The 57671-nt window shown below is 41.2% G+C and carries 44 protein-coding genes (1 of these 44 running past the window's edge); 33 read left to right on the forward strand and 11 right to left on the reverse strand.

Annotated elements, in window-relative coordinates:
• Nucleotides 1-1844: 1844 nt before the first annotated feature.
• The 25 genes from ACFFIP_RS14510 (at nucleotide 1845) to ACFFIP_RS14630 (ending at nucleotide 30565) form a co-directional block, all read left to right on the forward strand.
• Nucleotides 1845-2021 (forward strand): addiction module protein, encoded by a 177-nt coding sequence (locus tag ACFFIP_RS14510; RefSeq protein ID WP_382388413.1) that lies wholly within the window; start codon nucleotides 1845-1847, stop codon nucleotides 2019-2021.
• An 85-nt stretch (nucleotides 2022-2106) separates the two neighbouring features.
• Nucleotides 2107-2421: a DUF6922 domain-containing protein gene (locus tag ACFFIP_RS14515; protein WP_382388414.1), complete on the forward strand. Its 315-nt coding sequence runs from the start codon at nucleotides 2107-2109 to the stop codon at nucleotides 2419-2421.
• On the forward strand, nucleotides 2376-2987 hold the full coding sequence (locus tag ACFFIP_RS14520; RefSeq protein WP_382388415.1) for a nucleotidyl transferase AbiEii/AbiGii toxin family protein: 612 nt from the start codon (nucleotides 2376-2378) through the stop codon (nucleotides 2985-2987). Before ACFFIP_RS14515 ends, ACFFIP_RS14520 begins: the two co-directional genes overlap by 46 nt.
• Before the next feature lie 464 nt (nucleotides 2988-3451).
• A complete protein-coding gene (locus ACFFIP_RS14525) occupies nucleotides 3452-3652 on the forward strand; it encodes a four helix bundle protein (protein ID WP_382388514.1) in 201 nt (66 codons plus the stop codon).
• A gap of 199 nt (nucleotides 3653-3851) precedes the next feature.
• The gene (locus tag ACFFIP_RS14530) at nucleotides 3852-4589 is read left to right on the forward strand and encodes a polysaccharide biosynthesis/export family protein (protein WP_382388515.1); all 738 of its coding nucleotides are present in this window, start codon (nucleotides 3852-3854) and stop codon (nucleotides 4587-4589) included.
• Between the two features lie 4 nt (nucleotides 4590-4593).
• The gene (locus ACFFIP_RS14535; RefSeq protein WP_382388416.1) at nucleotides 4594-7005 is read left to right on the forward strand and encodes a GumC family protein; all 2412 of its coding nucleotides are present in this window, start codon (nucleotides 4594-4596) and stop codon (nucleotides 7003-7005) included.
• Between the two features lie 685 nt (nucleotides 7006-7690).
• Nucleotides 7691-9046, forward strand: coding sequence for an oligosaccharide flippase family protein (locus tag ACFFIP_RS14540; protein ID WP_382388417.1), 1356 nt, complete (start codon nucleotides 7691-7693; stop codon nucleotides 9044-9046).
• A 103-nt stretch (nucleotides 9047-9149) separates the two neighbouring features.
• A complete protein-coding gene (locus ACFFIP_RS14545) occupies nucleotides 9150-10328 on the forward strand; it encodes an O-antigen ligase family protein (protein WP_382388418.1) in 1179 nt (392 codons plus the stop codon).
• A gap of 10 nt (nucleotides 10329-10338) precedes the next feature.
• Complete coding sequence (locus ACFFIP_RS14550) at nucleotides 10339-11439, forward strand: glycosyltransferase family 4 protein (RefSeq protein ID WP_382388419.1); 1101 nt, start codon at nucleotides 10339-10341, stop codon at nucleotides 11437-11439.
• Between the two features lie 338 nt (nucleotides 11440-11777).
• Nucleotides 11778-12110 (forward strand): hypothetical protein, encoded by a 333-nt coding sequence (locus ACFFIP_RS14555; RefSeq protein ID WP_382388420.1) that lies wholly within the window; start codon nucleotides 11778-11780, stop codon nucleotides 12108-12110.
• Nucleotides 12110-12358, forward strand: coding sequence for a hypothetical protein (locus ACFFIP_RS14560; RefSeq protein ID WP_382388421.1), 249 nt, complete (start codon nucleotides 12110-12112; stop codon nucleotides 12356-12358). Before ACFFIP_RS14555 ends, ACFFIP_RS14560 begins: the two co-directional genes overlap by 1 nt.
• Nucleotides 12355-12690 (forward strand): type II toxin-antitoxin system PemK/MazF family toxin, encoded by a 336-nt coding sequence (locus ACFFIP_RS14565; protein WP_382388422.1) that lies wholly within the window; start codon nucleotides 12355-12357, stop codon nucleotides 12688-12690. Before ACFFIP_RS14560 ends, ACFFIP_RS14565 begins: the two co-directional genes overlap by 4 nt.
• A 38-nt stretch (nucleotides 12691-12728) precedes the next feature.
• Nucleotides 12729-13865 (forward strand): glycosyltransferase, encoded by a 1137-nt coding sequence (locus ACFFIP_RS14570; protein ID WP_382388423.1) that lies wholly within the window; start codon nucleotides 12729-12731, stop codon nucleotides 13863-13865.
• Nucleotides 13858-14409 (forward strand): LbetaH domain-containing protein, encoded by a 552-nt coding sequence (locus ACFFIP_RS14575; protein WP_382388424.1) that lies wholly within the window; start codon nucleotides 13858-13860, stop codon nucleotides 14407-14409. Before ACFFIP_RS14570 ends, ACFFIP_RS14575 begins: the two co-directional genes overlap by 8 nt.
• A 3-nt stretch (nucleotides 14410-14412) precedes the next feature.
• Nucleotides 14413-15312, forward strand: a complete 900-nt coding sequence (locus ACFFIP_RS14580; RefSeq protein WP_382388425.1) for a glycosyltransferase family 2 protein — start codon at nucleotides 14413-14415, stop codon at nucleotides 15310-15312.
• 392 nt (nucleotides 15313-15704) lie between these two features.
• Nucleotides 15705-16445 (forward strand): glycosyltransferase family 2 protein, encoded by a 741-nt coding sequence (locus tag ACFFIP_RS14585; protein WP_382388426.1) that lies wholly within the window; start codon nucleotides 15705-15707, stop codon nucleotides 16443-16445.
• 5 nt (nucleotides 16446-16450) lie between these two features.
• Nucleotides 16451-17377: an NAD-dependent epimerase/dehydratase family protein gene (locus tag ACFFIP_RS14590; RefSeq protein ID WP_382388427.1), complete on the forward strand. Its 927-nt coding sequence runs from the start codon at nucleotides 16451-16453 to the stop codon at nucleotides 17375-17377.
• A 170-nt stretch (nucleotides 17378-17547) separates the two neighbouring features.
• The gene (gmd, locus tag ACFFIP_RS14595; RefSeq protein WP_382388428.1) at nucleotides 17548-18696 is read left to right on the forward strand and encodes a GDP-mannose 4,6-dehydratase; all 1149 of its coding nucleotides are present in this window, start codon (nucleotides 17548-17550) and stop codon (nucleotides 18694-18696) included.
• A gap of 93 nt (nucleotides 18697-18789) precedes the next feature.
• Nucleotides 18790-19740 carry a GDP-L-fucose synthase family protein gene (locus ACFFIP_RS14600; protein ID WP_382388429.1) on the forward strand — a complete coding sequence of 317 codons (951 nt, stop codon included), beginning with the start codon at nucleotides 18790-18792 and terminating at the stop codon, nucleotides 19738-19740.
• Between the two features lie 249 nt (nucleotides 19741-19989).
• On the forward strand, nucleotides 19990-20946 hold the full coding sequence (locus ACFFIP_RS14605) for an MraY family glycosyltransferase (RefSeq protein ID WP_382388430.1): 957 nt from the start codon (nucleotides 19990-19992) through the stop codon (nucleotides 20944-20946).
• Nucleotides 20947-21917: 971 nt separating this feature from the next.
• Nucleotides 21918-23126, forward strand: coding sequence for a DegT/DnrJ/EryC1/StrS family aminotransferase (locus ACFFIP_RS14610; protein ID WP_382388431.1), 1209 nt, complete (start codon nucleotides 21918-21920; stop codon nucleotides 23124-23126).
• A 1007-nt stretch (nucleotides 23127-24133) separates the two neighbouring features.
• Nucleotides 24134-25303, forward strand: coding sequence for an ATP-binding protein (locus ACFFIP_RS14615; protein WP_382388432.1), 1170 nt, complete (start codon nucleotides 24134-24136; stop codon nucleotides 25301-25303).
• Between the two features lie 492 nt (nucleotides 25304-25795).
• Nucleotides 25796-26404 carry an acetyltransferase gene (locus tag ACFFIP_RS14620; protein ID WP_382388433.1) on the forward strand — a complete coding sequence of 203 codons (609 nt, stop codon included), beginning with the start codon at nucleotides 25796-25798 and terminating at the stop codon, nucleotides 26402-26404.
• A 120-nt stretch (nucleotides 26405-26524) separates the two neighbouring features.
• Complete coding sequence (locus ACFFIP_RS14625; RefSeq protein WP_382388434.1) at nucleotides 26525-28450, forward strand: polysaccharide biosynthesis protein; 1926 nt, start codon at nucleotides 26525-26527, stop codon at nucleotides 28448-28450.
• Between the two features lie 252 nt (nucleotides 28451-28702).
• Entirely contained in the window at nucleotides 28703-30565 is a 1863-nt protein-coding gene (locus ACFFIP_RS14630; protein ID WP_382388435.1) for a M1 family metallopeptidase, read from the forward strand.
• A 238-nt stretch (nucleotides 30566-30803) separates the two neighbouring features.
• On the opposite strand, the gene ACFFIP_RS14635 is transcribed toward ACFFIP_RS14630, so the two are convergent.
• Nucleotides 30804-30980: a BF3379 family histone-like protein gene (locus ACFFIP_RS14635; protein WP_382388436.1), complete on the reverse strand. Its 177-nt coding sequence runs from the start codon at nucleotides 30978-30980 to the stop codon at nucleotides 30804-30806.
• Nucleotides 30981-31081: 101 nt separating this feature from the next.
• Nucleotides 31082-32332, reverse strand: a complete 1251-nt coding sequence (locus ACFFIP_RS14640; RefSeq protein ID WP_382388516.1) for an aminotransferase class I/II-fold pyridoxal phosphate-dependent enzyme — start codon at nucleotides 32330-32332, stop codon at nucleotides 31082-31084.
• Nucleotides 32333-32517: 185 nt separating this feature from the next.
• Here ACFFIP_RS14640 and accC point away from each other — a divergent pair, with 185 nt between their 5' ends.
• From accC to ACFFIP_RS14655, 3 genes are read left to right on the forward strand one after another with little or no spacing between them, the layout of a single operon-like run.
• A complete protein-coding gene (gene accC / locus ACFFIP_RS14645) occupies nucleotides 32518-34020 on the forward strand; it encodes an acetyl-CoA carboxylase biotin carboxylase subunit (protein ID WP_382388437.1) in 1503 nt (500 codons plus the stop codon).
• Complete coding sequence (locus ACFFIP_RS14650; protein WP_382388438.1) at nucleotides 34020-35321, forward strand: DUF1015 domain-containing protein; 1302 nt, start codon at nucleotides 34020-34022, stop codon at nucleotides 35319-35321. The genes accC and ACFFIP_RS14650 overlap by 1 nt, the downstream gene beginning before the upstream one ends.
• Complete coding sequence (locus ACFFIP_RS14655) at nucleotides 35318-35899, forward strand: Maf family nucleotide pyrophosphatase (RefSeq protein WP_382388439.1); 582 nt, start codon at nucleotides 35318-35320, stop codon at nucleotides 35897-35899. Before ACFFIP_RS14650 ends, ACFFIP_RS14655 begins: the two co-directional genes overlap by 4 nt.
• 413 nt (nucleotides 35900-36312) lie before the next feature.
• On the opposite strand, the gene ACFFIP_RS14660 is transcribed toward ACFFIP_RS14655, so the two are convergent.
• Genes ACFFIP_RS14660 through sdaAB form a run of 3 tightly spaced genes read right to left on the reverse strand, consistent with a single transcriptional unit; the run spans nucleotide 36313 to nucleotide 39660 of the window.
• A complete protein-coding gene (locus ACFFIP_RS14660) occupies nucleotides 36313-37620 on the reverse strand; it encodes an efflux RND transporter periplasmic adaptor subunit (protein ID WP_382388440.1) in 1308 nt (435 codons plus the stop codon).
• A gap of 15 nt (nucleotides 37621-37635) precedes the next feature.
• A complete protein-coding gene (locus ACFFIP_RS14665) occupies nucleotides 37636-38979 on the reverse strand; it encodes a TolC family protein (protein WP_382388441.1) in 1344 nt (447 codons plus the stop codon).
• 3 nt (nucleotides 38980-38982) lie between these two features.
• Complete coding sequence (sdaAB, locus tag ACFFIP_RS14670; protein WP_382388442.1) at nucleotides 38983-39660, reverse strand: L-serine ammonia-lyase, iron-sulfur-dependent subunit beta; 678 nt, start codon at nucleotides 39658-39660, stop codon at nucleotides 38983-38985.
• A 166-nt stretch (nucleotides 39661-39826) separates the two neighbouring features.
• On the opposite strand from sdaAB, the gene ACFFIP_RS14675 reads away from it, so the two are divergent.
• Nucleotides 39827-40654, forward strand: coding sequence for an aminotransferase class IV (locus tag ACFFIP_RS14675; protein WP_382388443.1), 828 nt, complete (start codon nucleotides 39827-39829; stop codon nucleotides 40652-40654).
• Between the two features lie 97 nt (nucleotides 40655-40751).
• Here the strand turns inward: ACFFIP_RS14675 and ACFFIP_RS14680 are convergent, their stop codons facing one another.
• From ACFFIP_RS14680 to ACFFIP_RS14695, 4 genes are read right to left on the reverse strand one after another with little or no spacing between them, the layout of a single operon-like run.
• Nucleotides 40752-42896 carry a glycoside hydrolase family 97 protein gene (locus ACFFIP_RS14680; RefSeq protein ID WP_382388444.1) on the reverse strand — a complete coding sequence of 715 codons (2145 nt, stop codon included), beginning with the start codon at nucleotides 42894-42896 and terminating at the stop codon, nucleotides 40752-40754.
• Between the two features lie 57 nt (nucleotides 42897-42953).
• The gene (locus ACFFIP_RS14685) at nucleotides 42954-44249 is read right to left on the reverse strand and encodes an acetyl-CoA hydrolase/transferase family protein (protein ID WP_382388445.1); all 1296 of its coding nucleotides are present in this window, start codon (nucleotides 44247-44249) and stop codon (nucleotides 42954-42956) included.
• Nucleotides 44250-44251: 2 nt separating this feature from the next.
• Nucleotides 44252-46897, reverse strand: a complete 2646-nt coding sequence (locus tag ACFFIP_RS14690; protein WP_382388446.1) for a cation-translocating P-type ATPase — start codon at nucleotides 46895-46897, stop codon at nucleotides 44252-44254.
• A complete protein-coding gene (locus ACFFIP_RS14695) occupies nucleotides 46894-47973 on the reverse strand; it encodes a site-2 protease family protein (protein WP_382388447.1) in 1080 nt (359 codons plus the stop codon). The genes ACFFIP_RS14690 and ACFFIP_RS14695 overlap by 4 nt, the downstream gene beginning before the upstream one ends.
• 423 nt (nucleotides 47974-48396) lie before the next feature.
• Here ACFFIP_RS14695 and ACFFIP_RS14700 point away from each other — a divergent pair, with 423 nt between their 5' ends.
• Nucleotides 48397-51774: a methylmalonyl-CoA mutase family protein gene (locus ACFFIP_RS14700; protein WP_382388448.1), complete on the forward strand. Its 3378-nt coding sequence runs from the start codon at nucleotides 48397-48399 to the stop codon at nucleotides 51772-51774.
• 219 nt (nucleotides 51775-51993) lie between these two features.
• Nucleotides 51994-52230, forward strand: a complete 237-nt coding sequence (locus ACFFIP_RS14705) for an NAD(P)H-dependent oxidoreductase subunit E (RefSeq protein WP_382388449.1) — start codon at nucleotides 51994-51996, stop codon at nucleotides 52228-52230.
• 50 nt (nucleotides 52231-52280) lie between these two features.
• On the opposite strand, the gene ald is transcribed toward ACFFIP_RS14705, so the two are convergent.
• Nucleotides 52281-53399, reverse strand: a complete 1119-nt coding sequence (gene ald / locus ACFFIP_RS14710) for an alanine dehydrogenase (RefSeq protein WP_382388450.1) — start codon at nucleotides 53397-53399, stop codon at nucleotides 52281-52283.
• A gap of 443 nt (nucleotides 53400-53842) precedes the next feature.
• On the opposite strand from ald, the gene ACFFIP_RS14715 reads away from it, so the two are divergent.
• Nucleotides 53843-56257: an alpha-ketoacid dehydrogenase subunit alpha/beta gene (locus ACFFIP_RS14715; RefSeq protein ID WP_382388451.1), complete on the forward strand. Its 2415-nt coding sequence runs from the start codon at nucleotides 53843-53845 to the stop codon at nucleotides 56255-56257.
• An 84-nt stretch (nucleotides 56258-56341) separates the two neighbouring features.
• Here the strand turns inward: ACFFIP_RS14715 and ACFFIP_RS14720 are convergent, their stop codons facing one another.
• Nucleotides 56342-57016, reverse strand: coding sequence for a hypothetical protein (locus ACFFIP_RS14720; RefSeq protein ID WP_382388452.1), 675 nt, complete (start codon nucleotides 57014-57016; stop codon nucleotides 56342-56344).
• 73 nt (nucleotides 57017-57089) lie between these two features.
• Here ACFFIP_RS14720 and ACFFIP_RS14725 point away from each other — a divergent pair, with 73 nt between their 5' ends.
• Nucleotides 57090-57671, forward strand: partial view of an acyl transferase gene (locus ACFFIP_RS14725; RefSeq protein ID WP_382388453.1) — the 5' portion only. 414 nt of this gene lie beyond the right edge of the window; 582 of the gene's 996 nt are visible here — the first part of the coding sequence; the start codon lies at nucleotides 57090-57092; its stop codon lies off the right edge, out of view.

A 57671-nucleotide genomic window follows, 5' to 3' on the forward strand; every position in this document is an offset into this window, starting at 1 on the left:
AGCGAGGAACGAGCGAAGAATCTCCCATAGTTTAGGAGATTCTTCGGCTTCGCAGGCTGCGCCTCAGAATGACGTAGTAAAAAGATGTCTTTGCCTTTCTGTAAATGCCAAATTTTAAAATCTCGAAGTGACAAGGATAACTTCAAGACAGTAAGAATTCATTAATCCATGGATAGCTGATTGCTTTTTTTGCTGTCATTTTGCTGCCGATAGGATGAGCCCCTGGTTCAATGATTACTGCTATTGGAACGGATAGCCCCTCTACTTTTAGGAGAGGGGTTGAGGTGAGGTAAAGAGTAATGTCCGGCTTCTGGATAAGCAGGATAGCCGTAAAAAATTGTATTTTATGAAGGGGTCTTTGTTTTCTTAGAAAAATACAATGGTTTCTTGGATTTTGTCGTTTTAACGGAGTATCTACGGGGAGTGTATACCGTATCCATAGGGGAAGTATAGGGGAAATACGGCTTTAATGTGAGGTTTTGGGCATTTTTAATTGTATTTTATTGAAATAAATATGAATATTTTAATTTTTAAGATTTGAATCGTAAGACATTTGCATCAGTTAAAAATTCTGATTGGTCATATTAGGGTCTAAAATTAATAAGTTTTTCGTTTGTTTTTCCTCTTCTGTATTTTCTGGTTTGGATTTGAATTTAATAGGTTTTTGAAAAATACCCTGAATAAGGGATTTTATAAGAAGAGGAGAATGGGTAGGTTTGGGCATTAAATGAACATTACAAAAAAAGTAAATGAATAGTAGATGGTTTTTAAGTATATTATCTGTCAATACAGAACAATAAAAATGTATTTCATGCGCAAAATGAGCAAACGATATACTTAATTGTTGTATTGGTTATCAAAATAAGGTTTTTAGTTTCTTCAGTTATGTGTTAACATTGCGGTCGGATAAACAACAGGATTTGATTGGACTCCTGTTTGTTTTTAAACGTTAACCATAGCCACAATTTTTTGGTGCGTAACCTACGCCCAAGAATAATCCCAAACAACGACAGCTAAGTCACCTCCTGCCAGTATGCTATGACTATAAAATACTTTCAGGATGGGACTGAAAGGGCGAAGCTCTGTAGAATTTTGAATGAAAAATGAGGAATTGGGAGTTTCGTGAGTCAGGGTGTCTTGTTGTGTTGGAGATTTGAATTTTTTGAACCACGAATTTCACAAATTCTTCTGGTTTTTAATGATGTAAAAAGTTTTGAAGTCATTAGCATAATTAAAGCATCAAGAGGAAAAAGAATTAGGCGCGAAGCTTGCGAATTGTCACGAAGGTATGCTGACGTTAGGAATTCCAAGATGAACTTGTACAACAAATGAGCTTTAAGTTCAATAATCAACAGTCCAGCGCTTCAAGCACAGGTGAAATGAGGGATAATTAGTAGATCTTCCTTTACCGCATAGACACATGAGATCACATAGAACAGCTGCGCGAGTAGGTTTTTTTGAACCACTAATTACACGCCTGTCTACTGCCAGGCAGGAATTTCACAAATTCTTCTGGTTTTTAATGAGGTAAAAAGTTTTGAAGTCATTAGCTTAATTGAAGCATCAAGAGGAAAAAGAATTAGGCGCAAGGCTTCCGAATTTTCACGAATTCCAAGATGAACTTGAAAAAGATATGAGCTTTAATTTCAATAATCAACAGTCCAGCGCTGTAAGCGCAGTACAATAGAAACCGACAATTATAAGCGACTTTTCCTCAGAAAACCCGTAACTTGAAATAAATCCCAATACTAAACATGTTTCATTTGAAACAAGTATATTGGTGTAAAACGAAAACCTGAAAAATATTTGATATAGAAAACAAGGCCAAAATACTTGAAGATTTATTGAAATTGACGCCATTGGAGAAGGCCAGTATTATTGATGTACTTTTGAAAAGTCTTGTTGAGCCTGATGTTGCGATATGTAGACTTTGGGCGGAGGAAGTAGAAAGCCGGATTGATGGTTTTGAAAGTGGGGAGATAAAAAGTATACCCTTGGATGAGTTTTTTGAAAGAAATTAATTTAAAGAAGCATTTTAATTATTAAACATACTTTTTAAATTAAACCATTAAAGCCAAGATTAAATAACAAAACCAGTCCTGTGAAGTGAATAATTTAAATTTAAACAGCAAATTGTCCGGTTTTTCTTCGGTTCTATTTTGGGATGTGGACCGAAAATCTCTTGATATTATTCAATCAAAAAAGTTGATCATTGAACGTGTTTTGGAATATGGTCTTATGGAAGATTGGAAATTGCTTCGGAAGATTTATGGATTGGATGAAATTAAGAATGTTGCCCAGAATATAAGGTCAATTGATGATGTTACTTTATCGTTTTTGTGTCATTTTTTTGACTTGAAGAAAACTGATTTTAGATGTTATACGAGAAAGCAGTCAATTCCGAGCTTTTGGGGATTTTGAAGGGACTCATGAGCCAGCAATTATTTAATGAATTTACCTTAGTAGGTGGTACTTCTTTGGCATTACAGATTGGTCATAGGAATTCAATAGATATAGATTTGTTTGGCGATTGCGAATTAAATGAGTTGGAGATAACTACCTTTTTGGATAAACTTGGACGGGTTAAAATACTTAAAAAAAGCAGAAATATTCTAATTTATAGTGTAAATGGGATAAAGGTTGATTTTGAAAATTACCCATATCCCTTATTAAAATCTCCAATTTTAGAAGGTAAAATTCGGTTGGCATCGAAGGAGGATATTGGTGCAATGAAGTTAAATGCAATTGCAGGAAGAGGAAGCAAAAAAGATTTTATAGATCTATTTTTTCTGCTAAAAGAATTTCCTTTAAAGAAATTGATGGAATATTTCAGGTTGAAATATCCTGACGGGTCAGACTTTTTAGTAATGAAAAGTCTGACATTTTTTGATGATGCTGAATCGGATGATATGCCTTATATGTTAAAGGATATTTCTTGGGAAACCGTTAAGTCAGAAATATTAAAAAAGGTAAAAGATTTGTATTAAAAGTATGCCTTCTTTCCATGGCTTGTATCTTGAGACAGAGATTCCTAACTGAACATATTTTGTTCAAAAAGTTCAAAAGTTCACTTGAACATAAACACTGAACAATTGAACACGGAACCTACTTTGTTCAATCCGCCACGGCGGACAAGTCGTTCATAGTTTTACGAATCTTATAAAGTACACTTGAACCCTTAACTCCTTTCACCTTTAACCTCGTCTCTTCATATTTCTGACAACCAGACAACTCGACAACAGGCAAGATTCCAACTTTTGCCTTTTACTCCCGAAATTCTTCGGGACAAGTTTTTGCCTTGTTTAAATCAACAAGATGCCATGCATAGAGAAAAATACCTTAAATCAACTTATGGCAAGAGATATTTGAAGAACAGATTGAAAAACTTCCTATTAGAATAGTATTTCACAGGGTAGCCGAGGGTTTCGAGAGGGGTGGGAATAAGGAATTTATTAATTTTCTTTACATTGCAAAAGGCTCAAATGGCGAAGTAAGGTCTCAAGGTTACAGGGACTTTGATGCAGATTTTATCAATCAAGAAGAACTTAATGAAATTTTAAAAATGACCGAATCAATTAAGTTTAAAATAAATGGATTGATTTTCAGGTTAAAAAACAGTGATGGAAAAGGTTACAAGAACTATAAAAAGTAATGGTTAGTAATAAAACCCATATTAGACATTTAACCCTTAACAATTAACGCTTAACTCTTAACGATTAACACTTAACGATTAACACTCACCACTCATCACTCAAAAGATGCTCATAAAAAAACTCAAACTTTTCCTACTCCCCATTCTCCTTCTGCTCTTGAACCTCGCCAGCTGCGTGCCCAACAAACGCATCATCTACATGCAGGAAAGGGATGCCGCAGAGAGCCCGCTCAAGTACGCCTCGGAAATGATGCCTTATGATGTAGAGGAGTACAAACTCCAGTACAATGATATTGTGGACATCAGTATCCGTACATCAAGCAAGGAACTGAATGAGCTTTTTTCCCTTTTTGATTCAGACAATGTCAGAGGGAATATGATGATGCAGGGAGCCATATCTGGTGGAGATGCTTTCTTCATGACCGGTTTTAACCTGGATGAAAGGGGAATGGTAGAGTTACCCTTGCTGGGAGAAGTGCAGCTCTCAGGTCTCACCCTTCAGGAAGCCAAACTTCTTATAGAAGGACGCATGACTGAGTTTGTAAATAGAGAAGACATGTTTGTGAGGGTCAGGTTGGGAGGTATCCGCTATTCTGCCTTAGGTGAATTTCGCCGTCCAGGGAAGCATAATATCCTTCAAAACAGGGTGACCATTTACGAAGCCATCGCCCACGCGGGAGACCTGACAGAAGTGGCCAGAAGAGATGACCTGGTCCTGGTAAGACAATATCCCGGAGGTACCCGCATGTACCGAATCGACCTGAACAATAAAAACATCCTGACTTCAGAATATTTCTTTATCCAACCCAACGACATGCTCTATGCAGAACCGATGAAAATCAGGGAACTGGGAACAGGTGTCAATTTCGTCCAGACTTTTTCCCTGGCTGTCACCACTTTATCCGCAGTCCTATTGGTGCTGAACATTATCAATTAATTCCATGAATCCAAATACGCCATATAATTCCCCCCAGCAGCCCTTTCAGGATGAAGATGACCTGCACCAGATCAAGGACATCGTCCGGCGCTACCTGCGCAACTGGTACTGGGTAGGATTATCGCTCTTCGTTTTTATACTGGGAGCATTTTTGATCAATAGATACAGCCCAAAAGTGTACCGTTCCACTTCCCAGTTTTTTGTCAAGGAGGAGGATTCTGGGATGAACCTTTTCGATCAGCGCTTATTTGGTTATAACTCCGAACTGGATATGACCAATCAGATGATCATTCTCCGTTCGAGGCCTATCGCGGAACTGGCATTGAAGAAACTCGATTTTCAGGTGGAATACCTTTATGAAGGGTATGTCAGCAAAGCTGAATTGTATCCTACCGCTCCAATTTTAGCAGAAGTGGACTGGAAACACCCACAGTTGGTCAATGGTGAAATTGAAGTCAGATGGACAGATAAAAACAGTTTTAACATTGCTTTTCCAGATGAGGAATATGGCCTAACCCAATCCAACAATTCCGATATTACCAAAATTAATCGGCCTGTTCAGGAAAAATCACAGCATGCATTCGGAGAATGGGTAGAGACACCATATATGCGTATCAAGGTGTCACTGACATCGGGAGAAAATGAGGGCAAGATTCTGGTGAAACTCAGAGACAAGCAAAGCCTGATCAACCAATACGCAGGGGCAGTTGGCATAGCCCCTGTAGAAAAATTATCTTCCATCCTGCAGCTTTCCATCGATTCCAATCTTCCTAATAAAGGTATGGATTACCTGAATGCTTTGATGGAAGCGTATATGGAAAATGAACTGAACCAAAAGAACCGAACTTCCAGCAATACCATCAATTTTATAGACGAACAATTGGCAGGGCTATCAGATACCCTTTCCTTTATAGAAGATAGGTTAGAAGGTTTTAGATCTGAAAACCGTATTTATAATATCAGTTCACAGGGTACCAATGTATTTGATCGATTAGCAGAACTGGACAGGGAACTGGCACAGGAGAAGCTGAAAAGAGAATATTACCGCAACCTACAGAATTACCTGGTCAAGGAAGATTACAATGAGATCATAGTGCCATCCGGTTTGGGTATCGATGATCCTATCCTGAACAACCTGATCAAGAATTTGCTGGAACTTCAAAACCAAAAGGCTTCCCTGATGACCACGCAGAAGGAAGCTTCTCCGGCAGTACGTGAAGTGAACCGTAAGCTGCAGGACCTGAACAATTCCGTCCGGGAACTTCTGGTCAATGTGGATGAAAACGCAGCCTTCTTGATCAGGGACCTGGAGAGAAGGATTTCGGCTATAGATTTAGAATTCAGTAGGCTGCCGGCCAAAGAACAGAACTTGTTGCGTATCCAAAGAGAGTTTACTTTCAGTGAGGGGATTTACAATTTCCTTGCCCAGAAGCGGGCAGAAGCGGCCATCACCAAGGCCTCCAATACCCCCAACAATAAGATTATCGAATATGCCAGGCCTTTGCCTGATCCCATTAGTCCTCGTCCTATGCGGAATTATGCCCTTGCCCTTTCTCTGGGTTTGCTGATTCCATTACTGTTTGTGTTAGCAAAGGTGTATTTGAGTGATAAGGTCAAGGATGTCAAGGAGCTGGAGAAAAAGGCACAGGTGCCGATCTTGGCTTCGGTAGCATTCCGTAAGCTGTACAATGAGTTGGTGGTCTTTATGGATAAAAATTCCGGGATTACGGAAGCTTTTCGTTCCCTGCGGGCCAATATGAACTTTGTGCTGCCCAAAGACCAACCTTCAGTGATTTTGGTGAGTTCCAATACCTCAGGGGAGGGGAAGACCTTTTGTTCCATCAATCTGGCTTCGGTGTATTCCTTGGCAGGAAAGAAGACCTTGATTATCGGTACGGACTTGCGTAAACCCAAAATCGCCAAGGAATTTGGCTTAAGCAATGACAAGGGCTTGTCCAATTACCTGAGTGGGCAGCAGGATGACTGGAAGCAATTGATCAAGGGTACAGCATATGAGCATTTGGATATACTGCTTTCCGGGCCCATTCCTCCCAATCCGGCAGAATTAATTGGGAATGGCAAGATGTCCAAATTAATGGAAGAACTAAGGGGGGCTTATGATATCATTATCCTGGACACGCCACCGATCGGGATGGTTTCAGAGACCTTGGAAATGTTCCCCTTGGCCGATGCGGTGTTCTTTGTGGTGCGCTATAACTATACCCTAAAATCCGGTATCGACCACATCAATCACCTCAAGACAGCTCAAAAACTCCAAAACTCCTATATTATTTTCAATGCCGTGGATGAGAAGGAGATGCAGTACAATTATGGGTATGGTTACGGGTATGGTTATTATGGGGAAGAGGAAAGTAAAGGAGTGTTGGCGAGTATAAGGAAAAAATGGTTCGGGTAAGGGGTTTGAAATGTAGAATGAAGAATTATTAATGAAGAGTGGAACCATTAAGGAGTTAAGGTCTTTAAGGATTTCATTAAGAGCTAATTTTTAAGAGCCAAGAGGACGGAACGTTAAGAAATGATCCCTTTGGATCATTTTAGTGACGGGCCAGGATGTAGGGTAGGAAAAAGAGCCAAGATGGGTTGGTAATGTAGAGTGAAGAATTAAGATTCAAGAATGGTTAATTTACAAAAAAGGTTAACTAGTGTCAAAGGCCTCACTTTGTCACCTCGATCCCGACAGCTGTACGGGAGAGAGGTCTATGAATGAAGAATTGTTGTATGTACCTGGTTGGGTTGCTAGTGTCAAAAGCTTATCCTTGTCACCTTGACGAAGGAGAGGTCTATTAAGAATACAGAGAAAACCATTAAGGAGTTAAGGGATTCATTAAGGAGAGACAAAGATCCAACTTGAAATAAAGCAATAGCCATGAAAGGGCATGATAACTGAGGAAAAGTTGTAGCCTATTCCGAAAATTTACAAAATTTCATCTAACCTACTGGGATTGGAAGGCACGGATAATTGGGAGAAGTTGAAGTTTAATAAGAAAAAAACGATCCGTAATCCTTCTTTAAATCTTGATTATTACAAAACCAACCTTAATTGAATCAAATTCCGATTAAATCCCATTAATTTTTTGAAGATGCTTAAGACCAAAGCCAAAGAAATCAAATCCAAAATGCTTAGCAGCAGGCTCTTGAAGGATTCATTTTGGTCCTTGCTGGGGAGTGTGGTTGGTAGGGGATTGGCTTTGGTAGCAGGTATAGTAGTGGCCAGGTTTCTTGGGAAGGACTTGTTTGGAGAGTATGGAATGATCAGAAACACCATCCTGACGATTGGTATTTTTTCAACCTTCGGATTGGGATATACAGCGACCAAATATGTGGCGGAATATAAAAATAGACAGCAGGAACTGATCCCCATTTTCAATCGCTATGCCATTCGGATCACTTTGATTTTTTCGGGATTTATGGCGGTGTTGTTGTTTGCTTTTGCAGATTATTTGGCCTCGGGTATTTTGGAAGCAGCTCATTTGGCCATGCCGCTGAGGATTTTATCTGCGCTAATCATTTTTAACGGATTGACTACCACACAAACAGGTATTATCGCTGGGCTAGGGGATTTTAAAGAGCTGGCAAAAATCAACGCTTATGTAGGGGGAATAACTTTTTTTTTCAGCGTTGCATTAACCTATTACTTCTCTTTGGAAGGCGCACTCATGGCGCTTTTGCTTGCCCAGGTCATCAACTGGGGGATGAATTATCAACTTGTTAGAAAAAAAACAAGAGCCTTTAACGAGGAAAAGGTTCAGTTAGATAAAAGGTTCTACAAAGAAATTCTTCAGTTTTCAAGCCCTATAGCTCTTAGAGAAGGTATTTATTCGATGTCCTCTTGGTTAATCAGTCTTTCTATTATCTCTTTCACAAACTATGGTGAGTTAGGACTATATTCTGCAGCAACTCAATGGAATGCAATAGTTTTATTTATTCCTGGTATTTTAAATAATGTTGTTTTATCCCATTTATCTTTTAATTCAAAAGAATTGAATAAATTTAATTCAATAGTTAATCGAATAATTTTTGTAAATTTCACAAGTACTTTTACTATAATAATTTTTGTACTTATTTTTTCAAGGTTTATTGAGAATACATATGGGAAATCCTTTGAGGGACTAAGTGTCTTAATTTCAATATCAGTATTTTGTTCATTATTTATTAGCATAAGTGGGGTTTTGGTTCAATCTTTTATTTCAATGGGCAAAAACTGGCTAATGTTATATTTATCTATTTTTAGGGAATTTGGAATTCTTTTTTTAGGAATTTTATTAATCTATTTTGAAACTTTTGATGGGGCGAAGGCAATTATAGTTTCTAGTTTGATGTTTAATTTTTTATATTTTTTAACAACTTATATCATTTACAAATTGCTAATAAAAAATAAAAAAGATTTACATATTAGTTTTAAAAAGGGAAGCCTTTCAATTGATTCCCAATCTTAAATATTTGAAGTTATTTATATTAGGTTTAATTCATTTAATTAAAGATGAAATAAGTTTTTTTGGATAAATGATTTTATTTTCAGTAAAATAGATTTTGTTTTTAATGATCACATTAAGTAAATATTTAAGTATTTTAACAGCACTAATAACCTTAAACCAGGCTTTTATACTTACCCCTGCCATTCCTCAGCCTATTTACTACTCCATTTTCGCTGGCTTTATTGTTGTTTTTATTTTTAATGTAAAAGGTATAAAAATCAATCCCTTGATGCTTTTGTTCTTACTTATTGCAGGATTTAGCATTTTGGCCAATGATATTCCGGGGTATATACAAGCCCCGTTTCGTTTGCTCAGTTTTATCTTGATTGTATCTCTGATAGGCCCTTTTTTTCAGTCTCCCTCTTTGAATTTTTTCAAAGCTAAGACCTTTCAGATTTCCAATCAGTTGTTGCTGTTGTTGGGGGCATTGACATTTTTCGTATATATTCTTCCTTTAGAAATCCCTCAAGGTAGGGGTGGATTTACTGGATTTATGGTACACTCTATGACCTTAGGGCCTTTTTTAGGGGTAGCCATTATTTTTGCGTTAAATAAATTATATGATTTTCATATATTTAAATTCTCCAAGATCAAAAAACACCTTTTAATTGTGGCGATTGTACTGATATTTATTAGTCTCTTGCTTGCCAGTTCCAGGTCAGCTATTTTGGCGACATTAGGTGGATCTTCCTTTTTCTTTTTTAAATATTATCAGTATCGATTGGGGCGCTTGTTCCTTTTGTATACATTAATTCCTTTAGGGGTTATTTTCAGTTTTCCACTTTGGGAAGGTTATACCGATGGGATACAAAAGAAGATTGAGTATAGCGAAAGAAATGAGGATATATATGCAACCCGTAGATCCAATTGGGACATGCGATTGGCCGAGTTCCAATCCAGTCCCATTATTGGGATAGGCTTTGCTAATATGACAGGCCATGTGAACGTAGAGACAGGGACTTCAGAACCGGGGTCTTCTTGGTTCGCGGTTTTGGCGCAGACCGGGGTTTTGGGAGCTGGGGTGGTGATCCTGCTCTTTTTGGGAAATTTATGGATGTTGATCAGGGACAAGGAAAATAGATTGATGGCAGCTACCTTGGGTGGCTTGTTGGTGCTGTTTATTTTGCATATGATGGCTGAGGGTTATTTATTGGCCTCAGGAAGTTACCTCTTTTTTTACCTATGGTTATTACTCGGGAATATCCAGTTGTTTAAGACCTATAAAAATTTCAGAATCATTTAAGGATTTTAAAATGCATTTTATTTTTTGGCAAAAGAACCTGAGCATTCACCAATCCGCTTTCTTAAGGGAATTAGCCATTCATGAACAGGTGACCTTGGTGGTAAAGGAGGAATTCAACCCGGCAAGAAGATCACAAGGTTGGCACAGACCGGATTTTGGTCTTTCAAGGATCATGGTTGGCCCCAGTGATCAAGAAATACAAAATCTTATTACAAATGATAGCGAAGCCATCCATGTCTTTTCGGGCTTTTTTGGAGTGTCTATGATAGCTTTCGCATATAAACAGGTGTTTGTCTTAAGGTATACTGCCTTTTTTTTTCTTGAGCCTTTTGATGTAAAAGGTATAAAAGGGAAACTACGGTATTTGAAGTACAGTAATTTTATCAGAAAGCATCGTTCCAAGATCAAAGGACTTTTGGTAACCGGGGAAAAGGCCAAGAAACTTTATCAAAAATGTGGGATGCCTGCCAACAAAGTTTTTTCTTGGGGATATTTTACTGAGGTTTTTGGGGAAAAAGCAGTTGAAAGAAATAATTTAAAAGTATGTCAGATTTTGTACGTAGGAACTATAAATAGAAATAAAAATATAATTCCATTAGTGAAGTTGGTAAAAGGTTTAAATAATTTTTTCGGTAAGTTTTTAATAATTGGTGGAGGTCCATTGAAAGAAGAGTTGAAGGAGTTAATAAAAGACGAAAATAAAATTGAATATTTTGGAAATGTTTCAAATCAATTGGTTAAGAAATACCTATGTGAAGTAGACCTTCTAATTTTACCTAGTAAATATGACGGATGGGGGGCAGTGGTGAATGAAGCCCTTCAGGCGGGAACGCCGGTCATTGCCAGTGAAAATTGTGGGGCTGAGTCTTTATTGGATGGAGAAATCAGAGGGGAAGTGTTTTCTTTTTCCGGGAAAAACAATCTGGAGGTGGTATTGAAAAAATGGTTGGGGAAGGGGAAAGTGAGTATTGAACATCGGAAAGCCATACAGGAATGGAGTCAAAAGAATATATCTGGGGAGGCTGCGGCAGGATATTTTGTGGAAATTGTGGAATATCTGGAGGGGAGGCGTGTAGAGCGGCCTGTGGCGCCGTGGATACTGAATGGATAGAACACGGGTTGTTCGCAGGCTCACGGAAATTGACCACTGATAAACACTGATTAAAAGGATAAACGCAGATTCGAGATGTGAAAAATCCCTGCCCGTTCCGTTCAGGCGGGCGCGATCATCTGCTAAATCCGCGTTAATCCCTGCCTGCTGACCGCAGGAAGGCAGGTGCGTTCTATAAAAAAACTGAGCGAAGTCGAAGTATCCGCGATCCATAGAAGGCGTAATACTGATGCTAAAGATAAGTTCCGTGTTTTTAAAATCTTCCTAATAAAGCTTTCGGAAATTAATTTTGAACTGCAACCTGAAATAGTTTAATTTGTTAAGAAAGGAAGTAGGCAATGGCAAACAAAAGAGAAATCACGATACATAACCTGAAAAGTAAGCAATACAGGGAAGTTTTTACTGATGGAGCCAGTCTTGGAATAACCCCAAGTGGTTATTTTCATTTGAATTTCTTTGCCCAGAGGAATGCTATTCCCAAAGGAATGGTTTTTGACGTGAATGATAAGGGAGAGTTGGGTGAGATGAAATCCCTTACTTCTAATTCCAAAACAGGAATAATAAGGGAACATGAAATTGGATTGTATCTTGATCTCAAGACCTGCGAAAGTCTTAGGGAATTGTTGGATCAAAAAATAGAGGAATATAAAAAAATAATTAATAAGAAGTGATGGAAGAGTTAACGGCAATAGCATATACGAAGTTAACTTTGGATAAAAGTTATACCGCTTCTATTAAACAGGACGACAAGTATTCCTTTACCTCGATCATTCTTTTTATGCCAATTGAGTATTCAAAGGAAGAAAAAGTGGAGGATTTGGACTTGACGCAACATGCCATGAGGCTTTCTTCGACAGCTTTGCATGAAGATTGGGAAAATGAAGAGGATGCTTATTGGGAATCTTTTTTGGATAGATGAATTTAAAACAAGGAGACATAGTACTTGTGCCGTTTCCTTTTACTGATGGCCAACATTCTAAAGTACGTCCGGCCATAGTGATTTCATCTGATCGTGTCAATCAAACCCAGGATGTAATTCTTGCTCAGGTGTCTTCTAATATAAGGAATGATGGCTTTTCTTTTTCCCTAGACAGAGAAATGCTGGATTCTCCTTTGGCAAGGGAAAGTGAAGTAAGAATTCATAAAGTTTTTGTGATAGAAAGAAGATTAGTTAAAAAAGTGATTGCTCGGCTTAAGCAAGACCATTGTTTAAAATTGATTCAGCAAATTAAAGGCCTATTTGATTATTAAAAGCCAAAAGCCATTTTATCTTATTCAAACAAAAGCGCATGAAAATCCTGCATACCATTTCCGGTCTTGATGTCTATTCCGGTGGGCCATCGCTCAGCACTTGGACGCTGTTGAATGGTCTGAGAGATTCCGGTGTGGAGGCTGAGATTTTGACCTATGCATCCAAAAAGGGAAAGGATCAAATGATCGGGAATGCTGATTTTGTCCATGCACTTGCGGTGTCCAGAATTCCTAGATTGAATTATTCTCCTGCCCTAAAGACCTTCCTGAAAAGCAGCAATTACGCGCTTTACCATGGGCATGGTTTATGGGAGTATCCTAGCCATGCCATTGCCAGCCATGCCCGAAAAACAAAGAAACCTTATCTGATCAGTCCCAGAGGCATGTTATACCCGGAGGCTTTACAGATCTCTTCGCTTTTTAAGAAAGTTGCCATGCCTTTGTATCAGCGAAGGGACCTGGAAATGGCTACGGTGCTGCATGCCACCTGCCAACAGGAGATGCTGTATATCCGGGAAATGGGTTTTCAAAACCCCATAGCCGTTATTCCCAATCCTATAGAAATTAACATCCCCAAAAGCCTTGCCCAAGCTGAAAAAACCAAGAAACAGGTAGGGTTTATAGGCCGTTTTGCCCCCATCAAAAACCTGGAAATGCTTCTGCAGGCTTGGGCTGAAACCGGTGCCAAGCAACCGGATTGGGAATTGGTCCTGATTGGAGATGGGGATGCAGTTTACAGAAATGAATTGACTCAGTTGGCAAAGAATTTAGGAATACAGAACATCCGTTTTACGGGCTTTTTGAGGGGAGAAGAAAAAGAAAAAGCATTACAGGCTTTGGATTACCTGGCATTGCCAAGCAAGTCGGAGAACTTTGGCATGGTAGTTCCTGAGGCCTTATTGCGGGAGATTCCTGTCATTGCCTCCAAAGGCACCCCTTGGGAAGACTTGCTAAGCCATCAGGCTGGTTGGTGGGTGGACAATAATTTACCATCTTTGGTCAAGGCCTTAAAAAGCGCTATGGAGCTTTCAGAAGAAGGCCGTCAGGTGATGGGAGCAAATGGAAGAAAGTTGGTGGAAGAAAAATACAGCATGGAAAGTGTAGCGGAGCAAATGGTAGCTTTGTACTGTTGGATTTTAAAAGAGGGAGAAAAACCTGATTTTGTTTATGTCTAGGGTAGATTTGTCCACTTATCAGAATAAATTAGGCCGGAAAAATCAATTGGCCCGTTTTTTTTGGAATCTGGTATGGGCTGTATTTGCTAGACCATTACCAAGAAGTATTGGGAATTCCTGGAAATTGTTTTTGCTCAGACTTTTTGGGGCAAAGGTGCATTCAAAAGCAGTGGTTTATTCCTCCGTACATGTCTATATGCCCTGGAACCTGGAAATGAAAGCGTTTTCTTGTCTCTCTCCCGAGGTGGATTGTTACAATGTGGACAAAATTACCATTGGAGCACATGCCACGGTTTCCCAAAAAACCTATCTGTGCGCCGCCTCACACGATATTTCAAAGCCAAACCATCCTTTGGTTACCGCTCCCATTACTATCCAAGATCAGGCCTGGGTTGGTGCTTCAGCGTATATCGGTATGGGAGTTACTATTGGGCAAGGAGCTGTAGTTGGGGCTACTGCATCGGTATATAAAGACGTAGCTCCTTGGACAGTAGTAGGAGGCAATCCGGCAAAATTTATTAAGAAAAGAGAAATTAAAGACTAGTCCTTGGAAGATATAACCGTAATCATACTGACCTATAACGAGTCTAAGCATATTCAGCGCTGCATAGAAAGCGTGCAGAATATTGCCAAGGAAATCTTTGTGGTCGATAGTTATTCTCAGGATAAAACGGTTCAGTTGGCCGAAAGCTTAGGGGCCAAGGTAGTACAGCATCCCTTTGATAACCAAGCAAAGCAGTTCAATTGGGCTTTAGAAAATTTGCCTATCCAAACTGCTTGGGTTTTGCGTTTGGATGCGGATGAATATATCACACCTGAACTTGCACAGGAAATGCTGTTGAAAGTTCCCCAATTATCAGAGGAAATAACAGGGGTAATCTTGCCCTTTAGAAGGGTCTTTTTGGGCAGGGAAATAAAAAGAGGAACGGGAGGGATCAAGATGTTGCGTCTGTTCAGGTACCGGAAGGCGGTTTGCGAACAGCGTTGGATGGATGAGCATATACAATTGCTAGAGGGAATGTCGGTGGAGTTTGACCATGACTTCGCTGACGATAACCTGAACAACCTGAGTTGGTGGACACAGAAACACGTGGCTTATGCCCATCGGGAAGCCATAGATTTATTGGATATGGAATTGGGGCTTTTGAATAATTCCGCACATCAGGATATATCCCAATTGAGCGAACAGGCCGCTGCCAAGCGCCGGAAGAAACTGAAATATGCCCGGCAACCGCTTTTTTGGAGGGCTTTTGCTTATTTTCTCTACAGATATATTTTCAAACTTGGATTTCTGGAAGGGAAGGAAGGCTTTCTTTGGCACTTCCTTCAGGGTTGGTGGTACCGCACCCTGGTAGATGCCAAGGTCTGGGAAATCAAAAGGGCTTGTGGTAGCGATGTTGAAAAGATCAGGGCGTATATTAAGGAGGAGTATAAGATAGAGTTGTAGAACAGATCGGCCCTTCAGGCCTCTGGCTAGATGATTACCCTATGATGATCCCAGACTTCCGCAAGCTACAGTCTGGGATGTCACAGGTCAGCCTTTCAGGCTCGGGAACGCTTTCGTAGAGATAACAGATTCCTCAAGTTAAAAAACTTAAGGGAAACCATTTAAGCTGAAAAAGGCCTGCAGGGCCGCTCTATTTCAGCCCAGGATGCTGTCCCGGGAACCTAATGAAGCCCACTTGTCCGCGAGGTCTGAAATACCGATCTGTCATTAAAAAGAAAAACCTGCCAGGTTTATGATTTCAAAACGGATAAAATTTAAATTGTTCTTTTTATTCTATTTTGAAAACCTGGCAGGTTTGCCCGAATTCCGAAAAGAGCCATAATCATTCCCCCATGAAAATCTCTATCGTTACGGTCACCTATAACAGCGCAGCCACCGTGGCCAACTGTATTGATTCCGTTTACCGACAATCTTATCCCGATATTGAACATATCGTGGTAGATGGCTTGTCCAAAGACAACACCGTGGGCCTCATCCAATCCATGCCCAACCGGGTGCATCAGCTGGTTTCCGAAAAAGACAAAGGGATCTATGACGCCATGAACAAAGGCATCCGCCTGGCCACAGGGGACATAATCGGCACGCTGAATTCGGATGATACTTTTTATGATGCGGAAGCTTTGGAGAAAGTGGCCGCGGCCTTTGCACAGTACCCGGAGATCGATTGCCTCTACGGGAACCTGATTTTTGTAAATGAAGATAACAAGGTTGTCCGCAGGTGGAAATCCAAAGCTTTTACACAAGGGCTTTTTTCCAAGAGTTGGACCCCGGCCCATCCTACTTTCTATTGCCGAAGGGAGGTGTTTGAAAAATTCGGACTGTACAAAACCGACTATAAAATTGCTGCCGATGTGGAGTTTATGTTGCGCGTCCTCGAAGTAGGAAAAGCCAGATCCTACTTCTTAGATGAAGTCTTGGTAAGCATGGCCCTTGGCGGTGTAAGCACTTCTGGTCTGAAAAGCACTCTGATCATCACTCAGGAGCTGAAGAAGGCCTTTAGTGAAAATGGCTTGGGTTTCAACCTGCCTAAGTACCTTTTTCATAAGGGCTTAAAGATTAAGGAGTTTTTATAAAACGCATGAAACTATTAATAACCGGCATCCACGGATTTGTAGGCCGCAACCTGGTTCGCGCATGGAAAGGGGAAATGGCGCTGTATGGGCTGGATATCCTGCAAGAGGAAAGCGAAGGTATTGTCCAAACTTTCTCCTGGGATGAGCTGGATAGGATTCTCGCTGTGGACATCATTATCCATTTGGCCGGGAAGGCCCATGATACCAAAAACACCAGTTCGGCACAGGCCTATTTTGACATTAACCTAAGGTTGACCGAGCAGATCTTTGATTACTTCCTGCAATCGGAAGCAAAGCATTTTGTCTTTTTTTCTTCGGTAAAAGCCGTGGCAGATAAAGTTGCAGGGGAATACCTTACGGAGGATGTAAGTCCTAAGCCGGCCACGCCTTATGGGCAATCCAAACTGGCAGCGGAGCAGTATATTTTAAGCAAAAAATTACCTGAAGGGAAAAAGATCTATATTCTCCGCCCCTGCATGATTCATGGGCCGGGGAATAAGGGGAACCTGAACCTGCTGTATCAGTTGGCCAAAAAGGGTATTCCCTGGCCTTTGGGGGCTTTTGAAAACCAAAGATCTTTTCTGTCGGTGGATAATTTGATTTTTGTGCTGAGGGAATTACTGAATCAGGACTTGCCCTCAGGAATTTATCAAGTAGCCGATGATGAGGCCATTTCAACCAATGAGTTGATAGAAATGATTGCTGCATCCATGGGAAAGAAGGCCAAGATCTGGAAGGTTTCGAGGCCTTTGATAGAGAAAGTGGCTCTGCTTGGTAACAGCTTGAAGCTTCCTTTGAATACGGAGAGGTTACAGAAGTTGACGGAGAATTATGTGGTAAGCAACCAAAAAATAATGGAAGCCCTTCAGAAACCTTTGCCGCTGAGTGCACGAGAGGGGATGATGAGGACCTTGCGGTCTTTTGAGGACTAAACAAAAACAAAACGCAAAGATAGAACGCTGATGACGAGGATTATGCAGATAATCGCGGATAGAAAACAGAAAAAAACCCCTAAATCAGCATCCTCTGCGTTCCATTTTAAAGCGTTATCCCAATGCTCAAGACAAGTTCAGCATTCCAAAAAAATAAAAATATCAATACAATGTCAAAAGTTGCATTAATAACAGGTGTCACCGGTCAGGATGGGGCATACCTGGCAGAATATTTACTGAAAAAGGGATATATCGTACATGGCATAAAAAGACGTGCCTCTTTGTTCAATACAGACCGTATTGACCACCTCTATCAGGATCCGCATGTTGAAAATCGAAACTTTATCCTGCATTATGGGGACATGACGGATTCCATGAATTTGACCCGTATCATTCAGGAAGTTCAGCCCGACGAGATTTACAATCTGGCAGCCATGAGCCATGTGAAAGTCAGTTTTGAAACTCCCGAATATACGGGCAATGCGGATGGACTGGGAGCATTGCGCCTGCTAGAGGCCATCAGGTTGCTCGGTTTGACCAAGAAAACCCGCCTTTATCAAGCTTCCACTTCGGAACTTTATGGACTGGTACAGGAAGTTCCACAAAGTGAGAAAACACCTTTTTATCCACGTTCACCTTATGCGGTAGCCAAATTATATGCCTACTGGATTACGGTGAACTATAGGGAGGCTTATGGCATGCATGCCAGCAATGGGATTTTATTCAACCATGAAAGCCCGGTAAGAGGAGAGACCTTTGTGACCAGGAAAGTCACCCGGGCATTAAGCCGAATTGCATTGGGAATGCAGGATTGCGTATTTATGGGCAATCTGTCCAGTCAAAGGGACTGGGGACATGCTAAAGACTATATCAAGGCCATGTATTTGATTCTACAACAAGATGAACCCGATGATTATGTCATTGCTACGGGTATTACCACTTCCATTAGGGATTTTATCAAAATGGCGGGAGAAGAAATCGGACTGGAAATTGACTTCAAAGGAGAAGGGGCAGAGGAAGTAGGTATATTGGCTGGAGTGGATAAAGCACGCTACCAGTCAAAAGTTGGAGAAATGAACGGTTCATTGCAGGCTTTGATGGGGAAGGAAATTATCAAAGTAGATCCCAAGTATTTTCGTCCCACGGAGGTTGACCTGCTGATAGGGGATCCTTCCAAATCCATGACTAAACTAGGCTGGAAGCCCGAATATGATCTGAAAGCCCTGATAGCGGATATGATGCAATCTGATATTCAATTGTTCAAGCAGGATGAATACCTGTTGAAAGGAGGCTTCAAAACCTTAAACTATTTTGAATAAAATTAAACGTGCCAGGTTTTGAGAAATACAAAAATTACATAGGTAAAATTTATCCAATAAACCTGGCAGGTTTTATAAATCAAATATCTTCACATGAACAGAGAAGCTAAAATATATATTGCTGGCCACAAGGGGATGGTAGGTTCGGCGATTGCCCGAAAGCTCCAATCTTTGGATTATTCAAATATCATTGGAAAAAGCAGTAAGGAACTTGACTTGAGAATTCAAAGGGATGTGAATGCCTTTTTTGAAGTCGAAAAGCCAGATATTGTAATTGATGCCGCTGCAAGGGTGGGAGGTATCATGGCGAATCAGACCTATCCTTATCCCTTTTTGATGGAGAATTTGCAGATTCAGAACAATCTGATTGACGCTTCCATAAAGCATGATGTTGAGAAGTTTATTTTTCTCGGCTCATCTTGTATATATCCGAAGTTAGCCCCCCAGCCCATCAAGGAAGAGTACTTATTAACATCTCCTTTAGAATCCAGTAATGAATGGTATGCTATTGCTAAAATTGCAGGGGTAAAGGCCTGTGAAGCCATCAGAAGACAATATGGGAAAGACTATGTTAGCCTAATGCCCACCAATTTATATGGGCCTTACGATAATTTTGACTTGGAAACTTCTCATGTATTGCCGGCCATGATCAGAAAATTTCATGAAGCAAAAATAAATGGAAATAGGCCTGTCGAACTATGGGGAAGCGGTTCTCCGATGCGGGAATTTTTGCATGTGGATGATATGGCAGAAGCGGTGGTTTTTGCATTGGAAAATAAACTGGAGGATAACTTGTATAATGTTGGAACAGGCAAAGATTTAAGCATCAAGGATCTTGCTTTGTTGATTCAGGACACAGTTGGGCACAAAGGAGAAATCATTTGGGATGCGACCAAGCCGGATGGTACCCCCCGAAAGCTTTTGGATGTGAGCAAACTTGCTAGAGAAGGTTGGAGAGCCAAAATCAGATTAGAGGAAGGAATAAAAAATACTTACAGATGGTTCTTGGAGCATCAGGATAGCTTTAAGGAGGTTAAATTTTGAAGATGGAACATGTCTTGTACACGGTTAATACTTTTTTATAGAATGCTGATGACACGGATTGTGCAGAAAAACGCTGATCGGAGATGGAGTAAATCCTGCCTTGCAGGGCAAGTTTCGATCAAATCGGCTTATTCCACATAATCCGCATTCCATAAAAAATTCTCAATTATCAGCAAAACTAAACTCATAAAGCTTGAACATTTAACCCTTAACCCTAAACATTTAACGATTAACATTCCTCATCCCCCAATGATTACCCTTGCCCTGATCTTACTCCCTCTTTACTTTTTGGTATTCGAGCTGTACCTGCGTTTGGCCAAGCGCTGGAACATCACCGATGTGCCCAATCACCGCAGTTCCCATTCCAAGGTAACGGTAAGAGGCGGAGGGATTATTTTTGTGGTAGGCGCCATCACGGCCTTTGTTTTGGGCTATATCGGCATTTGGCCCTTACTGGGCCTGATCATCAGTGCCCTGGCAGGTTTTGTGGACGATATTCAGCCTCTTCCGAGACGACTCAGGTTAATGGCCCATTTTATAGGGCTGGCAATATTGTTATGGGGAGGAGGCTTACTGACCTTGCCTTGGTGGATCTTGATGGTGATCTTTATTGCTTTTACAGGGTGGGTCAATGCCTTTAACTTTATGGACGGCATTAATGGTATTACAGCGTTTTATGCCTTGGTGCTGTTGGGTACTTTTTATTGGATGTCCGAACTGGAAGCTTTTCGGGAATTTATTTTGATTATGGGCCTATCAGTACTTGTCTTTACCTTTTATAACGCCAGGAAGAAGGCTGTAGCCTTTGCAGGAGATGTGGGATCCATCAGCATGGCCTTTGTGATCGGGTTTTTATTGCTGGAACTGATGTTTTTTACAGGTGATCTTTATTATATCTTATTTGTTGCCGTATATGGTATAGATGCGGTCATTACCATTTTGATCCGCCTGTGGCAGAAAGAGAACATATTCAGACCCCACCGTAGGCATCTGTATCAATATATGGCCAATGAGTTGCAGATTCCCCATTTGAAAGTAGCTGGAATTTATGCCATCAGTCAATTTCTTATCAATTTTTCTGTAATCTTCTGGTTCCATGGTCTTGAACTCACGCTTTTGAAGACCATGATCATCCTTTTATTTTTAGCCCTCCTTTATGTTGCTGTCCGCTTTCTGGTACGGCAAAAAATCCTTTCTAATAAATAACATAGGGTGCTGGAATAGAATCCGGTTCTGAATAAGTAAAAGAATTAATTAGACCACGAATTGCACGAATTACACTAATTATTTTCTTGTTGGTAGGCTGAAATGGTCATAGAAACATAGATTTCTTCTGCATAAGGCTTTGTGAGCATGGATTGAAAAACATGAGCTTAACGCTCATGAATTGGCTCGAATCTTAAGTTTGACCTGTTTGGGATTTAATTTGTATCATCGGAGATTGAAAGAAAACATCAATTAAATCTCAGCAGAATTCCTAGCGCTATTTGCGGTTAAAAGAGAATAACATATCCTAATCAACCCATATATTCTATCAAGGAGAAACTATCTGTACAATGTTTCTATTCCCTAATTTCGGGACAAGTTGTGGTAAAATTCATAGGCGGTCCCTATGGGACCGTTGCCCAATATAGGGCCTTTTTTCTACCAATAGGTTGTGCCGCTGGCACAATGTGCTCCTGATGAATCTCCTGATGGATTGTCTATTTTTTTCGTCACTTCCCGGAATTTTATGATCTTGTGATCGGATAAAAGGATTACAAAACCTGAACAGCCAATAAATTTTACCGATAGGTTGTGTAGTTGGAACGACAGATCCCAGGACAATCCCGTAGGGATTACCCATTGGTAGAAATTTAGCGTTTAAGTTAAGCCTGACAATCCTGTAGGGATTGCCTATTTGTCTTCATCGCTTTAGGGAATTTGTAATGTTATGGCTTGAATTTATAATCTTCATCTATCGATTTAAAGTCTTGTTTGTCAAGGGTATGGATGGTGGTTTTGTATCCAAATAAAAATTTTATTAAAGTTTTAAGACAAAACTTAGTTTCAAATCTGTTGATTTTCAGCATTATTATTGGGGCTTTTTACCTTTTTTAGTGTACCAAAAAAATGTTTCGTAGGCTTTTGAATACCATGAAAAAAATGCTTTACTTTCTTGTCGTTTAACCCTTAGAATGAACACTAAAAAGATATGGTTATCCTCTCCGCATATGGGGGGGAATGAAGAGAAGTATATCAACGAGGCTTTTGAACTGAACTGGATTGCACCTGTGGGTGGAAATTTAAATCAGTTTGAAGAAGCTTTGGTGAAATACACGGCTTGTGGTCATGCTCTAGCCCTGAACTCTGGAACCGCAGCCCTGCACTTGGGCTTGATTTTGCTGGACGTACAACCTGGAGATTATGTCATCTGTCAGTCTATGACTTTTTGTGCTTCTGCCAACCCGGTGAAGTATCTGGGAGGTATTCCTGTTTTTGTGGATTCTGAAACAGATACCTGGAATATGTGTCCGGAAGCTTTGGAAAGAGCTATTCAAGCCTGTATGGATGGCAGTATTGCCGAAAAGTTCCCTGAAATCAAAGGTCAAATCCAGATTTTTGCCAAAAAACCCAAGGCCATAGTCCCTGTTCACTTATACGGCATGCCAGCTAAAATGAAGGAGATCATGGACATCGCAAAAAAATATGATATTCCTGTTCTGGAAGATGCTGCAGAGGCAGTTGGTTCCGAGTATCATGGCCAGAAATGTGGCACTTTCGGGGAAATCGGCGTGTTTTCTTTTAACGGGAATAAAATCATCACCACCTCTGGTGGAGGTGCACTTTTGTCCCAAAACAAATCCCATATAGACCGCGCCAAATTTTTGGCCACACAGGCCAAGGAGAATACTTTGCATTATGAGCACAAGGAAATCGGTTTCAATTATCGGTTAAGCAATGTATTGGCGGGAATAGGAAGAGGGCAGATGGAAGTGCTACCTGAGCGCATTCAGCAAAGGAGGAAGATCCATAATTTTTATTGGGAGGCTTTGGGCGGAATCGAAGGAATAACTTTTTTAAAAGAACCTGAGGGTCATTTCAGCAACCGTTGGCTGACCTGTGTCTTGGTTGATCCGGAAAAAACGGGGGGTGTTGGATGGAATGATATTATCCAACATTTAGCAGAAGATCAGATTGAGGCCAGGCCTTTGTGGAAACCCATGCACGTACAGGAGTCTTTTGCGGGTGCGCCTTATTATGGGGGGGATATTGCAGAGAAGCTTTTTGATCAGGGGCTATGCTTACCCAGCGGTTCCAATATGACAGGGGAGGATCTGGAAAGAGTAGTGATGAGGCTTAAGGACTGTTTGGAGGTGAAAGAGGGGTTGAGGAAGGCGGTTTAGTAGAATGTAGAATTAAGAGTGAAGAATTTGTTGTCGAGTTGTCATGGTTGTCGAGATATAAAAGAGCCAAGAGCCAAGGCAAAAGTAAAAAGTGGGAATGGTAATGTAGAATGATGAATTAAGAGTGAAGAATGGTTCATTTACAAAGAAGGGTTGCTAGTGTCAGGAGCTTATCCTTGTCGTTTCGAACGCAGAGAGAAATCTAATGATTCTATTTCGTTCATATAGACTCCCTTTGCTTCTCAAAATTTGCAATTTCGTGAAGCGAAACAGCAGATTTGAAATCCGCCTCTTCTTTAATCAAATAAATAAAGGATTGTAAATCAAGAACAGTAGAATCCAGATTCTGGAGAAGTAGATTTCTCTTTTAAATATTGGGATTTAAATATTTAAACTCAAACCTTTCTATAAATTCATTAGAAGGGCGGGGAGGAAGCGCAATGCCGGGCCGGCGTAGGCCTTTTGCGAGGAAGGATCATTGCGCTTGATTTTTTTGGTTACTTTTTGCATCAAGGCAAAAAGTGACTAAAGGAAATAACTCTATTTTTCTTCTAAGGCAGGTTGATAAGAAATTGCCGCTTTGTGGCAATTTTGGTCAATCTAGACTGAATTACTTCAATGCCAAAAAATAATTTTTGATGATTTTAGCCAGCAATGTATGTTGAAAGTTTTTTGAACATCATGGCTTCTTGAGGAAATGAATTAGACGCAGACGCTTGCGGATTGACACGAATTTCAGATTGATGAGAAAATTAATTTGAAATGAATTGAGTCCAGCTTCTGGAGAAGCAGGACAACGGTGGAACCATGACAACATAATCATAATTCGGTCATCGTTAAATCTGACACGGCGGACAAGTTGTTCACTGTTTATCGTACCTCCTCACTTTACATTTTAGACTTACCACTCCCCATTTATTATTATAATGCACTTCAATAGTGCAAAAAATATACATAAATGCACTACATGAGTGCGCTTTTTGTTATATTTGCTAATTAATAAGCAAATGGAGGCCTTATTTCAATATTCCAATCAGTTGATAGGAGCTGTGGATACAGCTTTTACGCGCTATTCTTATGACAGGATTAATTGGCAAAACAGAATGCTCGGGCTAACCGGGCCGAGAGGTGTTGGTAAAACCACCTTGGTTTTACAGTACATTAAAAACAATTTGAATCCTCGGGAGACACTGTATGTCACTGCAGAAGATTTCTATTTTGCAAAAAACCGTTTAACAGATCTCGCCAATGACTTTGTAAAAGCAGGAGGAAAAAACCTCTTTATTGATGAAATTCACAAATACCCTGACTGGTCTAAGGAGCTAAAGTTGATTTATGACTATCATCAGGAATTAAAATTGGTATTTACGGGTTCCTCCGTTCTTGATATTAAAAAAGGAAGTGCTGACTTAAGCAGAAGGGCTGTTGTGTATTACATGCAGGGTCTTTCCTTCCGGGAATACCTGAAGTTCTTTCATCAGGAGGATGTTCCACGGTATGCTTTGGATGAAATATTGGACCACACAGTCAGCATTCCTCAAATTCCCCACCCTTTGCCTTTATTTAAAGACTATCTGAGAAATGGATATTATCCATTTTCCAGGGAAGAAGACTTTGGATCAAAACTTAAGCAGGTGGTCAACCAGACTTTAGAAATAGATATCCCAAGCTATGCCCAAATGAATGTTTCAACGGGAAGGAAATTAAAGCAATTGTTGGCAGTTGTGGCAGAAAGTGTTCCCTTCAAACCCAATATGAGTAAAATTGCCGAAATGCTAGGTATCAGCCGGAATAACATCGCCGATTATCTGCTGTATATGGAAGAAGCGGGAATGATCATGCAGTTGAGGGCACAAACAGAGGGTTTGAGAGGTTTGGGAAAGGTCGATAAGGTGTATCTGGACAATACTAATCTGGTCTACAGTTTTGCAGAGGAAAATCTAAACAAGGGGAATGTGCGGGAGACCTTTTTTATGAATCAATTGAAGGCAAATCATCAGGTGTTTGCTTCTGATTTGGCTGATTTCATCATTGAAGGAGTAGATTTTGAGGTAGGGGGTAAAAGTAAGGGGCTTAAACAAATCAAAAATGCTGACAAGGGATTCGTGGTCAAAGATGACATAGAAACAGGTTTCCTCAAAACAATTCCCCTCTGGCACTTTGGGTTAATGTATTGATTTATGCTTCAAGAATTTTGCAATTTCGTGAAGCGATGCAGCGGATATGCGATCCGCCTCTTCTTTAATCAAGTAAAAGTACGGATTGTAAATCCTTTTTATCATGGTTCGGGATTGCAAATCCCGAACAGCAGTCCTGCTTCTGGAGAAGCAGGATAACGTTTTAGTTCTGGCAAGTCCTGTTTTAGGAGAGGCAGGACAACTGGTAGGATAAAGGGCAGTAGGGAGATTGTTTCTATATTTGGACCAATGATTTACCCTCTTCGACAAAAAAAATGAAAAAAATGAAAAAAAATCAAAAAACATGAAAAATACATTCTTTCATAAGTGGTATATATAATTATGTTTTTTAAGTGTGTTTTTGGCTTTTTTTATTAAAAAATGAGGTAAATTTTAAATTGGTGAAATTTTGTTTTTTTGAGATATTTTTCGCCTATTTGATTAACATTTGCTGGAAATGGATTTATTTATTTCCTTAAACAAAATTTTGTTATGTATATCTACGGGGCGTCTGGACATGGAAGAGTTATCATTGATTTGATCGATTCATTCGAGAAAATTCATGGTGTTTTTGACGATGATCCATCAGTTAAAGAAATCCTGGGATATCCGGTTATCGGAAAAATCCCTGATGATTATGTTTTTAAAAGTGATCTTTTTATCGCTATTGGAGATAATCAGACAAGGATGTTGATTTCCAAAAAGTTGGAAAAAAGGGTCCGCTTTGCCAACATCATACACGATTCGGCCATTTTCTCTAAGAGGGCTGTTCTCGGGGATGGATGTGTAGTCATGGAAGGAGCGATTGTGAAGGTCAACTGTGTCTTGGGCAATCAGGTCATCATCAATACAGGTGCTTCTGTGGACCATGATTGTACCATCGGAAGCTTTGTGCATATTGCGCCGCAGGCTACCTTATGTGGAGGTATTAAAGTCGGTGATGGAACGCTGATCGGTGCCAATGCGATCATATTGCCAGGCGTGACTATTGGGGATTGGTGCACCATCGGTGCGGGTAGTATAGTCCATCAAGATGTGCCGGATGGATGCAAATGGGTGGGTAACAAGTTACAGCCACCATTGATGAGTGTTGAAAAATAAATATTGTTTGTCGGGAATAAATTGATTTGATTTTCAACTACTAGAAAAGTCAGTTTACAAATGCCACTTTTGAAAGTAACTGAAAGTATTATTTAGAATAGGTCGTAGACTAAAAAGGAAATGGAGTTTTTTAAAAGTCTGAAAATTGTACCCAGATGGCTGATCATCCTTATTGACGCTGTCATCATATCTCATGCGGCATTCTTTGCTTATTTTGTCAGGTTCAACTTTCAGTTGGGGACAATTGACCGTTTTCAATTCCTGCCAAGCGTGATGATTTTTACAGTTTTGGCAGTGATGGCCATGTTGATTTCCAAGTCCTATGTGGGTATTGTGAGGCACACTGGGACAGGAGACCTGTCCAATATGATGAAAATGCTTTTCGTTACCAATGTGTTGTTATGGTCAGTTAAGCTTGCAAACAGCACTTTTGGACTTTATGATTCAACCTTGTTTTTGCCTTTTTCAGTAGCATTGATCGCCTCAACTTTAGCTTTTCCATTGATGATCGGTTATCGATTGATGGTGAAAGAGATTTTTTATTATATGAACAACCGCTATAAAAAGCCCAACAGAAAAGTGGCCATTTATGGAGCAGGAGAGGCAGGTATCCTGACTTTTAATGCATTGAAAAACACAAGTGATTCTGAGTGGATTCCTGTAGCTTTCATAGACGATGATCTAGGAAAAGAGGGAAAGCTTATCGAAGGAAAGCGGATTTTCTACAGTGTGGAAGGCCTGAAAAAAGCAGTGGATAAATTAGGGGTTCAGGAAGTGGTAATTGCCATCAACAGCCTTTCTATCGCCCGACAGCGTGAAATCATTGATGCATGTTTGGATTTGGGTTTACCGAGCAAAATCATACCACCTGCAAAGGACTGGTTTGAAACCGGGTTGAAATCCAAAGATATCCGAGATGTCAGGATTGAAGATTTACTGAGTAGGGAAGAAATCAATTTAGGGAACAACCATGTAGTTGATTCGATTAAAGATAAAATCGTCTTGGTGACCGGGGCAGCTGGATCTATTGGATCAGAGCTTTCCAGGCAATTGTTGCGCTGTGAACCGGCCCAACTACTGATGCTGGACCAGGCGGAATCGGCCTTGTATGAACTTGAACAGGAGTTGTCTAAGGTTAGCTTGAATGTTTCCAGAGAAGTGCTAATTGGAGATGTCCGCAATAAGAAGAAGATGCAGGAGTTCTTCGAAAAATACAGGCCGGAGATGGTTTTCCATGCTGCAGCATACAAGCACGTTCCCTTGATGGAGTCATTTCCAGATGAGGCCGTTAAGTGTAACATTTTGGGCACAAAGGTGATTGCCGACTTATCCCATACTTATGGTGTGGAGAAATTTGTCATGGTCAGTACAGACAAGGCCGTCAATCCCACTAATGTGATGGGGGCATCCAAAAGAATCGCAGAGATGTATGTGCAGGCTTTGGATAAGCACCTGACAAATGAGGGTAAACAAGGGCATACCAAGTATATAACCACACGATTTGGGAATGTATTGGGATCTAATGGTTCTGTTATTCCTCTTTTCAAAAAACAGCTTATGAACGGTGGACCTTTGACCATTACGCATCCGGAAATCACCCGTTATTTTATGACGATCCCTGAAGCCTGTCAGCTCGTTCTTGAGGCAGGTGTAATGGGTAATGGGGGTGAAATCTACGTTTTTGATATGGGTAAGCCAGTCAAAATTTTGGATTTGGCCAAAAAAATGATCAAACTTTCCGGTAAAAAGCTGGGTGAGGATATTGAAATTGAGTTTACCGGTTTGAGACCAGGAGAAAAATTATATGAGGAATTGTTGAACAACTATGAAGTTGTTTTAGGAACCCATCATCCTAAAATCAAGATTGCCCAGGTCCTATCACAGGATTATTTAAAAGTCAAAGACCAAGTGGATGCTTTCAAAGAGTTGTTGCAAATGGGGGATGAAGAAGTACTGGTAAGTCATCTGAAAATTTTGGTTCCAGAGTTTATCAGCAACGCTTCGAGATTCTCCAAACTTGATAAAGAGGATAGGTTAGTCAATTGATTTTGGTGCTTTAAGCAATTCTACATCGCATTTTCATTTGAATTTACTGATATCCAGCCCTTCATGTTTTTATGGGCTGGATTTTTTTTTACCTAACCTTGATATTGAAGTGAAATTAAACCTCTTGTTTTGTTATTGGGTTTTTTTCATTAAAAAGTGGAAAGATCGAATGATCGCTTAATAATTCCACTGTTGGTTTGGGTACACTGAGTTTTTAGCTTATTTTTCCATCAAATACCAAATAGTAACGATATGCTAAAGAGATTAGGGTTAATGGCCTGCATATTGGCCATGATGGGGACGATATCCCCGCTTCAGGCCCAAACTGCCCGTTGGCAACAAAAGGTCAAATATGAAATGGATGTGACCATGGATGTGGTCAAGAACCAGTATAAAGGAACACAAAAACTTCATTACACCAATAATTCTCCTGACACCTTACAACAGGCATTCTACCACCTTTTTTACAATGCTTTTCAGCCGAATAGCATGATGGATGTCAGGTCTAGGACCATTGCTGATCCTGACCGTAGGGTAGGAGACAGGATCTTTAACCTTAAGCCCGAGGAAATCGGTATCCTGAAAGTGAATGCTTTGAGCTTAAACGGTAAGGCGGTTGATTTTGTCCATGAAGAAACCATCTTGGAAGTGAACCTGGATGAGCCAATTCTGCCTGGGCAGACAGTTATTTTCGACATGGAGTTTGAAGGACAGGTGCCTTTACAGGTGCGAAGGGCTGGTCGTGACAATGCTGAAGGTGTGCGTTATTCCATGGCTCAATGGTATCCTAAAATGGCTGCTTATGACTCCCGTGGCTGGCACGCCAATCCTTATATAGGGCGTGAGTTTTATGGCAATTTTGGGGATTTTGATGTGAAAATCACCATTGATAAAAGTTATACTTTGGGGGGGACCGGATATTTGCGCAATGCCAATGAAATTGGCCATGGATATGAAGATGCCGGGGTCAAAGTACCTTCGCCAAAAGGGAATACCCTGACTTGGCATTTTTATGCGCCAGGTGTTCATGATTTTGTCTGGGCAGCCGATCCGAAGTACACCCATGAGAAGGTGAAAATGGACAATGGAACCATGGTTCATTTTCTATATGTGAAAAGTGAGAAAACGGAAGAAAACTGGTCGAAATTAAAGGGTTATACTGTTGATGCCATCAAGTATATAAGTGATAATTTCGGTGAGTATCCTTACAAACAGTTTTCAGTGATCCAAGGAGGCGACGGCGGTATGGAATACCCGATGGCTACTTTGATTACAGGTCATAGAAACCTTAGAAGCTTGGTAGGGGTGACGGTGCACGAACTGATCCATATGTGGTATTATGGTGTGCTGGGCTTCAATGAGGCTTCTGAACCTTGGTTAGATGAGGGTTTTACTACTTGGGGAACAGACGTGGTGATGAATGCCGTATTTGAGAAGAACGAAGGTTTTATCCAGGAAGGAAATTACCGTTCATATTTCCGTTTGGCACAATCAGGTTTTGAGGAGCCGTTGACTACCCATGCAGACCATTATAACCGAAATTCTGCCTATGGCGCGGCGACCTACACCAAAGGGGCTGTTTTCGTGGAGCAATTATCCTACATCATGGGTGAGGAGAATTTCAGAAAAGGAATGAAGAGGATGTGGAATGATTGGAAGTTTAAGCATCCGACAGGTCATGATGTGATCAGAATTATGGAAAAAACATCAGGATTAGAGCTGGACTGGTATTATGATTATTTTATTGCTTCTACCAAGACCATTGATTATGGTGTCAAGAGTGTGGAGGCAGAGGGTAATCAGACCAAAATCACCTTGGAAAGAATTGGCATGATGCCTATGCCGTTGGATGTGGTGGTCACCTATCAGGATGGTTCTCAGGAGTCCATTTATTTGCCTATGGTCATTATGAGGGGTGAGAAGCCGGAGGAGGCAGGACAGCCTTCAAGAGCGATGACCGTGAAATGGCCGTGGACCAATTATACCAAAGAAGTAATGCTTTCCAGACCGATCGGAGATGTGAGAAGTGTGGAGATAGATCCAAGCATGCGATTGGCGGATGTGGAAAGAGCAAACAATAAATTTGAGGTGAGTTTGGAATTACCGCAGAAATAAAAGTTGATCATTAATAAATGAATCGCGGTTGGTGTTTTGCCAATCGCGATTTTTTTTTTGTACCAATAGGCAATCCCGATGGGATTGGTTGCTGTCCTCATTAACCTGGCTTGTCAACCGATAGGTATTTCCGATGCGATTGACAATGAACGTTGCTATCGATAATTATTTAAAAAAATCTCCAAAATAAAAAAGGTGGCCGATTTGACCACCTTTTTTATTTCTAGCTCTGTTTAGATCATCCAGCATTTTTCTTGTCCTGAACTTCCTTACGGATGTCCTGAGCCAAAGTCTTAAGGTCCTGCATACCTTTTCTAACTCTGGTACCAGCTGCTTGATTGCCTTTGCTGTAGAATTTGTCAAAGTCACCTTCAAGACCCATTACAAGATTTTTAATTTCTTCAAATCTGTTCATAATTAAAAGTTAATTTTTAGGTTGATGATAAGTTTAATTTTTCGTTGAATATAGTCAAAATGTTTATAAAACAACAATTGCAAGCGTTTTTTCGCGATTTTTTATTCACCGAAGGACATGGCCAACTCAGAAGATCTGTACTGACCACTAGTGAGTTTTTCCTTGATCGCCTCAAATGCAGCAATGGTTTCAGCCACATCTTCAAGGGTATGTACAGCAGTTGGGATCAATCTCAAAATGATCATTCCTTTTGGAACTACCGGATAAATCACCACTGAACAGAAGATATTGTAAGTTTCTCTCAAATCTTTGCTCAAAGTAGCTGCTTCGCCAACTGTGCCGTTCAAGACTACAGGTGTTACAGGGGAGTTGGATTTGCCTATGCTGAAACCTTTTTCAATCAAGCCATTTTTCAGGGCATTGACGATTTTCCATAAGTTGTCCTTCAGCTCGGGTTGGGACCTCAATAGTTCCAATCTTTTCAAAGCACCCTCTACCAATAGCATTGGAAGGGACTTTGCGAAGATCTGAGAACGCATATTGTATTTCAAATAACGGATTACATTCGCATCACCTGCAATGAAAGCACCGATAGAAGCCATGGACTTGGCAAAAGTCGAGAAGTAAAGGTCGATCTGATCCTGAACACCCTGCTCTTCACCTGTTCCGGCACCTGTCTTACCCATGGTACCAAATCCATGTGCATCATCCACCAAAAGTCTGAAGGGATACTTTTCTTTTAGCTTCACGATCTCGGCCAATTTGCCTTGGTCACCGGTCATTCCAAATACGCCTTCAGTAATTACCAGGATACCACCTCCTGTTTCTTCGGCCAATTTCACAGCTCTTTGCAGCTGCTTTTCGCAGTTTTCGATATCGTTATGGGGGAATACGTATCTTTTTCCCAAATGCATTCTCAAGGCATCGATGATACAAGCATGGCATTCGCTATCATATACCACTACATCTTTTCTGTCCAATAAAGCATCGATAGCGGACATGATACCCTGATAGCCGTAGTTCAACAAGTATGCACTTTCTTTACCAACAAACTCCGCAAGCTCGTTTTCCAGTTGCTCATGAAGGTCTGTTTGTCCTGACATCATTCTTGCACCCATAGGATACGCAGCCCCCCATTTGGCTGCAGCTTCCGCATCTGCCTTTCGTACTTCAGGGTGGTTGGCAAGCCCAAGGTAGTTGTTTAAGCTCCAGGTCAACACTTCCCTGCCTTTGAATTTCATACGTGGAGCGATATCGCCTTCCAGTTTAGGGAACATAAAGTAACCTTCAGAAAGCTCCGAATGCTTGCCCAATGGGCCAAGATTGGTATGTAGTTTTTCGAATAAGTCCAATGTCTTAAGTCGTTTGGTTTTACACTGTTTTGATCTTTTAGCAAAAGCTTTAAAATCGGCCAAAAGTAATACAATTTGTCCATCCTTGCAAAAATCAGGCACCTTTTCAGAATTTCTTTCTCTAACTCATTTTATTTTCTTTACTTCGTGGGTTAAGGCTTTTTTTACAGAAATAAACCCTGAATATGCGTAAGATCAATAAGCTTTTGGTTGCCAACCGTGGCGAGATCAGTCTCAGAATTATGAGAACTGCCAAAGAAATGGGCATCAAGACAGTAGCAGTATATAGTGAGGCAGACAGAAATGCGCCTCATGTCAAATTTGCAGATGAGGCAGTATGCCTTGGCCCACCTCCCTCCAATCAATCTTACCTGCTCGCAGATAAGATTATTGAGGCTTGTCAGGAATTGGGCGTAGATGCCATACATCCAGGCTATGGCTTCTTGTCTGAGAATGCCACTTTTGCCAAAAAGGTAACGGATGCGGGGATCATTTTTGTAGGTCCATCGCCTGAAGCCATAGAAGTAATGGGGAGCAAACTTGCAGCTAAGAATGCTGTGGCCAAATACGATATTCCAATGGTTCCGGGTACAGATGAAGCCATTGTGGATATTCCTGCAGCCAAAATCAAAGCTGAAGAAATTGGTTACCCAATTCTGATTAAAGCCAGTGCAGGTGGTGGTGGTAAAGGCATGAGGATCGTGAAGTATGAGGCTGAATTTGAAGAACAGATGCAAAGGGCTATTTCTGAAGCCCAATCAGCATTTGGAGATGGTGCTGTTTTTATTGAAAAGTTCATCACCTCACCGAGACATATTGAAATCCAGGTATTGGGGGATACCCATGGCAATATCGTACACCTTTTTGAAAGGGAATGCTCTGTTCAGAGACGTCACCAGAAAGTGATAGAAGAAGCGCCTTCAGCAGTGGTTTCACCGGAGATGCGCAAAGCCATGGGGGAAGCTGCAGTCAAAGTAGCCAAGGCCTGTAACTACTATGGTGCTGGAACGGTCGAGTTTATTGTAGATGAGAACCTTGATTTCTATTTCCTGGAAATGAATACCCGATTGCAGGTAGAACATCCGGTGACAGAAATGATCACGGGAAAGGATTTGGTGAAAGAGCAGATTTTGATCGCTGAAGGCAATCCGCTTTCTTTTACGCAGGATGAACTGAGCATCAACGGTCATTCCATCGAAGTACGTGTCTATGCAGAAGATCCTAAGAACAACTTCCTTCCAGACATTGGGAAGCTGGTCACCTACCGACGTCCTCAGGGACCTGGTGTCAGGGTGGATGATGGCTTCGAAGAAGGCATGGATATACCGATTTATTATGATCCGATGATTGCCAAATTGATCACCCATGACGCAAGCCGTGAAAAAGCTATCCAAAGGATGATCAGGGCAATTGATGATTATCAGATAACCGGGATTGAGACTACTTTGGGCTTCTGTAAGTTTGTACTGGAGCATGAAGCTTTCGTCAGTGGTGATTTTGACACCAAATTTGTAGAGAGATATTTCACTCCCGAAAAACTGGAAATTCAGTGGGAAGAATCGGAAATGGAATTGTTGGCCAGTTTGGCGGTTGACCTGTATGAAATCAATAAATTCACTTTGAAGCGGGTTTCAGGTCAAAATGGAACGCCAAATCCAAGGACTAATTGGAAAAACAGACTGATTTGATGGCAGAAATCTTACCGATCAAAGCCTGGCGGTACCACGAGCAATATACCCAACGTATCGAAGAACTGACCTCTCCTTTGTTTGATGTGGTGTCAGCCAAACAAAGGGAGGCTCTTTATGCGAATCCTTTGAACAGTATACACCTATCAGTTCCCAAAGGAGATGAACCTGCCCTCCATGCCCAAAGGTTGTTGGAAGAGTGGAAGCAGCAACAAGTTATCGTGCAGGATCAGATTCCTGGGATATATGTGTACTATCAGTATTTTAAGTTTCCAGGACAGGATGTAGAGTCTTGCCGTAAGGGCTTTATCGCACAGATCAAAGCCTATGATTGGGATGAAAATATGGTCCTGCGTCATGAGAATACCATCGCCAAAGCGGTAAATGACCGAACATCTTTATTACATGCTACCCAATTTCAATCCAGTCCTACCCATGGCCTATATGAAGATCCTTTGTATCAATTGGAGCCATATATGGATGCTGCGATTGCAAATCCCATCTATGACTTGGAAGATTATCAGGGTGTAAGAGAGGTGCTGGGCGTTATTCATGATGTGCCTACAATCCGCAAGTTTTTGGAAGTGATTGGAGAAAAGCAGATCATTTTGGCTGATGGGCATCATCGTTATGAAGGGGCGATTGCCTACAGAAAAGCCATGTCTGAAGCCAACCCTGAGCATACTGGGGAAGAAGGTTATAATTACCATATGATGTATTTCACCAATGCCCTGAGCAAAAACCTGAGGATATTGCCTACACATAGGATTTTTTCGGGGATTGGGTTGAGCGAGGAACAAATACTGGAAAAATCTGCATCCTGGTTTGTGGTCAAAAAGCTTCATGATGTGGAGGAAATTTCAGAGTTGATATTGCAAAAACAATGGGCATTTGGATTGGTATTTGCCAAGAATGCCTATAAAATCAGGTTGATTCCGGAAAAGATTAAGGAGATGGCTGTGGAAATCCCAGAGGTACTCAAAACAGTAGATTTGATGGTATTGCATTATTTTTTTATTGATAAAGTATTGGGGATTCCTATGCAAGAGCAACGCTTTTCGGAGAATATAGATTATGAAAGAAACCTACACCGCTGTTTGGGTGCTGTAGAAGAAGGGAAAGCGGATTGTGCAGTCATTACCAAGGATATTTCCATGAATCAAGTGCTGGATGTCTGTAAAAGTGGTTATACCATGCCTCAAAAATCCACCTATTTCTATCCAAAAACGCTCTCGGGGCTTTTATTTGCCTCAGTGGAAGAGTCAGAGTTTTCATTTCCTTACCAAGTATTTCGTCCATGATCCAACTCGGTGAAAAAAAATTGATACTGGCCTCCAAATCTCCCAGAAGGTATGAACTGCTGAAGGGTTTGGTGCTTGATTTTGAAGTCAGGGCTAAAGACACTCCAGAGGATTTTCCAGAGGATATGCCTGTGGAACAGGTAGCCAGTTTCCTTTCGGGGAAAAAAGCCAAGGCATTTGCTAGGGAAATTTCCGATAATGAAATCGTCTTGACTTCAGATACGGTTGTGATTCTGGATGGACAGATTTTGGGCAAGCCTTCCAATAAAGAAGAAGCAGAAGGGATGCTCAGGGGATTATCAGGTAAAGAACATCAGGTGATCACTGGAATAACGCTGTATTCCAAAAGTAAAACGGTCACCAGGCAGGATTTGGCGAAAGTGACTTTCAAAGTGCTTTCTGAACAAGAGATAGATTATTATATCGATAATTTTTTACCCTTTGACAAAGCCGGTGCCTATGGTATACAGGAATGGATTGGCTATATAGGCGTACAGAAAATGGAGGGTTCTTTTTACAGTGTAATGGGCCTTCCGGTGCACTTGGTGTATGAGGAGTTGAGTTTGTGGGATGTTTGAAAGTGGGATGTCGGAAGTTGGATGACCGATGTCGGAAGTGTTGAACCATTCAGAAGTTAAGGGATTAAGGGTTTCATTAAGTGGGATGTCCGATGTCCGAAGTGGGGTGTCGGAATTTTGAACCATTTAGGAGTTGAGGTGTTAAGGTTTCATTGAGGAAAGGTGGATTTCCGCAAAGGCCTGAAGGGCCGCTCTGTTACAGCCTAGGGTGAAGCCCTAGGAAAAAGGTACCGCCAAGATGAACGAGAGGTCTGAAGGACCGGTGAGAAGGGGGATGTTGGATGTTTGAAGTCGGATGTCCGAAGTTGGTTGTGGGAAGTGAACCAGTTATCGGAGAAAAAATAAAACCTTTGAGATCTTATATGCCAAGCACAAAGACCTCAAAGGTTTTTTATCATTGGGATTTGAATCCCTTATTTTTTATCTGTTTCTGTTGGATTGGACACCTTGACCAGGGCATCTTCCTTCAGTTCTTTACTCACTACAAAATATGGTCCTGAGATCACCTCTTGTCCTTCACTGATACCTTCTAGGATTTCAATATTGTCAAAATCAGAAATGCCTGTTTTGACGGTGATCATTTTTGCCTTACCGTCTTCGATTACAAAAACCAACTCTTTTGCTTTGGTAGAACCGTCAGCGCTGTCGGTCATTTGGTCTTCCCTAGTGGTCACCGCAGCAAGTGGTATAGCCAGGACATTGTCTTTTTTCTGGGTAATGATATCCACACTGGCGGTCATGCCTGGTCTGAAAGGATATTTGTTTCTTTCTGTGATCAGGTCTTCATAAGATTCGTTCAGAATCCTGATTTTTACTTCAAATTCTGTTACCGCATCAGGACTTGCCTTGGTATTGGCTGAATTGGCAATCGAGGTCACCACTCCTTTGAATTTTTTACCGGAGGAAGAATAAGAATCCACATCTATGATCGTCTCATCGCCCAAATTGATTCGGATGATGTCATTTTCATTCACATTGACCCTGACTTCCATTTTGGATAAGTCTGCCAACCTTAGCATTTCTGTACCAGCCATCTGTTGGGTACCGACCACCCTTTCACCTTTTTCCACCAAAAGTTTGGATACTACGCCGTTAACAGGAGAATACACATTGGTCAACCTTAAGTTTTCAGCCGCTTCACTGACTGTAGCCTGAGAACTCTTGACAATGTATTCAGCAGCCAAGACAGATTGCTTGGCTGCTTCAAGATCATTTTGTGCCGTCAGGAAAGTTGATTGAACCTGTTCCCAATCCGCATCAGAGATTACCTTGTCTTTATAGAGCTTTTCGTTTCTTTTGAATTCGAGTTCTGCCCGTACAAATTGTGCTTCTGATCTTTTTAGGTTCGCTTTGGACTGTGCGACATTGGCCTGATTCTGATTCAGGTTGGCACGTGCCCTATCCAATGCGGAAATGAAGTTGTCAGGACGGATTTTCACCAAAAGGTCCCCAACTTTGACAGAATCACCTTCAATAACATTTAGTTCGATGATTTCACCCGCTACATCCGGGCTGAGTTTGACTTCAATTTCAGGTTCTACCACACCTGAAGCACTTACTTTCTCGGTGATGGAAACTTTTGCAGCTTTTTTGGTTTCGACAGTAACTTCTTTCTGTCCACCGATCCATCCTGCTGATTTTCCGATGATGGCAAAAAGGATAATTGCACCTAAAATTCCCAAAAGGATATAAATCAGCTTGTTTGATTTTTTCTTGGCCATGTTGATATGGGTAAATTATAATTTAAGAGGGTTTCCTAAGTAAAAATCCAGAACCTTGACTCTGAATATGTAAGTATATTTTGAAGTAACCAGATCTGCCTGTGCATTGAAGAAATTGTTTTGGGCCAATTGGTAATCGGCAAAATTGATAGCGCCGGCGTCAAATCTTTGTTGCGCGATGCGGAAAGACTCTTCTAGGGAAGATACCCTGATGAGGGAAGCCTGATAGGATTGTCTTGCTGCGTTGGCATTGGTATAAGCACTTTCTATATCCTGTCTCAGCTGATTTTTGGTTTCTACATCCTGAATTTCACTCAGTCTTTTCTGTAACCTTGCCCTTTGGACATTTGCCCTGTTCCTGAAATTGGAAAGGATAGGGATGTTCAGCTGCATGTTGGCAGAATTGGAGAAGTTGTTTTTCAATTGAGTCGTAAAAGCTTGTCTTTCACCCATGAAAAACTGGTCTATATAGTTAGAAAATGCGCTTGCACCGATGCCTAAGGTCGGCATATAGCCACCTTTGGCGATTCGTACACCCATTTCTGCACTTTCAATGCCCAGTTCGGCTGCTTTGATTTCAGGCATCAGTTCGAGGGCCACCTCAAAAATTTCATCAACGCCCCTGTCGGTCAGGGCAATGTTTTCAGGAGAAAGTTCGGGTGTGACCACATCCATATTTTCGTTGAACGGCAATTGCATTGCTTGCGAAAGGTTCAATTTGGCAATTCTCAAAGTATTGGAAGCATTGATTACTTCCAGCTCGTTGGTTGCATTTTGTGCCTGAATATCCAGTTTGTTGGCCAAAGGTAAAGAGCCGGCGTCCACCAATTTGGTAGTGACGGTCAGTTGTTCCTTTGTAGTGGCCAATTGGTTTTCTGCGATCTTCAACTGCTCTTTGGCAAATACCACATTGATAAACAGGTTGATGACATTCAGTGTGATATTGTTTTCAGTCGCTTTGACATTGAATTTGGCTGCTTCAATGTCTGTCTTGTTTTGTTTAATCGAATTGCTGATCTGCTGCCCTGCAAATAAGGTCACATTGGCATTACCGAAGACGTTGACGTTCCCTATTCTGTTGTTTTCAAACAAGTTGGTTACCGGGTTGATTGACCTACCCCATCTGTAGCCTGTACTGGCTCCTGTGGAGAGGGTAGGGATCCTTTGGCCTTGATTTCCGATCAGGTTGGCTTCCTGAGTGGCGAGATTGACCTGACTTCGTTGAAGGGTCAGGTTATTCTCCAGCGCAATATCGATGCAGGTTTGCAGGTCCATTTGCTGGATATTGATTTCCTGCGCATGGGACTGAAAAGAAAAGGTAAGGAGCAATAAAAATCCTAAGGTTAAAATGTGCTTCATAGTTTATAAATCAATATCTGGAATATATTTCAATTGTTTGACCCAGGGTAAACTCTTCAAGTACTCAATGGTTATCGATCGGATACCGGAATCCATTTCAATGACATGGCAGGCCAGGTCATTTTTACCTTTTCTGGACACGGACATAGTGGCAATATTGGTTTTTTCTTGCGCAATGACGCTGGAAATGAAGGCAATAGCTCCAGAAACATCATCTGCCTTGATGATCAAGGTGTGCATTTGAGCTGAGAAATTGGCATTAAACCCATCTATTTCAGCTATATTGATTAAGCCACCGCCTAAACTTTCCCCAATGACTTCAACTTTTTCATCTGCTTTTTTCAGGTTAAGCCTAATGGTATTAGGGTGGTAGATTGATGCATTTCCAATGGATTTGAAGGTGTACTTCAAGCCTTTTTCTTGGGCCAGTTCAAAGGCCTTTTTGATACCAGCATCATCCGTTTTCAGGTCAAGTAGTCCACCTAATATGGCTTTGTCACTGCCATGTCCCTCATAAGTCCTTGCAAAAGAATTGTAAAAGGTAATCGTAGCCTCGTCTGGAATTCCTCCCAAAACCCTGATTGCAGCCCGGGCTATTCTCACCACACCCGCGGTATGAGAAGAAGAGGGGCCGATCATCACCGGTCCGATCATGTCAAAAACACTGCTTTTTGCGCCCATTTTTTATTTTGAATTCAATTAATGTGCTAAAGTAATAACAATTTCGGTGTAGGGTATACTTTTTACCGCTTTCGTCCAATTTTTAGGTTAAAATAACATGCTTTTCATTATTTTTAAAAATTCTACTACAGATGAATGTCCGAAGTGTGCAAATATGAACAGTCCTATGTCCGATATTAATACAGTTTTATTGTATAAACATGATGGGGAAATCTGGTCGCCTGAAGAACCTATGATTCAAAACAGGGGCTTTCTTTTTGGCGACGGCTTATTTGAAACTATGGTGTTTATCCATGGTAAAATACGGTTCTCTCAGGACCACGAAGCAAGGTTATTGGAAGGTTTGAAACAATTGGGTATAGAAAAAGACAATCTTTCTTCGATACAGGAAATTGAAAGTTGTTTGCAACAGTATTATTGTGAAAATTCTGTTTTGAGGGTGAGGTGGAATGTGTTCAGAGAGGGAAGAGGAAAATATACACCCATCCAAAATACCACACAGGAGAATCTGCAGATCCAAAAGATGCAAAAGGCTCCAATCATAAAAAAAAGCGCCTATTTGAGCGAAAACATAAACATTCCGAGGTCTCCATGGAGTCATTGCAAAACATTGAGTGCTTTGACTTATGTGATGGCCAATCGGGAAAGACAGCAAAAGGGCATGGATGAAGTAATTTTATTGAATACGGAAGGAATTGTCTCTGAAGCCGGCTCTTCCAATATTTTTTGGAAAAAAGATGGGGTGTATTATACACCATCTCTTCGATCTTCCTGTATTGCCGGTGTTGGCAGAAAAAATGTGATATCACATTTGAAGTCCTCTGGTGAAAATATCGTGGAGGGGGAGTTTTTGCCCATTGATTTATTGTCAGCAGAGAAAGTGATGACCACAAATGTGACAGGTATAAGTTATGTTGGGGAGATTGAGGGGAGAAAATTTGATACAAATCTTGATCTTAGACTGGAGAGTGTTTTTGAAGCACTTAAGGTATAAATAATAACGCCTCTTTCACTTCACTTGCATAAAGTGAGAAGTAAAGTGAAAGAGACACAAAGAAGGAGGTTCAATGTTCCTTTTATATTAAATCAAATTATAGCTTTTTCAAACCCCTGACATCCTCTTTCGAAGCTTCTCTGATACTGATCGCATATCCGCCACCGGGAGCGGATAATTGTCTGAGTTTGGATTTATGGGTCACAGCTACTTTTTTGATGGTATAGGCCTGAGGATTGTTTTTATAATGGGCATCTTGGTGGTCTGCATAGATTGTAGCCACATAGGTTTTGCCAGGTTCCAGGAAATCAAAAGCTATTTCAGAAATTCTTGAAGCGTTACCGTTGACATTTCCGACAAACCATTCGTTTTTCCCTTTTGCCTTTCTGGCAATGGTCAGGTAATAACCTGGTTCAGCTTCCAGATAGTGGCTGATATCCCAATCAATGGCGACATCTTTTATAAATTGAAAAGCGTCAGGGAATCTCTCGTAATTTTCCGGTAAATCGGCAGCCATTTGCAAGGGGCTATACATGGTGACATATAAGGCCAGTTGATTGGCAAGGGTGCTGTTGACCCAGGAATCGTTATCAGGATTGATTTTGCTGATGTCCATTTCAAAGATACCCGGGGTATAATCCATTGGTCCACCGATCTGTCTGGTAAATGGCAGAACGGTCACATGATTGGGTTTAGAACCTCCAAATGCCTGGTATTCTGTTCCCCTTGCCGACTCATTGGCGATCAGGTTCGGGTAAGTACGGGCAATTCCCGTTGGCCGGACAGCTTCATGAGCATTGACCATGACCTGGTATTCGGCTGCTTTTTCTAAAGCATATTGATAATGATTGACCAGCCATTGTGAATAATGGTTTTCTCCTCTCGGCAGTATGTCGCCCACGTAGCCACTTTTCACAGCATTGTAACCATTGTCTTTCATAAATTGATATGCCCTGTCCAAATGTCTTTCATAGTTTCTGACTGAAGCAGAGGTTTCATGGTGCATGATCATTTCCACTCCCTTACTTTGGGCATAATCCCTGATCCATTCCAGGTCAAAGTCGGGGTATGGGGTGACAAAATCAAACACATAATCTTTAGAATTGCCAAACCAGTCTTCCCAGCCAATGTTCCAGCCTTCCACCAAAACTCCATCAAATCCATGTTGTGCAGCAAAGTCTATGTATTTTCTGACATTTTCAGTGGTTGCACCGTGAATTCCATTGGGTTTTGCTTTCTTAAAATCTGTGGCTTCCAATGCTACTGCTGCGAAATCATTGGTATATGCCCATGAGCTTTTTCCTGTGATCATTTCCCACCAAACACCCACATATTTCATCGGCCTGATCCAGGAAGTATCTTCAATTTTACTCGGTTCATTGAGGTTGTAGGTAATCCTGGAAGCTAAAATTTCCCGTGCATCATCTGACACAATTACTGTTCGCCAAGGTGTTTGTCCTGGTGCTTGTAGGTATCCTTTGTCCCCTATGGCATCTGGAGTCAGCCAGGATTCAAAAATCATTTTTTTGTCATCCAGATTGAGATGCATAGTGGAGTAATTGACCAATGCAGCTTCATGCAGGTTGATGTAAAGTCCATCATCAGTTTTCATCATCAGGGCAGTTTGTACACCCGTAGGAGAAAAGGAAGTCTGTGATACATTGGCCGTGATAGCCTGCTCCATCAGGTTCCTGATTTCAGATAACCTGGATTCCGTATAGTCATATTCCTGCGTATCGTAATCCCCAGCTATCCAAAAAGCCTTATGGTCCCCGGTCATCGCAAACTGGGTTTTTTCCTCTTTGATGACGAAATGGGCGAGGTTGGGTTGGGCAGGAAATTCATATCGGAAACCCAGGCCATCATCAAAAAGCCTGAATCTGATACTCAGTATCCTTTTTTGATGGGCATCATCCTGCTGCAAAGTCACCAACATCTCATTGTAATGGTTGCGGATGCTTTTCTCTTCACCCCAGACAGGTTCCCAGGTTTCATCAAATGTCCCATATTCGGCATGACTGGATTCAAATCCTTCCAAAAAGGAGTTTTGGTTTTTCAGTTGCAATCCCAATTTGCTGGGCAGGAGAACTTCCTTGTTTTTGTAATTTAGCTCATAGTAGGGTATGCCTTCTTTGAGTTCAAAATTTAATTCAAGAAGTCCATTTGGGGATTTCAATGTTTGAGCGAATACTCCAAATGCCCAAAAAATTAAGATTAAAGTTGATAAAAATAGTTTTTTCATAGGTTTGAAATTATAGTTTGAATACTCTTTTAACTTTTAATGAAATGCAAGGGGTAATTAGATCCCACTGAAAACGCCACCTCCAAATCGTTGATGGATAGCTCTGTCCAGGTCTTCCCGGTGATCAGGGTGGGCAATGTTCATGAGGGCAATAGCACGCTGCTTGAGGTTTTTGCCATAAAGATAAGCGACGCCGTATTCCGTAACCACATAGTGGACGTGGGCCCTTGTGGTAACCACTCCGGCTCCTTCTTTTAGGAAAGGTACAATTTTGCTCTGTCCTTTTTTTGTAGCTGAACTTAAGGCAAGAATGGGTTTTCCACCTTCGGAAAGTGAAGCGCCTCTCATAAAATCCATCTGTCCTCCAACACCTGAATATTGATAACTTCCTAGTGAATCAGCACAAACCTGTCCGGTAAGGTCCACTTCCAGACAACTGTTGATAGAGACCATTTTTGGATTCTTCCTGATGATGGCGGAATCATTGACATATTCAGCTTCCTGAAAGGTGAAAAGCGGATTGTCATGAATGGTGTCATATAGTTTTTTGTCACCGACAGCAAAGGAGGTCAGGATTTTACCTTTATGCTTTTTTTTGTAGGCATTCGTAATGGCACCTGATTCCAATAAATCAATGATCCCATTGGAGAACATTTCGGTGTGGATGCCCAGGTCTTTGTGGTGTTTCAAAGCTGTCAAAACTGCATCAGGAATTGCGCCAACCCCTAACTGCAGGGTGGATCTATCTTCCACCATTTCTGCAATAAAATTTCCGATTTTGGTTTCAGAATCCCCGACTTTCTCTGCATAATTCACTTCATGTAAAGGTTGGTCCACAAATACAGCAGCATCAAATCGGCTAAAATGGATATGTCCATCACCATGGGTGCGTGGCATGCGGTGATTGACTTGGGCGATGACCACATTGGCACTGTCCACAGCTGCTTTGGCGATATCTACAGAAATACCCAAGGAGCAAAAGCCATGGGAGTCTGGTTCTGATACCTGTACAATGGCTACATCCAAAGGGAGAATCTTACGCTTGAATACCTGTCCGATTTCACTGAGGAATACCGGGATGTAGTCCCCTTGTTCAGAATTGACCGCCTTCCTGACATTTTGGGAGACAAAAAAGGTGTTGATGAAAAAACTTTCTTTGCAATCTTCAGCAGCCAAAGGCATTGGGCCGAAAGTGGAAATGCTGACAATCTCAACCTGTCTGAGTTCATCTTTTCTTTTTGCCAATTCCTGGATGAGGTAAGTAGGTGTAGCGGCACTGCCATGGATGAATACCCGTTGATGGCTTTTGATCAATTTGACAGCTTCTTCAGCCCTGACATAGTGGTAATGCATGGTTAATTTTTGAATTTAAAATATTTGAAAATTTCTGTTACCCAGAAAACAGATGATGATAGCAAGACCCAAAACAGGAACTCTTCAACCGGTACAGTATGAAACTTGAATAAATTGGAAAAGAAAGGGATCTCTATGATCAATACCTGTATGAGGACAGATACTAATAATGCATAATTAACCCATTTATTACTGAATAATCCTATTTTAAAGCAGGACCCGGTCAGGTTCCTCATGTTAAAGGTGTTGAACAACTGGCTAAATGCCATGGTGATGAATACCATTGTTCTGGCTTTATCGATGCCATGCGGCAGGTACCACAAATACGCAGTGATTGCCAAAGTAGTCATGATCAGTACATTGATGATCAAGAATGGGTAAATGGTTTTGTTCAGGATATTTTCTTTGGGGTCGATAGGCGGTGATTGGAGCTCATTTCCTTTCCCCTTTTCGGTTGCCAGGGCTTTGTCACAAAAACCATCAGTGACCAGGTTGATCCATAGAATCTGAGTTGCTGTCAAAGGCATGGCCATCCCCATGGAAACAGCAACGATTAGGGTAAGGATTTCAGCAAAATTGGTAGTGACCAGAAAAAAGGAGGTTCTTCTGGCATTATTGAAAACAATTCTTCCTTGTTCGACGGCCTTGACGATGGTTGCAAAATTATCATCTGCCAATACCATCATAGAAGCATCTTTTGCCACATCTGTGCCCATTATTCCCATGGCAATACCAATGTTTGCCTGCTTTAATGCCGGGGCATCATTGACACCATCCCCTGTCATGGCGATAAGGGCTCCTTGCTTTTGCAGAGACTTGGCTATTTTCAATTTCATCAGAGGAGTCAGTCTGGAAAAAACATCAGCCTCACTGACGGCTTGATCGAATTCCTCTTCACTCATTTTGCTGAGTTGGGCATCCGTATATACCTTTTCCCTACCTTCCCGGACAATACCCACTTTTTTACCGATTGACAGGGCAGTTTCTGCATGGTCACCGGTGGCCATAATCACACGGATGCCTGCATGATGACAGGATTTAACCGCCTCATAGACACCTACTCTTGGGGGGTCCATCATGCCTGCAAGCCCTACAAATTCGAGTTCCTGGTCTTCATGTATGTTGCCGTTTTCCTCTTTCTGTGCCAAAGCCAGTACGCGCAAACTGTCTGCAGACCAGCCTTTCATTTTTGCTTCAATCTCCTCTAACTGCTCCTGCTTCAAGGGAATTTTGTTACCGCTTTGGTCTCTGGTAATTTCACAGAGGTCTAATAGAGCTTCAGGGGCACCCAAAAAGAATCTCACTTTTTTACCGTTTTTGATCACCATGGTCGAACGGTATTTCAGGTCAGAGTTGAAGGCAATATCCTCTACGATATCCAGGTCTTTGGATTTTCCTGCCTTATTTCCCAATACCAAAAATGCTGCTTCAGTGGGGTCACCTGTGACGATGATCTGCCCTTTGTCATTGATTTCTATGGAGGAATTATGACAATGGGCAGCGATTTCAAAGAGAAGTTCAGTTACCAGGATGTCATTTTCAGTGCCATGGAATCTGCCTTCACTTTCCCATCCTTCACCACTTACCTGCACATCATTGGTTTCTGGCATCCAGATTTTCTTGATGGTCATGGTATTTTGAGTCAGGGTGCCGGTTTTGTCAGTTACAATGGTGCTGACAGAACCCAGACTTTCTGTAGCAGTAATTTCCCGGATAATGGCATTTTTTCGGGACATTCTGTATGATCCAATAGCCAAAACAATGGAAAGAACTGCGGGTAAACCTTCAGGGATAGTGGAGACCAACGCCGCTATGGCAATAAGGAGAATGTCGTCAAGTGGTGCATCCTGAAAAAAATAAGCAACAAAAAATAAAGTGATGGCACAAGTGATGGCAATAATGGCCATCTGCTTGGCCAGTTTGTCGGTCTTTAACTGGAAATTTGTTTTTTTAGGGGCGATATCCCTGAGGGACATGGCAATGGCGCCGATTTGGCTGTTTAATCCCGTTCCGGTAACCACAGCTTTTACGGAACCACTGGATAAAAAGGTAGATTTCCAGACCATATTCTTTCTATCACCCAGAGGGATTTCTTCAGGTAGTATCTCAGTGGTTTTTTCTACAGGCACGGCTTCGCCGGTCAAAGAAGCTTCCGTTGCTCTTGCGTTTTTCTGATAAATAATTCTGGCATCTGCCGGTACGCTATCTCCTTCATCTAAGCTGATGATGTCTCCTGGTACCACTTCCCGGGAATTGATAGTCAAGAGGCTACCTTCGCGGAATACTTTGCATTTTGGGACTAGCATATTTTTAAGCGCCGCCAATGCCCCTTCAGCCCGATATTCCTGAATGAAACCTATGAGAGCATTGATGATGATAATGGCCAAAATAACATAAACATCCACCAAGTGATTGGTCAGGTAAGAGATGGCCATCGCCACAAAAAGGATGTAAACCATCAGGTTGTTGAATTGCTTCAACAGGATTTTCCAAACAGGCTTTTTCCCAGGATCCGGGATTTCATTTGGACCAAATTCTATAAGACGTCTTTCCGCTTCCTCTTTGCTCAAGCCATTTTCATCCGAACCCAAATCAGATAAGATAGCATTCGATTCATAGGTATGTGGATGCTTGGGAATTTTGATCATTTGCCTAATGCTGATTTTACCATGATGAATTCACTGATGTTTTCCTGGTCCAAAATACCTAGAAAATGGCCGTTTTCGATGACAAATGCGACTTTCCTGTTTTCGCTCATCATCTTTTTCCAAACATCGTCAAGATTTTCCTCTGTCTCAAACTTCAGAGGATTGAAATCCGCCACCTTTTCTACAGCGATGTTCTCATCTCCTTCTTTTAATCCCCTGATGATTTCATTTCTGCTCAGGGTACCTACCGCGACATCATCTTTGACCACCACAAAATGTGTGGCCTGTGAATTCAAGAGTTTGTCCACGGCTTTGGATAAAGGTGCATCAAATGCCAGGATCTGAAACTTCATCATGATGGCATCATTGACTTTAAAGCCCTTGAGGAAACTTTCCTGCTGGGTATGGCTGACTTCAGCTGCTGCACCCAAAAAGATAAATATACCGATCAAAACAAGGATTGGATTATTGAACAAACCGAAAAAGATAAAGAAAATAGCCAGAAACTGGCCAATGCCCCCTGCTATCTGCGTAGCCTGTGCCCGGGGTAATCGGATAGCCAAAAATGCTCTTAAAATTCTTCCCCCGTCCATAGGGAAAGCCGGTATCAGGTTGAATACTGCGAGGATCAGGTTTGCTGAGGCCAAATAGAGAATGATCGTGGTAGGGTTGATTTTGATCTCTTCCAGACTTTCGATGTTGAAACCTGTGAAACTCAGAACGGCTGAAAGAATCAGAAAAATACCCACGTTGACCAAGGGGCCTGCGATGGCCACCCACAATTCCTGCTTGGGGTCCTCCGGTAATTTTTCCAACCTGGCTATCCCTCCAATGGGATACAAAACAATGTCCTTGGTCTGTATGCCGTACTTCTGCGCTGCGAGGGCATGGCCAAATTCATGAAAGACCACACAGCAAAAGAGGGCCAAAACAAAAATTACAGTCCATAAAATATCCACTCCAGGTATTCCCTGACGGAGATTGGAAATGATGATCCAAAGTAAGAGCAGGGAAAAGGTCCAGTGAATGAAAACTTTAACGTTCTTATATTTTCCAAGGTAAAGCGATAGTTTCATAGGAACTGGTTAAGATTTGAATGAGTAATGACCTTCAATTTAAAGGAAACTTTTGTTTAAGACATAAATTAAGGTGCTTATTCTGGTAAAAAGTATGATTAAAGTCAGCTGTCAATATGATACCTTAGAAAATTGACCAATGAGATTGTAAATAATTATTAGACAGCCTATTTTCTTTTTGATTTTCCCTGTGAATATGGAATTTAGCTTTGTGGCAACAGAGTATATTGGTAGTATATTCTGATATTTGGTGTAAAATTGGTGTAATCCGAATTTTGTTTGGAAAGTTGGGGTGAAGATTGGTCTTGTCTTTTTGTTTTTTCTTATATTCGCAAGCGTGAAATAAAGTAAAATCGATTTTTGGGAGGAGCTTTTAACCAAAATGCTTTTCTTGAAGTTCTGTACTGTATAAACCCAAATAAAATGTCATATTCACAAGAAATCTATAAACCACAAAACCACATCAGGTTAGTCACTGCAGCCTCGTTATTTGACGGGCATGATGCGGCTATCAATATCATGAGGCGAATCATACAGGCCACAGGCTGTGAGGTGATTCATCTGGGACATAACCGTTCTGTTCAGGAAATCGTGGATTGTGCTATTCAAGAGGATGTTCAGGCTATAGCCATAACTTCTTATCAGGGTGGTCACGTGGAATTTTTCAAGTATATGCATGACCTCTTGAAAGAAAAAGGAGCAGGCCATATAAGGATTTTTGGTGGAGGTGGAGGTACAATCCTTCCCGAAGAAATCCAAGAATTGCATGAATACGGCATCACCAGGATTTATTCTCCTGACGATGGAAGGGCCATGGGCTTGCAGGGAATGATCAATGACTTGGTGATGAAGTCAGATTTTCCTGTAGGAAAAGAGGTGAGTCTTAAGCATTTTTCCAAAGAAGATAAATCCAGTATTGCCAAGGTGATTTCGGCGGCAGAAAACTTCCCTGAGGATTCTAAAGGTATGCTCGAGGAAATCAGAAAGATTGCTTCATCGAGCAAAACCCCTGTTTTGGGTATCACAGGGACTGGAGGAGCTGGTAAATCTTCCTTGGTAGATGAATTGGTCAGAAGGTTTTTGCTGGACTTTAAGGATAAGAATATAGCCATAGTTTCAGTGGATCCTTCCAAGCGAAAAACCGGAGGGGCACTTTTGGGCGATAGGATAAGAATGAATGCCATACACCATCCAAGGGTGTATATGCGGTCTTTGGCAACCCGTCAGTCCAATCTGGCTTTGTCCAAGTATGTTCAGGATGCGGTAGATGTGGTCAAGGCAGCAGATTTTGACCTGATTATTCTAGAAACTTCCGGAATTGGACAGTCAGATACTGAGATCATAGAGCATTCTGATATGTCTTTGTATGTCATGACTCCTGAATATGGAGCCGCTACGCAGTTGGAGAAAATTGATATGCTTGACTTTGCTGACATCATTGCCTTGAACAAGTTTGATAAAAGAGGCGCTCAAGATGCCTTGAGGGATGTGAAGAAGCAATACAAGAGAAACCATAATCTTTGGGATATAGCAGACGAAGACATTCCGGTATTCGGTACGATTGCCTCGCAGTTTAACGATCCCGGCATGAATAATCTGTACAAAGCAATTATCCATAAGCTGGTAGAAAAGACCGGTGCGGAATTGGAGACTTCTTTTGAGGTAACTAAGGAAATGTCCGAGAAGATTTACATCATTCCACCTGCAAGAACCAGGTATTTGTCAGAGATTTCTGAGAACAACAGGAATTATGACAAATGGGTGGATGAGCAAAAAAACGTTGCTCAGAAATTATACAGCATTCAAAAATCCATTGAAGCGATCAAATCTGCCAAGGTTGCAGATCAGGACAGATTGGTCAAAGAACTTCAGGAGGTGTACGCCCAGGTTGAATTGGAACTTGATCCAAGAAACAAAAAATGGATTGAGGAATGGCCTCAGAAGGCGCAGCAGTATGCCGATGATTTTTATATTTTTAAAGTAAGGGATAAAGAGATTAAAATTCAGACTTACCATACTTCCCTTTCCAATTCCAGAGTTCCAAAAGTTTCCTTGCCTAAGTATGAGGCATGGGGCGACCTATTGAAATGGGGATTGAAAGAAAATGTCCCAGGTGAATTTCCGTATACCTCAGGTGTATTTCCCTTCAAGAGAGAGGGAGAGGATCCAACCCGTATGTTTGCCGGAGAAGGTGGACCCGAAAGGACCAACAAAAGGTTCCATTATGTCTCCAAGGATATGCCTGCCAAAAGGCTTTCTACTGCCTTTGACTCGGTAACACTTTATGGAGAAGATCCGGATTTCAGACCTGATATTTATGGAAAGATCGGTAACTCCGGAGTGAACATCTGTTGCTTGGATGATGCCAAGAAACTGTATTCAGGATTTAATCTTGCCGATCCTAAGACTTCTGTATCCATGACCATTAATGGTCCTGCAGCTACCATGACGGCATTTTTCATGAATGCAGCCATCGATCAGCAATGTGAGCTTTACATCAAAGAAAATGGTCTGGAAGAGGAGGTAAATGCAAAAATTGAAGCAATTTACAAAGAAAAAGGCTTGCCAAGGCCAGCCTATAACGGAGCAATCCCTGAAGGGAATGATGGTCTTGGTCTGATGTTGCTAGGCGTGACAGGTGATCAGGTATTGCCAGCAGAAGTTTATGAAAAAATCAAAGCCTATACTTTGGCTACGGTAAGGGGGACAGTACAGGCGGATATCCTGAAAGAAGATCAGGCTCAAAACACTTGTATTTTCTCGACTGAATTTTCATTGAGATTGATGGGGGATGTCCAGCAATACTTCATCAACCATAATGTTAGGAATTTCTATTCCGTTTCCATTTCTGGATACCACATTGCAGAGGCAGGAGCCAATCCGATTACCCAATTGGCATTGACTTTATCCAATGGATTCACCTATGTGGAATATTATGTGTCAAGAGGAATGGATATCAATAAATTCGCTCCAAATCTTTCCTTCTTCTTCTCCAATGGGATCGATCCGGAATATGCGGTGATCGGTAGGGTGGCCAGAAGAATATGGGCCAAAGCCATGAAGCTGAAATATGGCGCCAATGAAAGGTCTCAGATGTTGAAATATCATATTCAGACTTCCGGACGCTCCCTTCATGCACAGGAAATCGACTTCAACGATATCCGTACCACTCTTCAGGCGTTGTATGCGATCTATGACAACTGCAACTCGCTGCATACCAATGCCTATGATGAGGCTATCACCACGCCAACAGAAGCATCGGTGAGAAGGGCAATGGCGATCCAGTTGATCATCAATAAGGAACTAGGGTTAGCGAAGAATGAAAATCCTATTCAAGGTGCTTTCATTATTGAGGAGCTGACTGATTTGGTTGAAGAAGCTGTTTATGCGGAATTTGATAGGATTACCGAGAGGGGAGGAGTACTGGGCGCTATGGAAACCATGTACCAAAGAGGTAAAATCCAGGAGGAAAGCCTTCACTATGAAATGCTGAAGCATACCGGTGAGTATCCTATCATTGGTGTGAATACCTTCCTGTCATCCGAGGGCTCGCCAACAGTGATTCCAGGGGAAGTGATCAGGGCTACTCAGGAAGAAAAAGAAGCGCAAATTCAGACACTACGCCAATTGCATGAAAAGTATCAGGACAAAGCTGTCCGGGAGCTTGAAAGCCTACAGCTGGTGGCAGTGCGAAATGGCAATATCTTCGAAAGATTGATGGAAGCGGCTAAATATTGTTCTTTGGGTCAGATCACCAATGCGCTGTATGAAGTTGGTGGTCAGTATAGGAGAAATATGTGATGGGGGACGCGAGAAACTAGAAGCGAGACTCTAGACTCTAGACTCTAGACACAAGGTTGAAGACACAAGACATAAGAAGCAAGATTCTAGGATTGGAATGTGGAGATATCAAGAAGTTTGGGCTTGGGAGCCCGAACTTCTTTTTTATAAACTCCTTAGTTTCCAGATTTGAAATTTCTTGATTAAATTAAAAGAGTATCCATAAAACTTTAACAACCGATGTCTCCTTACCGAAAATTTATTTTCATCTGCAATGGTTCTGATTGTAAGAAGGCGGGGTGTAAAAAGCTGCAATCGGAGATCAAAGATCTTGTCAAATCGCATGAATATCAGGGTAAATACAAACTGATTAAGACCAAGTGTATGGATTTTTGTAAATCAGCACCTTCGGTTATTATCCAGAATGAACTGATCAAGAAGGCTGACCTAGATAGTATTAAAAAGAAAATGGGGTAAAAAAAAAGGCTGCTCAATACAATTTGCAGCCTTTTTTTTGATTGCTGGGATTAATCAGCAAGGTATTTTTCAACTGGGACGTAGTCCATGTCAAAAGCTTCAGCGACTGCTTTGTAAACAATGTCACCATTAATTACATTCAATCCAGGAACCAATTCAGGGTTTTCTTGAGCTGCTTTTTTCCAGCCTTTGTCTGCCAATTGGATGGCATAAGGAAGGGTAGCGTTGGTCAGGGCCAAAGTAGAAGTGTAAGGAACAGCACCTGGCATATTGGCTACGCAATAGTGAACTACATCATCAATGATATAAGTTGGGTTTTCATGTGTAGTAGGCTTGCAGGTTTCAATACATCCGCCTTGGTCTACAGCAACGTCAACAAGAACAGTACCTGGTTTCATGTCCTTCAACATGTCTTTGGTGATCAAGTGTGGAGCTTTTGCACCAGGGATCAAAACAGCCCCGACGATCAGGTCCGCATCTTTGATCATGTTTCTGATGTTGTACTCATTGGACATCATCGTTTTCACATTGGCAGGCATAACATCTGCCAAGTATCTCATTCTAGGAAGAGACACATCCATAAGGGTGACATCAGCACCAAGTCCTGCAGCCATCCAAGCAGCCTGTGTACCTACGACACCACCACCAAGGATCAATACTTTAGCAGGAAGTACACCTGGTACACCTCCTAAAAGGATACCTCTTCCTTTCAGAGGTTTTTCAAGATAGTTGGCGCCTTTCTGAATAGACATTCTACCGGCAACCTCAGACATTGGAACCAACAAAGGAAGGCTTCTATCTGATTTTTCCACTGTTTCGTATGCCAAACATACTGATTTGCTTTCCACCATTGCCTTGGTCAAAGGCTCATAAGATGCAAAGTGGAAGTAGGTAAACAGCAGTTGACCTTCTTTGATCAGTTTATATTCTGGTTCAATTGGTTCCTTAACTTTGATGATCATTTCCGCAATGGCGTAAACATCTTCAATGTTAGGAAGGATAGCTGCACCTGCTGCGGTATATTCTTCATCAGAAAAACCACTGCCCATACCTGCTGTATGTTGTACATAAACTTGATGGCCTCTTTTCACCAATTCTTTAGCACCGGCAGGGGTCAAGGCAACCCTGTTTTCGTTGTTTTTAATTTCCTTAGGAACACCAATGATCATATCGTTACAATTTGGGTTTTTATATCAATGGCACAAAGATAATAAGGGAATGCTGATTAGAGTCAAAATCAATTAACTTATTTTGAATCAGGTAACGAAATACCTTATTTTCAAAATTAAATTTTTTTTTAAAATTTTAATCTTAATAAAATTTCAAAAAAGCGACTTTAAAAAACAAAAATTCGGAAAATTTTCTTTTTTCAAATTTTGTTTAAATTTCTACTGCGAATTCCCTTTAATACGAATTTTAATAATTGGTTTTAGGGTTATTTTAAAAATATAATTTTGTAAAAAAATGTATTTTAAACGTAATTCAAAATTTTTTATCGAAAAAAAACATAAATAAGCTGTTGGGGAATTTGTTAAAATGACAAATTTCCTTATTTTTGAAATACTTGCAATAAAAGCGACAAAAACCCAAAGTAGCGTAAAGAGATTATAAAATGACAACAGTGGCAACATCTTCTAAAAACAAAAAATCAAAAGTCTTTGATAAAGAGCAACTTCTATCTGATTTCCGTTTGGCTTGGGAAAGCAGGCATGCTTCCCTGATGGGGAGGAAAGAGGTTTTCATGGGGAAGGCCAAATTCGGAATTTTTGGTGACGGGAAGGAGCTGGCTCAGATTGCAATGGCCAGGTATTTCAAAGACGGTGATTTCAGAGCCGGATATTACCGGGATCAGACATTCATGATGGCCATTGGTCAGCTGACGATCAAGGAATATTTTGCCCAATTATATGCCCACACTTCAGTGGAAGATGAACCGGCCTCTGCGGGAAGGTTGATGAATGGTCACTTTGCCACGCGTTCACTTAATCCTGACGGTTCTTGGAAAAATTTGATGGAGATGAAAAATTCTTCTGCAGATATTTCTCCTACTGCGGGTCAGATGCCCAAGCTACTTGGTTTGGCTTATGCCTCTAAATTATACAGGCAAAATCCACAATTGAAGTCATTAAGCCAGTTTAGTAATAATGGCAATGAGGTAGCATGGGGTACAATAGGTAACGCTTCTACCTCTGAAGGTATGTTTTTTGAGGCAGTCAATGCTGCAGGAGTATTGCAGGTTCCGATGGTGATTTCTGTATGGGATGATGGCTATGGGATTTCTGTGCCTAATGAATACCATACAACCAAAGGCAGTATTTCTGAGATTCTGAAGGGACTTCAAAGAAATGATGACCAAAAAGGATATGAGATCTTTGTGGTCAAGGGATGGGATTATGAAGCATTGGACAGGGCTTATGAGAATGCATCTAGAATTGCAAGAGAAGAGCATGTGCCGGTGATGATCCACGTGATCGAAGTAACCCAGCCTCAAGGGCACTCTACCTCAGGTTCTCATGAAAGATATAAATCCAAAGAAAGATTGGAGTGGGAGAAGGATTATGATTGTCTTCTTCAATTCAGAAATTTTATTTTGGAAAAAGGAATAGCCAGTGAAGAAGAGCTTGATGAAATAGAAAAGGAAGCTAAAGATTTTGCAAAGAAAGAGAAAGATGCTGCATGGGCAGCATTTGCAGGAGATATCAAAGCAGAATTGAAAGAAGCGGTTGCTTTGATTAAAGAAGCGGCCAAAAATGCCAATCAAAGCCAGGCATTGGAAACTTTAGCGGAGGATTTAAGCAAAACACTCAATCCTATCAGAAAGGATGTAATCAGCACAGTCAGAAGAGCTTTGTGGATGATGAGAACTGATGGGGAATCTGTTAAGGCTGAACTTAAAAATTGGTATGCTCAGCAACAGGTATTAAATGAAGATAGATATAGCAGCCATCTTTATTCTCAGTCTCAATTTGCCGTGCAGTATGTAGAACCTGTTGAGGCCAAATATGATACTGATGCACCTGTAGTAGATGGAAGAGAGGTTTTACAGGCTTGCTTTGACAACCTTCTTGAAAATGATCCAAGATTTTTAGCTTTCGGTGAGGACGTAGGGAAAATCGGCGATGTGAATCAGGCCTTCTCTGGTCTTCAGGCCAAATATGGTGAATACAGGGTTTCCGATACAAGTATCCGTGAAGTAACCATTATTGGTCAGGGAATTGGAGCGGCATTAAGAGGATTGAGGCCTATGGCTGAAATCCAATACCTGGATTATATCCATTATGCGCTAATGACCCTTTCTGATGACCTTGCCTCTTTACAATACAGGACCAAAGGTGGTCAAAAGGCACCTTTGATCGTCAGAACAAGAGGTCATAGGCTAGAAGGTGTTTGGCATGCGGGTTCTCCAATCGGTATGTTGCTACACTCCCTACGAGGAATGTTGCTCTGCGTACCTAGGAATATGACCCAAGCTGCCGGCATGTACAATACCTTGATGCAATCTGACGAGCCTGCTTTGGTGATTGAATGTCTGAACGGCTACAGATTAAAGGAAAAAATGCCATCCAATGTGGGAGAATTCAGGGTGCCATTAGGGAAGCCTGAAATTTTGAGAAATGGTTCAGATCTGACAGTGGTAACTTATGGTTCCATGTGTAGAATAGTGGAAGATGCCGCTCAAGAGCTTGCAGCAATGGGAATAGATGTCGAAATTATTGATGTGCAGACCTTGCTTCCTTTTGATGTGGACAATATGATTTTGGAATCTGTTAAAAAGACCAACAGGGTCCTTTTTGCAGATGAAGATGTGCCGGGAGGAGCCTCTGCTTATATGATGCAAAAGGTTGTGGAGGAACAAAAAGCATATTACTATTTGGATTCTGAGCCGGCAACTTTGGCTGCTAAACCTCATAGACCTGCCTATTCTTCTGATGGGGATTATTTCTCCAAACCATCTGTTGACGATGTGGTCGAAAAGGTATATGCCATGATGCATGAAGTGGATCCTCTTCGTTTTCCTTCCTTGTAAATGGAAGATATCGAATCTTTCATTTAACCTAAAAAAAAGGCGCCTACAACTGAATTGTAGGCGCCTTTTATCTGATCTGTAATTTTATTGTCTGCTGATTTGGCTTAGCGTGACATCTGGGCTGGAAACAACATTGCTTTTATTCAATGCCCTATCCTGTATCTGTAGGTCAATCCTGATGGTGTCTGTTCTGAATATGGATTGCCAACCAAATGAAAGCATGGCATATTGAAGGGTTCCTTCTACAGGTTGGCTGCCTGAACTATTGAAGATTCTGGGGAAGCGTCCGTTGAAGGTAGTGAAGAATGGCGCTTCCTCCCACTTGAATTCGGTGTAAACCCCATTTCTCTTGATAAAGAATTTCACGAAGATGTTATTATGGTCAGGGTTTTGTTCAACCCAAACTGTATCCCGCACTACGGTGCTATTGACAAGTGGGTTGATTACCCAGTCAATAGGATTGAAAGGAGGGGCTTCAGGAGGCCTATTGCCATAAGTGATCAGTGAACCCGCAGCATTTCTTCTGAAATTAAGCGGTTGAAATGGCGGGTCAATATCGGTTGGGTTAAGTCCAAGGTCACCTTCTGCATCCTTGAAACGAAGGGAGACAATCAAGGAGTCAGTCCCTGCGGTATTGACAAAGCGCATATCCTCAAATGAGATTTCAGGCACAGTTGGGAAATTGTCGGGTGGTGACACACAGGCAAATAAAAGTGAGGAAAAGAAGAATATGCTTATATAATTTTTTACACTGCTCATGCTCACATAAATTTACGGGAATTCTGGCTCAATTGTAAAAATGCTCAAATTTCCGATGACAAATTATAAAACGATGAATTATTTCAAAAGTTTTCAAGAGGATATCCTGAGCTTGAAAATAAAAAATTTTGAAGAAAAGGCCTTAGAACTTTTTCGGTTTCAATATCAGCACAATAAAATCTATCAGCAATACGTAGATGCCAGGAGAATTGAGGTCAATAAGGTAGATGAAATAGAGAAAATACCTTTTTTACCCATCAGATTTTTTAAAGATTATCCTGTTATCTGTGGGGATACCTCTCTTTATGAAGGATTTTATTCCAGTAGTGGTTCCACTGGAGCGATTACCAGTAGACATTACTTTTGGTCAGAAGAGTTTTATCTGAATCATGCGCTTCAACTTTTTGAAAAGGAATATGGGCGAATTCAGAATTTTCATGTTTTGGCACTGCTTCCTGCCTACTTGGAGAGGAAGGGCAGTTCCTTGGTCAGCATGGCAGATTATTTTATTAAAAAATCCGGTTCCGAGCATTCCGGTTTTTATCTCTACAATCACCAAGAGCTACTGGATGTAATGGCTAAACTTCAATCTGATAAGAGACAGGTTTTGCTTTTAGGGGTAACTTTTGCCTTATTGGACCTGGCTGAAGGAGGG

Origin of the sequence: Fontibacter flavus (assembly GCF_042432905.1) — a bacterium.
GTDB classification, from domain to species: Bacteria; Bacteroidota; Bacteroidia; order Cytophagales; family Cyclobacteriaceae; genus Fontibacter; species Fontibacter flavus.

Bases quoted from the DNA above. Each gene is read 5' to 3' on its own strand.
- ACFFIP_RS14520 (WP_382388415.1), top strand. From the start codon at position 2,376: ATGTTATACGAGAAAGCAGTCAATTCCGAGCTTTTGGGGATTTTGAAG.
- ACFFIP_RS14530 (WP_382388515.1), top strand. From the start codon at position 3,852: ATGCAGGAAAGGGATGCCGCAGAGAGCCCGCTCAAGTACGCCTCGGAA.
- ACFFIP_RS14535 (WP_382388416.1), top strand. From the start codon at position 4,594: ATGAATCCAAATACGCCATATAATTCCCCCCAGCAGCCCTTTCAGGAT.
- ACFFIP_RS14540 (WP_382388417.1), top strand. From the start codon at position 7,691: ATGCTTAAGACCAAAGCCAAAGAAATCAAATCCAAAATGCTTAGCAGC.
- ACFFIP_RS14545 (WP_382388418.1), top strand. From the start codon at position 9,150: ATGATCACATTAAGTAAATATTTAAGTATTTTAACAGCACTAATAACC.
- ACFFIP_RS14550 (WP_382388419.1), top strand. From the start codon at position 10,339: ATGCATTTTATTTTTTGGCAAAAGAACCTGAGCATTCACCAATCCGCT.
- ACFFIP_RS14555 (WP_382388420.1), top strand. From the start codon at position 11,778: ATGGCAAACAAAAGAGAAATCACGATACATAACCTGAAAAGTAAGCAA.
- ACFFIP_RS14560 (WP_382388421.1), top strand. From the start codon at position 12,110: ATGGAAGAGTTAACGGCAATAGCATATACGAAGTTAACTTTGGATAAA.
- ACFFIP_RS14565 (WP_382388422.1), top strand. From the start codon at position 12,355: ATGAATTTAAAACAAGGAGACATAGTACTTGTGCCGTTTCCTTTTACT.
- ACFFIP_RS14570 (WP_382388423.1), top strand. From the start codon at position 12,729: ATGAAAATCCTGCATACCATTTCCGGTCTTGATGTCTATTCCGGTGGG.
- ACFFIP_RS14575 (WP_382388424.1), top strand. From the start codon at position 13,858: ATGTCTAGGGTAGATTTGTCCACTTATCAGAATAAATTAGGCCGGAAA.
- ACFFIP_RS14585 (WP_382388426.1), top strand. From the start codon at position 15,705: ATGAAAATCTCTATCGTTACGGTCACCTATAACAGCGCAGCCACCGTG.
- ACFFIP_RS14590 (WP_382388427.1), top strand. From the start codon at position 16,451: ATGAAACTATTAATAACCGGCATCCACGGATTTGTAGGCCGCAACCTG.
- gmd (WP_382388428.1), top strand. From the start codon at position 17,548: ATGTCAAAAGTTGCATTAATAACAGGTGTCACCGGTCAGGATGGGGCA.
- ACFFIP_RS14600 (WP_382388429.1), top strand. From the start codon at position 18,790: ATGAACAGAGAAGCTAAAATATATATTGCTGGCCACAAGGGGATGGTA.
- ACFFIP_RS14605 (WP_382388430.1), top strand. From the start codon at position 19,990: ATGATTACCCTTGCCCTGATCTTACTCCCTCTTTACTTTTTGGTATTC.
- ACFFIP_RS14610 (WP_382388431.1), top strand. From the start codon at position 21,918: ATGAACACTAAAAAGATATGGTTATCCTCTCCGCATATGGGGGGGAAT.
- ACFFIP_RS14615 (WP_382388432.1), top strand. From the start codon at position 24,134: ATGGAGGCCTTATTTCAATATTCCAATCAGTTGATAGGAGCTGTGGAT.
- ACFFIP_RS14620 (WP_382388433.1), top strand. From the start codon at position 25,796: ATGTATATCTACGGGGCGTCTGGACATGGAAGAGTTATCATTGATTTG.
- ACFFIP_RS14625 (WP_382388434.1), top strand. From the start codon at position 26,525: ATGGAGTTTTTTAAAAGTCTGAAAATTGTACCCAGATGGCTGATCATC.
- ACFFIP_RS14630 (WP_382388435.1), top strand. From the start codon at position 28,703: ATGCTAAAGAGATTAGGGTTAATGGCCTGCATATTGGCCATGATGGGG.
- ACFFIP_RS14635 (WP_382388436.1), bottom strand. From the start codon at position 30,980: ATGAACAGATTTGAAGAAATTAAAAATCTTGTAATGGGTCTTGAAGGT.
- accC (WP_382388437.1), top strand. From the start codon at position 32,518: ATGCGTAAGATCAATAAGCTTTTGGTTGCCAACCGTGGCGAGATCAGT.
- ACFFIP_RS14650 (WP_382388438.1), top strand. From the start codon at position 34,020: ATGGCAGAAATCTTACCGATCAAAGCCTGGCGGTACCACGAGCAATAT.
- ACFFIP_RS14655 (WP_382388439.1), top strand. From the start codon at position 35,318: ATGATCCAACTCGGTGAAAAAAAATTGATACTGGCCTCCAAATCTCCC.
- ACFFIP_RS14660 (WP_382388440.1), bottom strand. From the start codon at position 37,620: ATGGCCAAGAAAAAATCAAACAAGCTGATTTATATCCTTTTGGGAATT.
- ACFFIP_RS14665 (WP_382388441.1), bottom strand. From the start codon at position 38,979: ATGAAGCACATTTTAACCTTAGGATTTTTATTGCTCCTTACCTTTTCT.
- sdaAB (WP_382388442.1), bottom strand. From the start codon at position 39,660: ATGGGCGCAAAAAGCAGTGTTTTTGACATGATCGGACCGGTGATGATC.
- ACFFIP_RS14675 (WP_382388443.1), top strand. From the start codon at position 39,827: ATGTCCGATATTAATACAGTTTTATTGTATAAACATGATGGGGAAATC.
- ACFFIP_RS14680 (WP_382388444.1), bottom strand. From the start codon at position 42,896: ATGAAAAAACTATTTTTATCAACTTTAATCTTAATTTTTTGGGCATTT.
- ACFFIP_RS14685 (WP_382388445.1), bottom strand. From the start codon at position 44,249: ATGCATTACCACTATGTCAGGGCTGAAGAAGCTGTCAAATTGATCAAA.
- ACFFIP_RS14690 (WP_382388446.1), bottom strand. From the start codon at position 46,897: ATGATCAAAATTCCCAAGCATCCACATACCTATGAATCGAATGCTATC.
- ACFFIP_RS14695 (WP_382388447.1), bottom strand. From the start codon at position 47,973: ATGAAACTATCGCTTTACCTTGGAAAATATAAGAACGTTAAAGTTTTC.
- ACFFIP_RS14700 (WP_382388448.1), top strand. From the start codon at position 48,397: ATGTCATATTCACAAGAAATCTATAAACCACAAAACCACATCAGGTTA.
- ACFFIP_RS14705 (WP_382388449.1), top strand. From the start codon at position 51,994: ATGTCTCCTTACCGAAAATTTATTTTCATCTGCAATGGTTCTGATTGT.
- ald (WP_382388450.1), bottom strand. From the start codon at position 53,399: ATGATCATTGGTGTTCCTAAGGAAATTAAAAACAACGAAAACAGGGTT.
- ACFFIP_RS14715 (WP_382388451.1), top strand. From the start codon at position 53,843: ATGACAACAGTGGCAACATCTTCTAAAAACAAAAAATCAAAAGTCTTT.
- ACFFIP_RS14720 (WP_382388452.1), bottom strand. From the start codon at position 57,016: ATGAGCAGTGTAAAAAATTATATAAGCATATTCTTCTTTTCCTCACTT.